Genomic DNA, 48,864 nt, shown 5'->3' with positions numbered 1-48,864 from the left:
CCGCACCCAACCCTCCAACACCGATCGCTCAGCATCGGTCAGATCCAGCGGCGCAAGCTTCGGTCCCGGGCGCGTCACGACCCAACTATATGGAAATTTAAGACTCAGGACACTAGATGTTCTGGCGGCCGTAGCGCGCCCTGTACCACGCCACCTGCTCGGCACTCATCGATGAAGAGACGGCATTCACGTCACCGATACGTTCGCCGCCGCGCCGATGCTTCCCCCTCTCATGAGCCCCGCACGCCAGGACGGACACCTGAGAGACAGGTTGCCAGTGCAGGGTGTAGGCAGGAGCGTTGGAATCCGGGACGTCCTCCATGCGCACGCCGCGCTTGGCCAGCAGCCGCTCCAGTTTGTCGAAGCGGAGATGGCGGTCGAAGCGGCCGTACCGCTCGCGAATCACCCTGTTGACAATACTGCCGCCCAAGGATGAAAGCCGATGCACCTGCAGGGTGAAGTGATGTCCCACCCACGGATGGTCGCGCGATTTCCGTCCCCAGAAGAACTCGGCCATTCCGTAGTCACGCCACATGCTCTGGTCGTCAAAGGAGTTCTCGGCGAAGTCGGAACCCAGGATCGCGGTGACCTGGTCGGGGCTGTCCGTCGGCTTGGCGCCGAGCACCGTTCCGGACCTGATCACATCCATGTAGAACGCAAGGGAATGCGGGGTCAACTGACCTTTCCTTGAGGGGGTGAGGTGGTCGACAGTGACCGTCTCAGCATAGGTGACCGGTATGCCATGAAGATCCGCCGGACAGCCTCTCGGCGCGATGAGCAGCCGCGCGGGAGATCAGGAGCATCGATCTGCGGTGGGACCACGTTCGGTTCGGGATTACGACGCACGACGCCGGGTTCAAGCTGACCGACGCCGATTTCGATCTTGCCGCACGCATCGATCAAAATTGCTGCTGCGCACGGCGCTGAGCCATTGGACGGCTGACCCCGTATGCCACGAAACCGCCCCCGGCCGGCCCGCAGGGTGGTTTCCAGTAGTCGGTGCAACACGCTGGCAGTGGTGTGTGCCGCTGGCGCTCCCGATCCCTCAGCCCGAGCCGCCGACCAGTGCCTCGCCGAGCGGGGTGCGTCGGTAGAGCACCGACCGTCCGGACCGGGCGCGGACGAGCAGCCCCGCGCCTCGCAGGATGGCGAGGTGGTCTCCTACCGCGCCGGGTGTCATGGCGAGGCTTCGGGCGAGGTGGCTGGTGCTGGCCGGGGCGTCCAGCGCCACCAGCAGCCGGGCTCGGGCCCGGCCGACCAGAGCGGTCAGTGCGTCCGGTTGGAGGACGGTCTCCTGTTCGCCCCACAGGGCGGCGGTGCCGCGGGCAGGGTAGACCAAGGTCCTGGGCCAGGGGTCTTCCAGGTGGGCGGCGACAGAGGGACCGACGAAGACTGAAGGGATCAGCAGTAGCCCGTCCCCGGCGAGGCGGACTGTTCCGCCGCGGGGGAAGAAGCCGAGTTCGATACCGCCGGCGCGCCAGGCGATGCCTGGGTGCAGGCTCTCGATGGTCGTGGCCCAGCCGTGCTCGCCGATCACACCCACCCGGTGCACGACATCGCGCTCACAGATCGCGCGCAGTTGCGGCCAGTCCGCGGCGAGCAGCTCGTGCCAGGCCTGGTCCATCGCCTCGGCGATCCTGGGGACGGCGTCCGTCGAGTCCAGCACTGCGCGTACGAGGGGATCACGGGCGGACGGGCCGGTCGCGGTGGTGGCGAATCCGTGGCGGGCCGTCTCCAGCGGTGTGGCCCGGATCAGGGCCAGGTCGTCTGCCCAGGTCTGGTTGAGGCCGCGCGGGGGCGGGGCGATGAAGTCCGCGCCGGATCGCGGGGTGTGCAGGGCGAGGACGGCGTTCAGTTCGGTCTCGCAGCGAAGCCGTTCAAAGACCGGCAGGAGTCGGGTGGCCCAGGTTCGCGGCAGTGGCCGGTCCTGGCCGGCGAGCGAACGCAGCAGTGCGCAGAGCTCCATCGCGGGCGACAGTGCGAAGCGGCTGCGTAGCAGGTCCTCGACTGAGACTTCGAAGCGGAGCACCTTGTCATGCTACTGCGGAACACCTGTTCCGATTCGTCCAGTGACGAATCATTGGTGGGTGGCATGTGCGCACCGTGAGGCTGGGCGTCATGACCACAACCGCCGAACCCGAGCAGGGCAACCATCGAGCCACCTACCGGGAGGTGCTGGCCGAGCCGCGATTCCGGTTGCTCTTCTCGACCCGCACCGTCGCGGTCACCGCCGACTCGCTGCGGATCACCACGTTCTCGGTGCTGGTCTTCGCAGCCACCGGCTCCGCGCTGTTCAGTGCACTGGCCTTCGGTATCGGCTTTCTCCCGCAGCTGTTCGGCTCACTGTTGCTGGGCTCGCTGGCCGACCGACTGCCGCCCCGCGCGCTCATCGCCGGCGGCTACGCCCTGGAGTGCGCCGCCGCACTGCTGCTCGCCCTGGTGCGGATGCCGATCGCGGTCAGCCTCGGTGTCGTGGCGCTGGTCGCCCTCGCCACACCGGTGTTCAGCGGCGCGTCGAGTCGGCTGGTCGCGCAGTGGCTGGAGGGCGACGCCTATGTACTGGGCCGTTCACTGAACAACATCGCCTCCTCCGGCGCGCAATTGCTCGGTCTGGCGCTGGGAGGTGTGGCCGTCGCGGTACTCGGCCCACGCCGGGCACTCGCGGTGAGCGCCGTCCTCTACCTCGGCTGCGCGCTCGCCGTCCGCCTCCGGCTTCCCCGGCTGCAGCCGGGAGCGTTCGGCAGCGATCGGGGCGATGGCGGGGCCGTCCGGGCAAGCCTGCGCGGTGCCGGCCTGCTGCTGCGCGGACGCACGGTGCGACGACTGATGCTGGCCCAGTGGCTACCGTCCGCGTTCGTAGCGGGCGCGGAAGGCCTGATCGTCGCCTACGCGGGAGGACGCCACTTCGCGCCCGGCTGGTACGCGGTGCTGATGTCTTGTCTGCCGGTCGGCATGCTTGTCGGCGACCTGCTGGTGGGCCGACTGCTACGGCCACTCACCCGGGAACGACTGGTGGTCCCGCTGATTGCGCTGATGGGACTGCCGCTGGTCGGTTTCGCAGCCGAGCCCGGAGTGGGCGTCTCGTCCTGTCTGCTGCTGCTCTGCGGCTTCGGATTCGCCTACGGTCTCGGCCTGCAACGGCCGTTCCTGGACGCCCTCCCGCAGGATGGCCAGGGCCAGGCCTTCGGCCTGCTCGGCTCCGGCAACATGACGCTGCAGGGTGTCGGACCGGCCTGCTTCGGCTCGGTGGCCACAGGCATCGGCACAGGCGGCGCAATCGCCCTGGCAGGCGGCGCGGCGGTGCTGACCGCCGGCTGGATTCTCAGCTGGCACTCGCACACTTCCCCGGTTCCCGGCCCGAACTGCTCAACGGGATCGGAGAACGGCACCGAACAGCATGCGTGTAGTCCACCTGCGCAGTAACCGTCGCAGGTCGGGTCGGCCGCGAGCCGCTACGTACCCCACCTCCACGTTTCTCTGACAGACAGCCGTCCCCGACAGCTCATTGTTCAGGGCTCGCACGGCGTCCCAGCGGACTCCGGAGTGGCCGCCTTCGGTGTGAGGCCCGGTCTACGGTGTGGCACATGACAGTTCTGATCGTCGGCGGCAGCGGCTTTCTGGGGGCCGAGCTGGTCCGGCAGGCGAGAACCGCGGGACACAGGACGGTCGCGACGTACGCGAACAGGCCGGGCGACGCCTCACCGGCCGCGTGGTATCCACTCGATCTGCGGGACACGGGAAGCCTCGGAGCAGTCATGGCCGAGGTGAGCCCGCATCTCGTCCTCAATGTATCGAGCGGGGCAGCCGACTGGGCGGTCACGGCAGAAGGACCCATCCAGCTCGCGATGGTTGCGGCGAGGTACGGAACCCGCATGGTCCACGTGTCCAGTGACGCGGTGTTCTCCGGTGCCCGGGTCCACTACGACGAGTCGTGTCTCCCTGACCCCGTCACCCCGTACGGCGCAGCCAAGGCCGCGGCAGAGACCGGGGTACTCGCCGTGCATCCGACGGCCGTTGTCGCTCGTACGTCGCTGATCATCGGCCACGGGCGTTCCACGCACGAGCGCATCGTGCACCGACTCGCTTCCGGCGGCGACGGCGCCCTGTTCACCGACGACATCCGCTGCCCGGTGCACGTCGCCGACCTGGCCGCCGCCCTCCTCGAACTGGCGTGGATGGACGTGGCGGGCATCCACCATCTCGCGGGGGCCGACGCGCTGAGCCGTCACGAGCTCGGCATCCTCATCGCCAGGCGTGACGGTCTCGATGCCTCCCGTCTGCCCACGGGACTACGGGCCGAAAGCGCCCTCCCCGGAGCCCTCGACGTACGCCTCGACAGCCGGGCGGCCCGGAGGATCCTGCGGACCACACTGCGCGGTGCCCGGCAGTTCTGCACCGAACCCGAGTGACCACCACGCTCACCGGCACATGAGTGATCCGTCCGCGCACCACATGACGGTGGGCCCGGTGCACGATGCACCGGGCCCACAGAAACGGCGCTGTCTCAGCGCAGGCTCTCCGGGACCTCCGCGACGTGCCGGAGGGGTGTTCCTCCAGGGTGTGGGCGACCGCTCGGCGGCCCTGGCCACGGCCGACCACCTGCGCCTGGCCGCGCCCCGGGTGCTTTTGATCGCTCGGCGCCGGGAGGAGCCGGCCGCCCTCGTCGTCCGAGGCCCCGACGGACCGGCGCCGCCTCCGCGCCGCCTCTACCGCGCGGCGGCCGAGGCGGTGTGCGCGCCCTTCTTGCGTGCGCGGTAGGCGGCTGCCTTGATCTTGTTGCCACAGGACTCCATGCCGCACCACTGCCGCCGCATGCCCCGGGAGCGGTCGATGTAGATACGGGTGCACTCGGGATTGCCGCACTCCTTGAGCAGCGGTACGTCCGGCCCGCTCAGGAGCTCGACCGCATGGCGCGCCACGGTGGACAGGGCTTCGTCCGGCGTTGCTTCCGTCCAGCGGCCCGAGGCGGTGAGCTGCGGTGCGGCGGGCGGCCTGCGCGCCGCACCGTTCAGTACGTCCAGTGCCTCGTCGGCGTACTCCTCACCGAGCCGACGGGCCGTGACCAGTTGGTAGACGGCCTCCCGTACGGTCTTCGCGCGATCGACGTCGGCCTGGTCGCCCGGGAAGACCGCGTCGACGATGCCGGATTCCAGATACCACGCCCGCAGCCGCTCCGGCGTCACGAACATCTCGAACCGCACCGAGCGCCGTGCCCGGAGTGTCGCGGCGAAGTCGAGCGCCGGATTTCCGCATACGAAGACGTGATCCAGATTCACATCACCATTCTGGCAGGTGACTATCGCGTCAGCAAGGCTCGTCACCTGCTGGACCGGTGGCCGTCCGAGTGCTTCCGTCCCGGTGCGCCCGGTCGGAGCGCAGCCGGATCTCGCGGCCCTGCCAGCGCCCGCGCAGCCAGCGGTCGTGGCTGGTCAGGACGATCGCACCGGGCCCCGTGCCCAGGGCCGCCTCCAGCTCGTCGCACAGCCTCGGGGACAAGTGGTTCGTGGGCTCGTCGAGCAGCAGCAGCTCCGGTGGACGCGCCACCAGGAGCGCCAGCGCGAGTCGGCGGCGCTGACCGACCGACAGCCGGCCGACCGGCTTGTCCAGATCCGCCTTGTGCAGCAGACCCAGCGAGCCGAGCGGGACGGCTTCTGCCCGCTCGGCGCCGAGCAGGCGCTCGTAGGTCTCACGCCCGGTCCGGTCGGGCCGGCCGAACACCGTGTCCTGGGCCAGCAGACCCACCGTCAGCCCCTGCCGCCGCCGCACCTCGCCCTCGGCCGCGAGCCGCCCGGCGAGCACGGACAGCAGTGTCGACTTGCCCGCTCCGTTGCCTCCCGTGACGAGGAGGCGCTCGGTCGCCGGTACGTCCAGGCGCTCGACGGCCAGCCGGCCCGGCACCCGCACATCGCGGAGGGAGACCAGCGCATCGTCCACCAACCCCTCGACGGGCGAAACGGCGACGGCGAGCGCGGCCCCGTGGAACCGCAGCGGCTGCGGCGGCTCACCGACCTGCCTGCGCTCCAGCCCGTCCAGCCGACGGGTGGCGTTGCGCACCCGCCGGGAGATCTGGCTCTGCACCCGGCCGCCCCGGTGGCCGTACCCCATCTTCTCGTTGTCGCGCCGCTCCCGGTCGGGCGCCAGGCGGTGCGCGGTCACACCGGCCGAGTGGCGCAGCGCCGCGAGCTCCTCCTGCTCCTCGGCGTACCGCCGCTCCCAGCGTTCCCGCTCGGCACGCTTCTCGGCCAGGTAGGCGCTGTAGTTGCCGCCGTAGCGGACCGGGCCGTCCACGGACGGGTCGAGGTCGATCAGATCCGTGCAGACGGTGTCGAGGAAGGCCCGGTCGTGGCTGGCCACCACGACGACCCCGGGCAGGCCGCGCACCTGCTCCTCCAGGAAGGCGGCGGCGCCGTCGTCGAGATGGTTGGTCGGCTCGTCCAGCAGCAGTGCCGAGGGGCGTCGGACCAGCAGAGCGGCCAGCGCCAGACGGCCGCGCTGCCCGCCGGAGAGGGAGCCGAGCGCCCGGTCGTGCCTGAACGTGCCGAGGCCGAGCCCGTCGAGCACGATCGCGGCACGCCGGTCCGCGTCCCAGACCTCCCGCTCCTGGGCCTGTTCGAGCCGTCGGCCGTACGTGTCGAGCAGCTCGGTGTACCCGGGGGAGTCCTGCGGGGCATGGGCGAGCCGCTCGGTGAGACGTTCGAGCTCGGCCAGGTCGTCGCGGGCCTCGCGCAGGGCTTCGTCCAGCACGTCGGCGATCGTCGACGCGTCGTCGAACGGCATCTCCTGGTGCAGGAAGCCCAGGTCGGCCGGGCGCGTGACGGTCCCGGCATCGGGTTCGTCCACTCCGGCGAGCAGACGCAGCAGCGTCGACTTGCCGACGCCGTTCTCCCCGATCAGCCCGATGCGGTGGCCGGGGGAGGCGGTGAGGGAGACGCCGTCGAGGACCCGCTTGGTCCCCAGGGTGCGGACGACGTCGTGGGCGAGCAGGGCCGGTCGAGACATGGTTGGTCCACCTGACGTGATCGGTGTTCGGCCCGCCGGGTGGTGACCCACCTCGGGCGCGGGCCCGGTCGGCACGTCAGCGGCTCATGCCTCGGGCGCTCCCGTCTCCGTCAGCTCACCGCCGGCCAGCCGCAGCCACCGGCTCACGCCGATCCGGGCCAGAAACGGCTCGTCGTGGCTGACCACCACGAACGCTCCCCGGTACGAGCCCAGCGCGCTCTCCAACTGGCCCGCGCTCACCAGGTCGAGGTTGTTCGTCGGCTCGTCCAGGAGCAGCAGCTGCGGAGCCGGTTCGGCGCACAGGACGCAGGCCAGGGTGGCGCGCAGCCGCTCGCCGCCGGACAGCACCCGGACGGGCAGATGGGCCCGGGGGCCCCGGAAGAGGAAGCGGGCGAGCAGGTTCATCCGCTCCGCCTCCGGCCGGTGCGGCGCGAAAGCGGTGAAGTTCTCGGCGACGGTACGGTCCGGGTCCAGCAGGTCCAGCCGCTGCGAGAGATAGGCGATCCGGCCGTCGGCCCGCTTGATCTGCCCGCCGTCCAGGTCGAGTTCGCCGTTGAGCAGACGCAGCAGCGTGGTCTTGCCGGAGCCGTTGGGACCGGTCAGTGCGATGCGTTCGGGGCCACGGACGGTCAGGTCGATACCGGGTCCGGCGAACACGGTCCGTCCGCCGTGGCTGACCTGCATGTGTTCACCGAGAACGAGGGTGCGCCCGGCGGGTACATCGGTGTCCGGCAGATCCAGCGTGATGCGCTGCTCGTCGCGCAGGGCGCGCCCCGCCTCGTCCAGCCGGGCCCTGGCCTCGCTGACCCGGGAGGCGTGCAGCTGCCCCGACCGGCCCGCGGACTCCTGGGCGCCCCGCTTCATGTTCCCGGCGAAGATACGGGGCAGGCCCGCGTTCTTGAGGTTGCGGGCGGCGTTGCTCGCGCGGCGCTCGGCGCGTTCGCGGGCCTGCTGCATCTCCCGCTTCTCCCGCTTCAGCTCCTGTTCGGCGTTGCGGATGTTCTTCTCGGCGACCTCCTGCTCGGCCCGTACGGCCTCCTCGTACTCGGTGAAGTTGCCGCCGTAGAAGCGCAGTTCACCGCGTTCGAGTTCGGCGATGCGTTCCATGCGGTCGAGCAGCGCCCGGTCGTGGCTGACCAGCAGGAGGCAGCCGCCGAAGTCCTCCAGTACGTCGTAGAGCTTGTGCCGGGCGTCGAGGTCGAGGTTGTTGGTCGGCTCGTCGAGCAGCAGTACGTCGGGCCGCTTCAGCAGCTGGGCCGCCAGGCCGAGCGAGACGACCTGGCCGCCGCTGAGTGTGTTCAGGCTCCGGTCGAGGGTGAGATCGGCGAGGCCGAGCCGGTCCAGCTGGGCGCGGGTGCGTTCCTCGATGTCCCAGTCGTCGCCGATGGTTGTGAAGTGTTCCTCGCTCACGTCCCCGGACTCCACGGCGTCCAGGGCCCGGATCACCGGGGCGATGCCCAGGACCTCGGCGACCGTGAGGTCGCGGGTCAGGGGGAGGTTCTGCGGGAGATAGCCGAGCGTGCCGCCCACGGAGACGGACCCGGTGCCGGGGTGCAGCTCACCGGCGATGAGCTTGAGCAGGGTGCTCTTGCCGGAGCCGTTGGGTGCGACCAGGCCCGTCCGGCCGCTGCCCAGGGTGAAGGACAGGTCCTCGAAGACCGGGGTGTCGTCGGGCCAGGCGAAGGACAGGTTGGAGCAGACGACGAAGGCGTCGGACATGAAGAGACCTCGAATGAGATACGGGCAGGCAGAGACTGGTGCCCGGGACATGGAAGAAGGGGACGACTGAGCGGCCACGACGGCGATGCTCCTGGGCATCGGCCGGCGGCCTGACAGGTCGGGGTATCACCCCGAGATGTCGTCGTCACCCACCATGTCTGGTCTCCTCGATATGTGATCAGAGCTTCAATCCATGATCAAAGCTCCTCCGAGCCTAGCAGGTCCTACAGTCCGAGGTCTGCGGCCAGGCAGGAGAAGGACGTCCAGGAGCCCTCCGGGTCGTATGCATCCCTCGCGGGCTCCCTCGGCGAGGCGGGCTTCACCTCGACCATGTCCTGGTAGGGAATGCGCTCGGGCAGCTTCCCGAACCGCTCGTGCCGGGTCACTGCGGCATTGTCCGCCGCGTTCTCGGTGATCACGATGTGCCTGGTGTTCATGGTCGACCTCCGCTCGATCGGTTGTCGGTCGCGGATCACGCCAGGGGGCGCTGGGCTGATACGAGCGTCCCATCGATTGCGTCACCTGTCAAACAGGTGACGATGATGGTTCGTGTGTAATCGTGCTCGGCTCGTGTCCTCGATGAATTCGACCAACTCGATGGAGGAGAACCGGAGATGGCAGCCCCGTATCCGTTGATCGATCCCTACGACCACGGCACGCTCGATACCGGCGACGGAAACCTCGTCTACTGGGAGACCTGCGGAAATCCCGACGGGAAGCCCGCCCTCGTCGTCCACGGCGGCCCCGGTTCGGGCTGCTCGACGGGTCCGCGCAGGTCCTTCGACCCGGAGCGCTACCGGATCATTCTCTTCGACCAGCGCGGATGCGGCCGGAGCACACCCCATGCCGCCGACCCCACCACCGACATGAAGCTCAACACCACCGAGCATCTGATCGCCGACATGGAGCGACTGCGCGAACACCTCGGTGTCGACCGGTGGTTGCTGTTCGGCAGCTCCTGGGGCTCCACGCTCAGCCTCGCGTACGCCGAGCGTTACCCGGAGCGGGTGTCCGAGATCGTCCTCGCCGCGGTCACCAGTACCCGCCGCCGCGAGATCGACTGGCTCTACCGGGGCTCGGGGCGGTTCTTCCCGGAGGCGTGGGAGCGATTCCGCAACGGTGTTCCCGAGGCCGACCGGAACGGCGACCTCGTCGGGGCGTACGCGCGCCTCATGGAGAACCCCGATCCGGACGTACGGGCCGAGGCCGCAACCGCCTGGTGCGCCTGGGAGGACGCGGTCCTCTCCGGGGAGCCGAACGGCTCCCCCAACCCGTACAGCAGCAGGCCGCCCCGGGCCATGCTGGGGCTCGTACGAATCTGCTCGCACTACTTCGCCCACGGGGCCTGGCTGGAGGAGGGCCGGCTGATCCGCGACGCGGGACGTCTGGCGGGCATCCCCGGCGTCCTGATCCACGGCCGCCTCGACATCAGCGCGCCGCTCGACACGGCCTGGGAACTCGCCCATGCCTGGCCCGGTGCGGAACTCGTGGTCATCGAGGACTCGGGCCACAAGGGAAGTGCCGCCATGAGCGCAGCCCTGTACGGGGCGTTCGAGCGCTTCGCGCAGCAGTAGCACCGGCCGGCGCGGGCTTTCACTCCAGGAACGCCGCAACGGTTGCCGTGAACCGGTCCGCGTCGTCGACCCAGGGGCAGTGACCTGCCCCCGGCTGCACGGCGAGTACCGCATCGGGGAACAGTGCGGCCGCCTCGGCCACCGACCGGGGAGGACTGTTCACATCGAGCTCCCCGGCCAGCAGCAGGACGGGGGACCGGAGGCCGGCGAGTGCCGCGCGGGTGGCATCCGGAGTGAAGGCGCCTTCGGCCGCGAAGAGGGCGACGGCCTCCTCGTTGTCCGGCCGGCTCGCCGCCCGGTGCTGCTGCGCCGCGGCGTCCCACCGGCCGCAGAAGAAGGGGCTGATGGCCTCCAGGTCGCTGTCGGTTCCGGTGCCCTCGGTGATTGCCTCCAGGGCGGCGAACGCCGCCGGGAACCACGGCTCGTCGCGGCGAAGCCGCGCGAGCTCACGGCGCATCTCCCCGGTGATCGTGATGCCGAGGGCCCGGGTGCCCGGGGCGATCAGGGCGAGCCTGCCGACGTTCTTCGGGTGCCGCGCGGCGTACTGCGTCGCGACGTTCGCTCCGGCGGAGTGGCCGAGCAGATCGACCCGGGTGGGGCCGAGGTGGCTGCGCAGGGCCTCGATGTCCGCGACGAGGCGGTCGCAGCGGTAGGAGGAGGGGTCCTCGGGGATCGCGGACCGTCCGGTGCCGCGAAGGTCCGGGACGATCAGCCGGCGGTGCGCCGACAGGCCGCCGAGGTCGCCGAGGTAGCGGGAGTCCGCAGGTCCGCCGGGGATGCAGACGACCGGGTCGCCGTGGCCGTCGCCGTGCACGCGGTAGGCGAGCCGGGTTCCGTCAGGTGCGAAGAAGGTGGGCATGGGCATGGACCCTGCCATTGATAACCAGGTTTTACAACCCGGTTATAACGATGTGGGGCCCGGGGGGATCGGGGTATATAACCGAGCCATGGCAGGCGAAGAGAGTGCGCACCGGATTCCCGAGGCGCTGACCGAGGAACAGGCCGGGCGGATGCTCGCCGAAATGAACGAAGTCATCCGGGCGGGCGAGGAGATGCGGAAGCTGCGCGCCGAAATGATCAAGCTGTTCGCCGGCCTCGGCTGGACGCAGGACAGGATCGCCCGGCTCGCGGCCATGAGCCAGCCCGCCGTGTCCAAGCACATGGCGAAGTACCGGACGGAAGAACCGCCGCCTCCGCTTGAACTCTCCCTCGACCAGCACGACACCCCATGGCTCGAAGGACGCCTGTGGGCCCTCGCCGAGGAGATCTCGGAGACCCTCTGCGACAACGCCCGCTGCACCCGCTACGTCGAGGCCATCGCCCGTGGGAAGAAGCGCTTCACGCCCGAGAACGTCGACGAGCTGCGACGCCTCGTCGAAGAGGACCTCGGACTGCACCGGGCGACGATGCCCACCGGCTACCGGGACGCGTACGACAGCATCAGCCGCGGCCTCGACGTCCCCCCGAAGACGACCGCCGCCACCACCGCATCGGCCTCCGTGCGCCGCGCCCTCGCGCACCGGATCCAGCGCGACCGGCTCAGGGGCGATGCCTGACTGCCGACACCTGACTCTGGACGCACGCGTATGGAGTTGAGCGCTGTGGCTATGGTTCGTCTCGTGGGGGCGGCGTTGACTGATCCGCATGACGAACGAACAGAACATTCAGCAGAACATTCAGCGGGCCGACTCGAAGACGATTCTGGTGATCGGCGGCACCGGAAAGACCGGGAGCCGTGTGGCGGAGCGGCTCACCGCGCAGGGGCTGCCGGTGCGCGTGGGATCCCGCAACGCCGAACCGCCCTTCGTGTGGGAGGACCCCAACACCTGGGAGGCAGCGCTCGACGGCGTCGGAGCCGTCTACGTCACCTACTACCCGGATCTCGGATTCCCCGGAGCCGCGGAAGCCGTCGGCGCCTTCTCCGAGCTCGCCGTGAAGAAGGGCGCACGCCGACTGGTACTTCTCTCCGGACGCGGTGAAGAGGGCGCGGTCAACAGCGAGAACAAGCTCAAGGAGTCGGGCGCCGACTGGACCGTCGTACGGGCCAGCTGGTTCAACCAGAACTTCAGCGAGAGCTTCTTCCTGGAGCCCGTCCTCGCCGGTGAGCTCGCGCTGCCGACCGCCGACGCGGTGGAGCCGTTCGTGGACATCGAAGACATCGCCGACGTCGTCACCGCCGCCCTCACCGACGACAAGCACATCGGCAGGACGTACGAGCTGTCCGGGCCCCGGTCGCTGAGCTTCGGCGATGTGGCCGCCGAACTGTCGCAGGTCACCGGCCGGGAGATCACGTACACCCCGGTCACCCTCGACGACTTCCGGGCGGGCCTGCGGGAGAACGGGCTGCCCGTCGAGTTCGCCGACCTGTTCGCCCTGATCCTCGACGGGCGCAACGCCGACGTCGTCAACGGTGTGGAAGAGGTACTCGGCCGCAAGCCGCGCGACTTCTCGGCCTTCGCGAAGGATGCCGCAGCCACCGGCATCTGGAACATCTGACAACGCCCGGCCGCACCCGGCAACATCTGAGAGTGCCCGGTACGGATTCGGCCCGGCGCCACGCCCTCAAGCCGAATGGGGATCACCACATGGACGTGCTCACCGGACTCCTGGACGGGCCGAAGGCGCGCGGCGCCTTCCTGCTCAAGTCCGTCTTCGACCCGCCCTGGTCGCTCCGCGTCGAGGACCGCGCTCCGATCTCCCTGGCCACCATGGTCCAAGGCAGCGCCTGGGTGATGCCCGACGGCGGTGTACCGGCCCTCATCAATCCCGGCGACATCGCCGTGCTGCGCGGCCCCGACCCGTACACGGTCGCCGACGCGCAGGACACCCCCGTCCAGATCACCGTCGGCCCCGATCAGCGCTGCAGTACCACCGTCGGCGAGGACGTCACCGACACCATGGCCCTGGGGGTGCGGACCTGGGGGGCTCCGCTCGAGCAGGGCTCGTCCGTCATGCTCAGTGGTACGTATCAGGCGCCCGGCGAGATCGGCCGTCGGCTGCTGGGGGCCCTGCCCACCCTCCTGGTGCGGCCCGCCGCCCTCGACGACTCCCCGCTCGTGCCCCTGCTCGCCGAGGAGATCGGCCGCGACGAGCCGGGGCAGGAGCTGGTCCTGGACCGCCTTCTCGATCTGCTCTTCGTCAGTGTGCTGCGCGCCTGGCTCGCCGAGCCGGACGCCGGTGCGCCGGCCTGGTACCACGCCCGGTCCGACCCCAGGGTGGGGCCCGCACTGCGCCTTCTGCACGAACAGCCGGCCCACGCGTGGACGGTGGAGTCGCTGGCCCGCAAGGTCGGCGTCTCCCGGGCGGGCCTCGCCCGCCGCTTCGCCGAGGTCGTCGGGGAACCGCCGATGACCTACCTGGCCAACTGGCGTCTGGCTCTGGCCGCCGACCTGCTGCGTGAACCGGACGTCACGGTGGCCGCGGTGGCGCACGAGGTCGGCTACAGCAGTGCGTTCGCGCTCAGTTCGGCCTTCAAGAGGGTGCGGGGGGTCAGCCCGCAGGAGTACCGGAAGGGCGGCGCCTCGCCGATCGTCCTGCCGCGGGCGACACCGTCCCGGACGGTGGTGCTGGGCGGCTGACGGTCCGGCCCGCTCGTGTCACGCCCGGCCGGACGGCCCCCTACCCGGGGATTTCCGTCCGCTCCCACCATTCGTAGACGGGCAACTGCCCCTCGGCTGTCTCCTGGTGGCGTGCCGTGGCCCTGAAGTGTTCGTACCCGCCACGGAACGGGATCTTGATGTCGGTCCCGGGGGCGGTGAGGGGGACGATCCGGTCGGGGAGGTCGTCGGGGCCGCCTTCGAGGACTGCTTTCGGTGCGTCGGTCATGGCGAGAGTTTCGCCGGGTGCTGGTCCGGCTCCTTCATGACGCGCCGAAAGGCCCGTCGCTGCCCGCCGTGCCCCACTCCGACGGCGTGCATGGTAACTTCTTAACAAGTTGAACAGTATGCCCCCGGGAGGTGGACGGGTGCTGCAGATCCAGATCGGCCCCGAGCGCGCGGCGGACCCGGGCGACCGCCTGATGCGGACCACCCTCGGCTGGCGCCGGGGCATGAGCGAGGACGAGGCGTGGGAAGCCGGCCGGGGCATCTGGAAGTTCAACGCCGACCGGGCCCTGTCGCAGGACGAGGTGCAGATCATCAACACCGAGGGCACGGTCCTCGCGGTCGCCAGGATCATCGGCATCTCCAAACACGGTGACCGTTACGCTCTCGAAGGCGAGCTCCTCCGTGACGACCCCCGCGTCGGCCGCCCGACCAGCAGCCCGCATCTGTCCCGTAACCCCGTCACCTACATCTGACGGCCCCATGACACTTCAGCCGCCGCGAAGGGAGCGCTCCGGTGAGTGACTTCGATGCCATCGACGCGCTGCTCGCGGCCGTCGGTCCGCAGGCCGAGCTCCCGCTGCCGGAGGTCCGCCGGGAGCTGCGGGAGCAGGCCAGGCTCTCCAAGGCCCAGGTGGCCCGCACGCTCGGCGTGAGTCCCAGCACGGTCGGCGCGTGGGAGAGCGGCCGCGACCCGGCGGACGAGATCCGCGCCAAATACGCGTATCTGCTGGACGGACTGGCCGCCAAGTTCACCACCGGGACGTCGCAGGAAGCCGCGCCCGCGGAAGACGAGGAGGAGGCCGGGGACGAGGCCGACGACGAGGTGGAGTCCCTCGCTGCCGCCGAACCGTGTGTGCTGTGCGGATCACCTGCCGGACACCGGGTGGCGGGCTTCGCCCAGCACCTGGACCCGGCCGACTGCCGACCCGCTACGCCGGCCACCGCCGCGCCGCCTGACGTCGCGGCGCGCACTGCCGTGCCGCCGACCGCTGCACCGCCCACCGCCGCGCCGGCTGTGACCCGGCCCGCCCGGGGCCCGGCCAAGCGCGCGTTCCAGGAGCTGTCCGGGCCCGGGGAGCTGATCGGCCGGACGGTCCGGGCGGCGCTCGCCGAGCACCGGGGCGACGTCGACGCGGCCCTCGCGGCGCTGCTGAAGCGGGCGATTCCGGACGCGATGCGGCTGCTGGACGAGACCCGCAAGGGAGCGCGGTACGACATCGTCGCGCACCCGTGGATCCCGGACATCCTCCGCAAGCAGACCTCCAGGGGCGCGGACCAGATCTGGGAGGCGCGCCCGAAGTGGACCCGCCGCGAACTGCCGCCCGGCCGCCACGAGGTGACCGCACTCGACATCAACGGCGCCTACCTCTCCGCGCTGAAGACACACCTCCCGCTCGGCCAGCTGGAACACACCACCGGCTTCGCCCACGACCGCCGCCGCGCCGGTGTCCACCTGATCACCCCGCCCGCGTGGGAACACGGCGCGGTGCTGCCCAACCCCATCGGCAACCGGGACGAGCCCGGCCCGCTGTGGGTCACCGAGCCGACCCTGCGCCTCCTGCTGCGCCTCTCCGGCCCCAAGCACGCCCTGTGTGCGCCCCCGGAGATCCATGAGTCCTACACGTCCGGTGCCACGGAGAACCTGCTGGAGAAGTTCCGCGTCGCCCTCAAGGACGCCCGGGACACGGCGATCGCCGAGGACGACGAGGTGACGCTGGAGTACGTGAAGGCCATGTACTCGAAGTTCGTCTCCACGATGGGGGAGTCGAACTACAACCGCGAGCTCTACCGCCCGGACTGGATGCACATCATCCGCAGCCAGGCGTTCGCCAACCTCTGGATGAAAGCCCTCAAGGCCCACGACGAGGGCCTCACCGTCGTACGCGCGATGGGCACCGACGAACTCCACGTCATCGGCGACTGGCACCGGGTCTTCACCGAGGGTCGCGGCGTGACCGAGGTCAAGACGAAGGACACCTACACCGCGGGCACCGACGACACCGAGGACATGCCGGGGGAGGAGGCGTAGATGCCCGAGAGGACCATCGACTTCGGGAAGTTCGGCGCCCGGGGCATCAAGGGCAGCGACGCCGTCGCACGCAAACTCGACGAGCTGGCGGACGGCATCGTCACCCCGGTGACCGTGAGGCGTGGTCTGATGGCCCGCCTGCACTACCTGACCCGGACCGAGCACAGTCGCCGGGCGGCCAGGGAAGCCGGACTGACGGTGACCGACCGCACACTCAAGGCGTGGCTGGAAGAGAAACGCCGGCCGTCGAACGCCAACCTGGAACGCATCGACGCCGCCTACCGCCAGGTGCGCCGCCAGAACGTCGCCCCGTACCTGCTCCGACGCCTGAACGCCAACGGCGGGACCCGGGTGGAGATCCACCCTCTGAATCAGTCGCAGGTGCCACGGCAGCTCCAACGCCTGGTGGAGTACCGCACGATGAACGTCCGCCGCTGGGACCGCATCGTCGAGGCGTGGGCATCCGGCGACCAGCAGGGCCTGGACGACGCCTGGGAGGACGTCATCGTCGACCTGGGGTCGCAGTGGGGGCAGTACGAGTACGTCACCAACATCGGCTTCGCCGCGTAACGGCTCGCTCCTCCGCCGTACGCCGAGTACTACGACGCGCTCGCGCCGGGCCTGACCGTCTGGCTGCGCGAGGTGATCGCCGCGAACGCCGGGGCACGGGGCGTCGACCCGGACTCCGCGAGGTGGGAGTGATCGCGTTCCGGCCCGGGTTCGGCAGGCCGGTGCCGGTCAGTCCACCGGGACCAGCGTGAGGTAGGCCATCCCGAGCACTCCCCGGTAGCCCCTCAGCCAACTCGCCCGGTGTTGGTCGATGCGCTCGCGCGTCTCCTGTGCCAGCGGGTGGTCCGGGTGAGCGGCCAGCCACTCCTCCACGTCCGACTGATAACCGGACTCGAAGTCCTCCCACTCGTCGTCGCCCGCCGTCTCGATCCAGACGGGCCGGAAACCGGCGGACACGGCGAGGTCGACGAGTCCGGCCAGATCATGGAACTCGTCGGCACGGGCGTCCGGCCACATCGCGGCCAGTTCGGCGGTGGTGGGGGAGCGCTGCCAGAAGCCCTCGGCGAGCAGGACCCGCCCGCCGGGCGCCACGATCCGGCGCAGCGCACGCAGTGCGCCCACACTGTGCTCGGGCGGTTCCGCGTCGCTGAGGGCATGACTGGCCCCGAGACACAGGACGAGGTCGGCGGATCCGGGCAACGCCTCCCCGGCGGACCCCTCGACGAACTCCACGCGTCCGGTCAGCGCACGGACCTCGGCGTTCGCACGTCCCCGGGCGATGTCCTCGCCGTTGAGATCGATGCCGAGCCCGGTCGCCCCCGGCACCGCGTCGAGGACCCGGAGCATCAACTCCCCCCAGCCGCAACCGATGTCCAGCACACGTGCGGGGGCGGCCCGGCCGAGCCGGTCGACGATCCGCGCGGCCCGCGCCTCGGAAAGGGGGCCGTGGAAAGTGAGCCGGGTCAGGCGCGGCGGAAGATCGGTTCCAGTCATGCGGCGCACGTTAACGCCGATGCGCCTGCCACGGACACCGGGTTTTTGCTCCCGCCGCGCCTGAGCGCGCCCGACCGCATCAGAACGTTCCGCTCATTTCACTTATTTCATTCCTTTCGCGAGGTCGCCGCGCACGAGCCGGTGCAGGACCTGTCGAGCCGGGCCTTCCGGGTCTCCGGGGCGAGTGCCTGCAACAACAGTGGCAGGACCAGCGTTGCCTGACGCCGCCCACGACGTCGCAGCGCCCCGGAACGGGGGAGTCGGTCCAACGATCAGACGTCGCCCCGCCGGTCCGGTGTCCGGCGCCGATCCAGCTGATGCCAAGGCACCTTCACAGAGCCTCAGGACTTCGGTGCCGGGGGCAGTTCGGCGTGCTCGACCGTGTAGCCGCCCTTGGTCACCGGGGCGTACGGCGCGGGTGCCATGCAGGTGCCGACCGGGGCTTCCCCGGGAGCGGCGTCGTCGACCGGCATCAGGTTCACACCGTTCCAGGAGAAGCCCACGTGGTCGTCGGAGTGGCCCTTGTCCTTGCCGCCGTCGTAGACGCTGAATCCGAGCCGCCGCCCGACGTCGGGCGGTCCGCCGGGCCCCACCTCGGTGATGACCGCCGTCAGTGTCGCAGTGTGGGGGCCCGTGACCAGGCACCTCAACCCTGAGGCCTACGGATGTCAGCCTCCGGTCGCACCGCCACGGCCCCGGTCGTCATCGCCGAACTGCCGTCCACTGCCTCCTCGAACGACGACCGGAACGGCTCACCGCACGCGAACACTCCGTGCTCGCCCAGTGACCGGACCCACCGGGCCGACTCCGCCAAGTGGCCAGAAATTCGCATCCGCACACATTTTGAGATGCATCCTCCTCGGGTGGGAGGTCGCGACGGCTTCCCTGTGACGGGATCTTCACGGCCATGTCCCGACTGTGTGCCAGACGGAGGTAGGTCGAAAATCGGTGGCTAGCCTGATGGCGCTCAAGGTGTCCCTGGGGGACGTCGCAACAGCCGGACGGAAGTGGGAACAGAGATGGGTAGTCGCGCCGGGCGCATGATGTCGCGTAGGCAAATGCTCAGGCTGACCGGAACAGGGCTCGGGCTGGCTGTGTTCGGGGCCGGGGTCGTGGGGTGCGGCCCCGAGGAGGAAACGGATGTACCGGGCGGCAGTGCGACGCCGGGCGGTGACGAGAGCGGTGACAAGAGCGGTGACACTTTCACCACCCCGCCGCCGGGCACCGCGCCCGAGCCGCTGTGGAAGGCGAATGCCGCCAACACCGGTCTGGCCGGCAACGACGCGCTCGCGGCGGTCGGGGACGTGGTCCTGGTCTCGGGCGATCCGCTGGTGGGACGGGACATCGTCAGCGGCAAGGAGAAGTGGTCGCGCAAGGGCGTCACCACACCCGGCGCCGCACTCGTCGTCGGCGGCGGCACGCTCTACCTCGCCAGCGCCGAGTACGACGGTGACGTGGTGGGCCTGGATCCGGCCACGGGCAAGGAGACCTGGCGCAGCCGCCTGGGCAAGAAGTACGAGCAGCCGCGCCCGATCGCGGCCGACGACCGCCATGTGTACGTCCTTGCCGGCATCCTGGAGAAGGACTTCACGACGCCGAACAACGTCATCGCCGCGATCGACACCGCGTCCGGCAAGATCGCCTGGCGCGAGCAGCGCGACGCGGGGACCGAGGAGTTCGGCATCACCGCCGCGGCCGTCGGCGGGCGCCTGGTCTACACGGACTACCGCGAGAACGTGACCGTCCGTGACACGGCGACCGGCCGGCAGCTGTGGACGAGGAAGATCAGCCGGTCCAACAACCGACGCTTCGCGGTGCACGAGGGCCTGGTGATCGTGGCGGACGGCCGACGGCTGCGAGCGTTCGCCCTGGCCGACGGCAAGGAGCGCTGGTCGCTCCGGACGGAGGAGTTCAGCTCCTTCAACGACCCGCACGTTCTGGACGGGGTGCTGTACGCGGCCGACAGCGCGCGCGGCATGTGGGCGGTGGACCCCGGTACGGGCAAGCAGATCTGGCACAACGAGGACCTGCGGGAGTCGGCCACGCAGGCGTGGCAGTTCGCCAAGGTGGAAGGAACGCTGTACGGGGCGACCGAGTTCGACGAGGACGGCGGCGTGCATGCCTTCGACGCGTCGACCGGGAAGCTGCGCTGGACCTACAACGACCACACCGGTGACATCCAGCAGTGGTACGTCGTGGCGGCGGGCGACCGGTTGGCCGCGATGCACGGGAAGCGGCTCTACGCACTGCCCGCGGTGTGATCCGGCGGTGCGATCCGGACGCCCCGGTCGCACCACCTACACGTCGTCCCAGGCCATCGAACTCATCCTCCAGCCGACCGGCGTCCGGACGAACTGGATGGTCTTGCGACCCTCGCCCTCGAAGGGCTCGCCGTCGAGGATCCCGGACTTCCGGTACTCGCTGAACCGGTGTGCGACGGACCCGAAGATCTCGGTCCGCTCGGCGACCTCCCATTCCGAGAACTCCGTCATCGTCCCGTCGGTGAGCAGCTTCTCCCGGGGCTCGATGAATGAGTCGACGTCGTAGACCACGGGCTCGTCCCCGACGTTCGAGATGATCACCCCCTGCGGGATGAACACCTCGCGGACGACGTCGAGGTTCGGCCGGCTGCCGCCGGTGTTGGCGAACGCGCCGAGGAAGGCGCGCATCAGCCGGTCGAGCTCGGCTTTGACGTCGGGAACGGGCACGTCTCCCGCGGTCGCGTCTCCGGCACTCACTGCTCCCGCCGCCGCTTCTCCCGCAGCCACCTCTCGTACGGGTACTTCTCCCGTAGCTGTCGTCCGGTCCGCGGGCGGCCACTCCCCGGAGAGCACCGACCAGACCTCGATGTCGCGCCGCACACCCCGGTACAGGGTGTGCTGCCGCAGCACACCGTCACGGGTCATCCCGAGTCGGCGCGCGACCTCGATGCTGCGGGTGTTGCCCGCCGCGGCCCACCACTCGACCCGGGTCATCCCGCGCTCCGTGAAGGCCCAGTCGATCAACACCCGGCACGCCCGCGTCACCAGCCCCCGGCCTTCCCCGGCGGCCTCCAGCCAGCACCCGATCTCACACACTCCGGAGACGCTGTCGAAGCGCGTGAACATGACGCCGCCGACCAGTGTGCCGTCCAGCCAGATCCCGTAGATCCGGGCGGTGTCCTCGGCCTGTCTGTCGGCGTAACGCCGGAGAACGGCCGTGGCGGAGGCGAGGTCGGTGCTGAGGGTCGCCCAGGGTATCCAGGGGTCCACATACGGCCGTGCGCGGTCGATATGGGCGAGGAACTCCTGTGCGTGCCGGGGTTCCAGGGGGCGGAGCTGAGCTGTGTCGCCGAGCGGCAGTGTGAACATGGAAACCTCGTCCCTGGGTACGTAACAAGCGTTCGGTACGTAAGGTAGCAGCATGCCGCCCGCACCTGGAGACCGAGAAGCCCGCCGCGAGGACGTGTCCGAGGCGGTGTGGAACGTACTGGCCGACAAGGGATTCGGAGGGCTGACCCTGCGCGCCGTCGCTGCCGAGATGGGTGTCTCGACCGGGATGCTCATGCACTACTTCCCGGCCAAGCGCGCCCTGATCGCCCATGCGCTGGACCTGCTGGAGAAGCGCACCGCCGAACGCCCCCGCCGCGAACGTCCCGCCGAGGGACTGGCCACCGTACGGGCCATGCTGCTGGACATCCTGCCGCTGACCGCCGACGACACCGCCCGCAACCGCATCTGGGTCAGCTCGTGGGACCTGGCCCTCGCCGACGACGGGCTGGCCACGGACCAGGCCGACCGCTACACCCGGATGCGCTCGGCGCTCCGCCCGCATCTCGAAGCCGCACGCGGCTTGGGTGAGCTCCCTGCGGCCGCCGACCCGGAGCAACTCGCCGCCACCGCCGTCGCGTTCACCCACGGACTCGTCGTCCAGGCCCTCTTCGACCCCGGCCGGTTCCCCGGGGACCTGCAGATCGCCATGCTCGACGGCTTCCTTGCTTCGCTCGCGCGGCCGCAGCGGTCGGGGGCGCCGCGTTGAGTTCCGGGGCCGGCGTACCCGTCGCGGTGCATCCGCGCCCTCACCCTCACCCGCGCTGTGCGAACGGCCCTTCGAGGGCGGCCCATTGGAGCAGCATGATGGTCTTGGCATCGGCGATCACGCCGTTGCGGATCCGGTCGAGAGCCTCGGTGAAGGGCAGTTCGACGATGGTGATGTCTTCGCCCTCGGCGGCGATTCCGCCGGTACCGGCAGGGGTGTCGGCCGCGTCGTAGGGGGCGGCGAAGAAGTGCAGGCGCTCGGTGACCGATCCGGGACTCATGTAGACGTCGAAGACGTGCTCGACGGTGCCGACGGTGTGCCCGGTCTCTTCGGCGGCCTCGCGGCGGATCGCCTCCTCCGGACTGTCGCCGTCCAGGAGACCGGCAGCGGTTTCGAGCAGCATCCCGTCGGGATGTCCGTTGACGTAGGCGGGGAGGCGGAACTGACGGGTCAGCAGTACGGTGCGCCGGTCGGTGTTGTGGAGCAGGATGGTCGCCCCGTCACCACGGTCGTAGGTCTCGCGCTGCTCGCGGCTCCAGTGCCCGTCACTGTGCTGGTAGTCGAAGGTGGTCTTCCGCAGTACGTACCAGTCGCTGGAGAGCAACTCCACCTCGCGGATCCTCACACGCGGGTTGCCGGTGAGGCCGCGGCCGTGCTGGTCCAGGCCGGTGCGGCCGCGCCGGTCGGGGGTGTCGATGCCGGCGGTCACCGGACGGCCGGAACAGCGGCGAGACCGTTGTAGACGTCCTTGCCCTGCGCCAGGGCCAGGTCGACCATCCGGTCAGCCCCCTCGGAGGGGCCACCGATCCGCAGAACCGCGTCGCAGCGGGAGAGCAGCCGCTCGGCGACGGGATGGAAGATCTCCTGGAAGAGCGTGTCGCCGGGGCCGGTGCTGCCCGCCGTCTCCAGGAGAGGCAGGGCGAGGGCTTCGCCGGTGACGGGCAGGTGCCCGGCGCGGAACAGGACGAGGGCGGCTTCGTTCATCGCCCGTACGTTGGCTTCGAGTGCGAGGGGGGCGTCGCCGGTGCCCGACCGGTAAGGGCCCGCGACGAGAATCATCTGCGCGCGTGGAACGCTGGTCATGACCGTTTCACTCCTGGGGCATGGTGGGGCACGGTGGGGCATGGACTTGGATTCGGGCGGAATCAGACGAGAAGGCTGTCGACGCCCGCGTCCCGCAGGGCGTCCAGGGTCTCCGGGCCGCTGGGGTGCGTGGTGGCGTCCTCGGCCGCCTTGTCGGTGACGAAGCGGTGCACCGCACCGAGCGGGGCGACCCGGCTGAACGCGCGCACACCCAGCTTGGTCGCGTCCGCCACCGCGATCGTGCGGGTGGCCCGGGTGAGCCCGACCTGCTTGACGGCCGCGTCGTCCAGCGAGAACTCCGACCAGCCGTGCTCGGCGTGCACACCGCCGATGGACATCACGAAGCAGTCGAAGGCCAGGGACTCCAGGGTGCGCAGTGCCAGCGGGCCGACGAGGGAGTGTTCGGCGGGGCGGGAGCGGCCGCCCACGACCAGCAGCTCGATCCCGGGGCTGTCGGCCAGGCTCATTGCCGCCTGCAGACTGAGCACGGCGACCGTCAGCGGGGCGCGGGCGGCCAGGTGCTCGGCGACGTGCACGGTCGTGGTCCCCGCGTCGAGCAGCACACGCGATCCCGGCTCCACCAGCGTGGCCACGGCCGCGCCCAGACGGTCCTTGGTGGCCGCCTGCCACGGCTGCCGCGCGGAGAATCCTGCGTCCTCGTCACGTGGACGGGCGGCGACGGCGCCGCCGTGCACCCTGCGCACCAGGCCCTGCTGCTCCAGCGCGTCGAGGTCCCTGCGCACGGTCATCTCGGAGACACCCAGACGATGGGAGAGCTCCGACACGGAGACCCGGTCGGAGCCCTGCACCAATCGCAGGGTCAGGTCCAAACGATTGGCGACACCCATACCCCAATTTCTACCACGCGTGAGTTCGAATGAACATAGGCATGTGCGAATGCTGCTCGCGGAAGACCGACCGATTGCGCCCGCCGTTGTCGCTGTCGCTGTCGAGGTCAGCTCATCTGCCGACGGACCCGTTTCACCTCGCGGTCGACGGCCCAGGCATCGGCGACCGGCCCGAGGTGGCCGAGCTTGTCGGGATTGATCACCCCGCGGACGGTCTGGACCCTTCCGTCGAGCACCTCAAGGACCATGGTGTGCAGGATCTTGCCGTCCCGGTCGCGGAAGACCGCGCCGGGCTGGCCGTTGACCTCGTGCGGCTCGCACGTCGCATCGATCCGGAACAGCCAGGGGAAGGCCGTGCCCAGCACCCGGGCCACGTTCTCCGCGCCCACGACGGCCTTGGCCAGCTGAGGGGCCTTGCCGCCGCCGTCCCCGACGAGTTGCACGTCGGCGGCCAGCAGATTCCGCAACCCGCCCACATCGCCGCTTTTGAGCGCGTCGAAGAACCGCGTCGCCAACTCCCGCCGCTCCTGGGAGTCCGCCGCGAACCGCGGCCGCCCGGCCTCCATGTGCTGCCGCGCCCGTACCAGCAACTGCCGGCACGCCGCCTCGGAACGCCCCACCGCCGAGGCGACCTCGTCGAACCCGAACGCGAACACCTCCCGCAGCAGGAAGACCGCACGCTCCAGCGGGCTGAGCCGCTCCAGCAGCAACAGCGCCGCCATCGACACCGAGTCGGCCAGTTCCACCGACCGCGCCGGATCCTGGTACGGATCGCTCAGCAGCGGCTCGGGAAACCACGGCCCGACGTACTCCTCCCGCCGGACCCGCGCGGAGCGCAGCACATCGATCGAGATCCGTGTCACCGCGGTCGACAGAAAGGCCTTGGTCGACGTGGGACGGGTCGTCGAACCGTCGAAGCGCAGCCATGTCTCCTGCACCGCGTCCTCGGCCTCGCTCACACTGCCCAGAATCCGGTAGGCGATCGAGAACAGCAGCGGCCGCAGCTCCTCGAATTCCTCGACCTTGCTCACACCGACTCAACTCCCTTTACACACCGAGGCAGGCTGCTTCCTGCGACCGGCCGGGTTTGGCGGGCCGAGCAGTGCCCCGAGCCCGGCCCAGTGACGGATGCCGCTCAGTGGAACTGACCGGGCTCGTAGGTACCGGCCGGCTGCTGGGCAATGACGTTCAGCCGGTTCGCCGTGTTCATGAAGGAGACCAGCACCACCAGGGCGGTGAGCTGCTCCTCGTCGTAGTGCTTGGCGGCAGCGGCCCACACCTCTTCGGTGATCCCGCCGGCCCCGTCCGCGATCCGGGTCCCCTGCTCCGCCAGCTCCAGCGCGGCCCGCTCGGCCTCGGTGAACACGGTGGCCTCCCGCCACGCCGCCACCAGATGCAGCCGCACCGAGGTCTCGCCGGCGGCGGTGGCGTCCTTGGTGTGCATGTCGATGCAGACCGCACAGCCGTTGATCTGGCTCACCCGCAACGCCACCAGCTCCTGCGTCGCGGCCGGCAGCGGCGAATCCTTGATCGCCTTCCCCGCCGACATGAGGTGCTTGAGGGCCTTGCCGGCGGTCGGGCTGGCGAAGTAGTTCAGTCGCGCGTCCATGGTGTGCTCCTCCGTCGTTGTCAGTGACTACACCCCTGGGACGAGACAGCCCGGCCTCCTGTGACACGGAGGGCTGTGTGACCTGGATCATGCCAAGCACGCCGTGCTCGACAACTGGTGGCACCACAGCACCGCTCCACAGCGCCCATCGGCGTACGGCGCCCGGCCCCTCAACCTCAGCCTCGACTTCTACTGGACGTCGAGACTGTCGTCGTCGCGCAGTTTCCGCCAGAGGCGGGTGCGGTGCAGTGCGTAGAGGGCGATGAGCAGGCCCTGCGATGCACCGCATCCGACGCCGCACGCTGATCCACCAGGGATTGCGGGGCAGCCCTTAGCCTGATCGTTATGGACATCACCATTCACACGAGCTTTCTCCCGCACGTCGACCCGGAAGAGTCCCTGGTCTTCTACCGCGACGTCCTCGGCTTCGAGGTCCGCAGTGATGTCGGGCAGGGCAGGATGCGCTGGATCACGGTCGGCCCCGTCGGCCAGCCCAGCACGTCCATCCTCCTGGCACCGCCGGCAGCCGACCCCGGGGTCACCGAGGACGAGCGTCGGACCATCGCCGAGATGATGGCCAAGGGCACCTACGGCTGGATCCTGCTGGCCACCCGGGACCTCGACGGCACCTTCGACCAGCTGCGGGCCGGCGGCGCCGAGGTCGTCCAGGAACCGACCGAGCAGCCGTACGGCATCCGCGACTGCGCCTTCCGCGACCCCGCGGGCAACCTGGTCCGCCTCCAGGAACTGCGCTGAGCGTTCGAATCGGGCGACCGGGGCGGGGCAAGACCGATCAGGAATCAAGAAGCACCGGTCGTCGAGCCGCAACTAGCGTGACGGACATGGCATCCATCGAAACCGTCACCCTGGAAGTGGCCGACCCCACGGCCGCCCGCCGCTTCTACACCACCGCCTTCGGCCTGGACACCCAGGTGCGCCTGCGGGCCTCGGAGGCACCCACAACCGGCTTCCGCGGGTTCACGCTCGCGCTCACGGTGTCCCAGCCGGCCACCGTCAACGGCCTCGTCGACGCGGCGCTCGACGCGGGCGCCACCTCGCTGAAGCCCGCCGCGAAGTCCCTCTGGGGCTACGGCGGCGTCGTACAGGCCCCGGACGGGGCGATCTGGAAGATCGCGACCTCGGCGAAGAAGGACACCGGCCCCGCCACCCGGGAGATCGACGAGATCGTGCTCCTGCTGGGAGTCGCGGACGTGGCCGCGAGCAAGCGGTTCTACGTCGCTCAGGGCCTGGCCGTGGGGAAGAGCTTCGGCAGCAAGTATGTCGAATTCGCTGCCGGGACGAGCCCCGTCAAGCTGGCGCTGTACAAGCGCCGCGCCCTGGCCAAGGACGTCGGCGTCTCTCCCGATGGCACCGGCTCGCACAGGCTCGTGATCGGCGGCACCGCCGAGCCCTTCACCGACCCGGACGGATTCGCATGGGAGGCTGCTGCGCCGGCCCCCACGCCCTGACGTGCCACTGCTGACCGCCGCCGTCGAGCCGCGGAAGGATCCCGCACGAAATGACGGAAGGAACACTCCGCAGCATTTTCGCGTCGCGGACCCGTTCCCGGGCCGGAGGCGGCCACGGACCCCGGGCCCGCACGCCCTGACGGGCACGCGCCTGGTGACGGCGCCAGGTCCGCTCGGGCACGCCGATCAGCCGGCAGAACCTCGCGGTCGGCATGCCCGCGTCGACGCGGATCACCTCGAGGTCCTCGAAGGGCCCAGCCGGCCCTCCGCGGACTTCTTCCACACCCGCAGCTCGACCGCGGCCTCACCCAGCGCCTGCGTCAGATCGGCCACCTGCGCTTCGAGCTGCTGTTCCCGGCTGCTCGGGCCGGACTTCCCCGCCGCCAGACCGGCCCGGCCGGACTCCAGGAACTGGCGCTTCCAGTTCCCGACCGACTGCTCGGACACCTTCGCCCGCCGCGCAGCCTCCGCGACGGTCATCTCACCGGCCAGGATCGACAGCACGATCCGGACCTTCTCCTCCGGCGGCAACACCGGTGGCCTCACCATGAACGATCAGACTCCTTCGAGATCAGCAGGACCCGCAAGAAACGAGCCCTGCCACAAAGTCTGACGCGCGACACAGCAGAAGGAACGGCACATGTTCACCGCTTACGCAATCATCACCGGCATCACGATCCTGGCCAACGCCGGGATCGCCGCAGCGGACTTCTCACGGGCCGGGTTCGTCGTCGCCAACTCGACCGAGGTGGGCCTCCCGCGGACCTGGCTCCCGTGGCTCGCCGCGCTAAAGGCTGCTGGAGCGGCCGGCCTCCTGCTCGGGCTCATGGGTTTCACGGTCATCGGCGTGGCTGCCGCGACGGGACTCGTCCTGTTCTTCATCGGTGCGATCGCCGCACACATCCGTGCCCGTGTCCACCACAACATCGTATTTCCCGGCGCCTATCTGGGCCTGGCCGTCGCATCTCTCGTTCTCGCCATCACCGTTGCCTGACACACGTAACGCGTATCCGGGCCGAGCCTCCCTCGCGCACCTGTCTGATCAAGACAACTTGCCTATCGATCAGGCAACATGGGCGTCCGGGGTGCTCGCCGGAACCCGTACCTGACGGTCTATCGTGAGCGGTATGTCCGCCCCTGAGCTGATCCGCATCGTCTCCCGCGACTCGCCCATGGCCCTCGCCCAGGTGGAGCGCGTCCGTGCCGAGCTGGCCGCACTCCACCCCACCACCGCCACCGAAGTCGTCCCGGTCAGAACGACAGGTGACAAATGGATGGGCGACCTCGCCCAGGTCGAGGGAAAGGGCGCGTTCACCAAGGAGGTCGACCAGGCACTGCTCGCCGGGGAAGCCGACCTCGCGGTGCACTGCGTCAAGGACATCCCCGCCGACCGACCCCTGCCCGCCGGGACCACCTTCGCCGCCTTCCTCGAACGCGACGACATCCGCGACGCCCTCATCCACCCGGACGGCCTGCGGCTCGCCCAGCTCCCGGCCGGCACCCGAATCGGCACCTCTTCCGTACGGCGCATTGCCCAACTGGCCGCGATTCACCCGCACCTGGAGTGCGTACCGATGCGGGGCAACGCCAACCGCCGCCTGGAGAAGCTCGCCGCAGGCGAGGCCGACGCCCTGCTCCTGGCCGTCTCCGGGCTCGAACGCATCGGCCGCACCGACGTGATCACCGAGGTCCTGCCGATCGAGGTGATGTGCCCGCCGATCGGAGCCGGGGTCCTCGCCCTGCAGTGCCGCGAAGGCGACACCGCCCTGATCGACGCCGTCAGCCCACTCGGCCACCCCGCCACGTACCGCGAGACCACCGCCGAGCGGATGTTCCTCCACGTCCTCCAAGGCCACTGCAACAGCCCCATCGCCGGATATGCCCGGGTCGAGGGCAACGGCGAACTGTCGCTACGGGCCAAGGTCTTCACCCCCGACGGCAAGACCGTCCTCAACGCCCACGAATGGGCCGGTCCCCTCGACCCCGCCACCCTCGGCACCTCCGTCGCCGTCAGCCTGCTGCGCCAAGGAGCGCGCGAGCTGATCGACGGCATCGCGCACTGACCGCGACTCCCGCCCGAGGCCCCTGGTGCCTCACCCAGCCGGACGTCTGCCGCCGACGGCCTCGGGCGGGCGTCAGTACCGCTGCTTGCGCGGATACGGCGTCGGCTGCGTCGGACCGGGCAGCGGGCAGTCACCGCCGATCAGACGGCAGGCATGCCCGAGGTTCTGGCCTCGGCGGTCCGTGACCTGGTCGCGGAGTACGAGGCCAAGGAGTCGCAGGAAGCGATCTGCGCCCGTGCCGCGGACAAGCTGGAGTGCCTGCTCCAGGGCATCGAGTACAAGGCGCAGGGTTACGAAAATGCTCAGCGGTGGATCGACAACAGCCGCGGGCGACTCGTCACCGAAACCGCGGGAACGGCTGGCCGATGAACTGCTGTCGCAGGGGAGCACCGACTGGCTTCGCACCGCCCTGGGCGAGGGCGGGAAGTAATCCTGACGCACCAACCGCCCCTGGCCGGCCGGAGCCGGTGCCGGGTGGTGGGCGAGGAACCGCTCCACGAATCAGCGGCGCTTCCCATTCATGGTACGGGCCTCAGCTGTTGGACAGGGCGCGGTCCAGGAGGGGGAGCAGGCGGTCCCAGTGGCGCTGCATCCCGGCGGGGTTGAAGGCGTCGGTGTCGGACATGGTGAAGCCGTGGACGGTGCCGGGATAGATCTCGGAGGTGTAGTCGAGACCTGCGGCGTCCAGGGCCTGGTTGAGCTCACCGAGGGCCTCGGGCGTGAGGTCGTTCTCGGCGTGGCCGAAGTGGACCTGGGCGGTGATCTTGGAAAAGAGGTCGGGGCCGTCGGCGCCCACGGGGCCGTGGAATCCGGCGACGGCGGCCACCTGGCCGGGGTGGGCCGCGGCGGTACGTACCGCCAGGAGGCCGCCGATGCAGTAGCCGGTCACCGCGACCGGTCCGGCACTGACCTCGGGCTGGGAGGCGAGGAAACCGAGGTAGGCGTCGGCGTCGCTCCGGACGCGTTCGGCGGTGTGCGCCTGGATCAAGGGCATCAGCTGGGCGATGATCGCGGGCCGGACCTCTTCCCCGATGTGTTCGGGAAGTTCGATCACCGGTGTCGGACCGTTCCGGTAGAAGAAGTTGGGAACGAGTACGTAGTAGCCGTGCCCGGCCAGTTCGCGGGCCATCTCCCGCAGCACGGGCCGGATGCCGAAGGCGTCCGCGTACATCAGCACCCCCGGGTGCTGCCCGCCACCGTCGGGGAAGGCGGCGAAGGCGTCGGCCCGGCCGTCCGCCGTGGGAATCTGCACTGTCTTGGTGGGCAAGATCTTCCGTCCTTGGAGTTCACTCAGTCAACGTTAGCTTCGCTAACTTTTTCGGCGTGAGGGAACGTACATCGTTGGTGGCACTAACGCAATCGGTAGGATGGGTGCCGTGATCAGGGCCGAAGCCGCGGACATACCCGACGACAGCGCGCTCAGGACGCCCGACAGACTGCGTCGGCGGGCGAGCCGGCTGCTGTCGCAGCTGACCATGCGGTCGGACCGGCTGATCACCGAGGGGCTGGCCCGGACCGGCGCCCGCAAGTGGCACTACGCCGTGCTCGCCTCGCTGCAGGAGTACGGGCCGGGCAGCCAGGCGGAGTTGAGCAGGCGCTCCGGCATCCACCGCAGCGACATCGTCGGCGTGCTCAACGAACTGGCCGAGCGCCATCTCGTCGAGCGGGCGCCGGATCCCGCCGACCGGCGCCGCAACATCATCACGATCTCCCCCCGGGGCCGCCGCCACCTACGCCTCCTCGACAAGATCCTGGACGGCCTCGACGACGAAGTGCTCGCGCCGCTGAGTCAGGCCGAGCGCGACCAGTTCGTGCGGTTGCTCGGCCGCTTGCTGGACCATCACACCGGGACCTCCTGACACTTGACCGGCGCCGCGTGTCATACCCAGGTCTGACAACGAAAGCCGGGCCCCGGTCCGATGCCCGGACCGAGCGGCCAGGACAGGGTCAGGGGTACGACCCTCCAGCCGCGGACCACCGCTCCCGAACCCTCGCCCGCAGCAGCCGCGTCCGATGCCGCGTCCGCCCCGCTCACCGCCCCGCCCCCTGCCTTCGGGCGAACCTCGGCCGCATCCTGCCGGTGGAGCGCATGGAGGCGTTCCCCGGCCGCTGGGTGGGCGGCGTCGCCATGGTCCTGGGCCCGCTGCTGATGCTGGCCGGGGCCCTGCTGCGGGTCCGCTCCGGACTTCTTCTTTCCCGCCCAACTCACCGCGTACGAGAGGCATCCGGGGCTGATGGCCACCTCGTACGCCCTCTTCGACGCGGGCAATCTGCTGCCGCTCTACTGCAGGTTGTTGGTGCCCATGGGGGGGTTGCCCGCGGCGGGAAGCGGTTGGTGCCCTTCGTCCCAGTGGTTGGACCATCCGCAGAGGCCGCATGCGTACCTGCCGTTGAGGCCGTGGATCTCGGCGTCGCAGCCGCGGCATCTGGTGGTGGTGATCTCAGGGGTCATGGCGGGGCCGGGTGCGGTGGAAGACCAGCCGCACTGGTTGCTGCAGGTCCAGGACCCGTCGGGGCCCTGGGTGGCCGCTGCGCCACAGTTTCCGCACGTCATCGGAGACCTCCCCGGGTGGCCCCGCCGACGGGGTGCGGTGAGGCCGGGGCCAGTCTGGCAGGGGTTGCGGGCCCTGGGGAGGGGTTCGGGGTGCGAGTGCCCTGTTGCGGGGTGCTTGCGCGTGGTCGGACCCCGGATTTCGAACAGGCGCGGCATCGATACGTGTCCACGTACGACTACTGCGAGTGCCGGGGCTCGGGCCGCCGCGACGCCCACCGGGGGTGCGAGGGGCTCACCTCCTCCCACGCTGCGGCCGGGTGCCTCCCCGGCCGCGGGCGAGCTCGCGTGCCTCAGCCCGCGGGGGAGTCGCTGACCTTGCCGAGCGGGCTGATCCGGCAGGGCTTCGAGCGGGGCCTGGCCACTCTGGCGGCCACCTTCGAGCGCCTAACCGAGGACGGACCGCTCCGGATCGACGAACCGCTGCCAGCCGCCGACCGCTTCTCCGGTCTGCTGATGTGGATCCCGGTGAGCAAGGCGATGTTCCACGGCGGCCCCCGGCACACCCAGGCCGATCTGAACGGGTGGGCTCAGCTTCTTCTCAGCCGGTGTCGCCCAGTCTTGAGGTGACCGAGCACCTTTCGAACCGGATGAGGGGGAGCTCATGGTCTCCCATACCGTCGCGCTGCCCGGCACAGCGATCGGTGACCGCACCGAACCTTGGAGAACGGGCAGCGCGGACAGGCTGAACGACTTCTTCGAGGCCGCCTGCGACCGCACACCGTCGGCCACCGCCCTCGAATGCGGCGTACACCGGCTGACCTACGCCGAACTCGACACCCGGGCCGATCGAGTCGCCCGCCACCTGCGCCGGATCGGCATCGGACCGGGCAGGCCGGTGGCCCTGCTGGTGCCGCGGTCCGTGGAGATGTACGTGTGCCTGCTGGGCGTCTGCAAGGCGGAGGCGGCCTTCGTGCCGATCGACCCCGCAGCGCCGCCCGAACGGGTCGATTTCATCCTGCGCGACGTGGGCGCCGCCGTGATGCTGACCACGTCCGCGCTCGCCTCAGGCGCCGTCCGGGCCGGGCCGCGCAAGGCGTGCCCGGTGGTCGAGGTCGACGCGTGCGCCGGGGAGTTCGCCCTGCTGCCGTCCTCGCGCCCGCCCACGGAGGACCGGGGCACGGACGACCGGGACGGGGACGACCCCTTGGCGTACGTCATGTATACGTCCGGGTCCAGCGGCAGGCCCAAGGGCGTGGAGATCGCCCGGTCGAGCATCTGCAACTTCCTGCGCGTCGTCTCCCCGGTCGGTACCCGCTGTGGGGAGGAACCTATTTGCGGCTGTGGGCCCTTGACATGCTCGTGCTCCCCCTCAGTCCCCTGCGGGTGCTCAGCGGATCCCCTCTGATGGGGCCCTACCTGCGGCTGCTCGGCGCCCGCGTCGGACCCGACGTCACGATCGCCACCAGCCTGATCGGTCTGCCCGCGCTGCTGCGCATCGACCGCGACGCCGCGATCGGGTACGGCGCCGTACTGAGGTCCTGGCAGGTCGCCGACGGCTGGGTCACGGTCGCTCCGATCACCATCGGCGAGCGTGCCTTCGTGGGCGCGGGCGCGGTCTGTGAACCCGGCGCGCGCCTGGGACCCGGCTCCGCGCTCGGCGAGCAGTCCGTGGCGGGCCCGGACGAGGCGGTACCCGCCGGCGCGCGCCGTGCCGGATCGCCCGCACGTCCTGTCACCTCCCTGTCACCATCCGTCGAGGCGATGCTGCGGACCCGGGGGCGACGGACCACTGGCGGCCGCGGCAGCTGGTCGCCGCCCGGCTCGCACTGGTGCTGCTGGAGACCGCCGCACTCGTCATGACCCTGCCGAGCATCGCCCTGCTCTGGTGGGCCTGGCTGAGCGGTGGAACGGTCGCCGGACTGGTCGCCGCCGCACTGTCCGGCGCGGTCTTCGTGACCACGGTGTGCCTGATCGTCGCCGCGGGCAAGCGGGCGGTCCTGCCGAGGACACCTCCGGGAACCCACCCGGCGCGCTCGGCGCTCGGCGTACGCAAGTGGATCGCGGACAAACTGCTGGAACACAGCCTGTTGTTCACCAACTCCCTCTACGCCACCCTCTACACGGTCCCGTGGCTGAGGCTGCTCGGCGCCCGCATCGGCCGCAACGCCGAGGTGTCGACCGTGTCGCACATGGACCCGACCTGCTCACCCTCGGCGACGGCAGCTTCGTCGCCGACATGGCGGGCATCGGCGTCGCCACCTTCGCGGCCGACCGGATGACCTTCGAGCCGACCGCGGTCGGTGACCGTTCCTTCGTCGGCAACGCGGCGCTCGTTCCCGCCGGAACACGGCTCGGTCCGGGCTGTCTGATCGGGGTGGGCACGGTCCCGCCCACGGACCGTGTGCCGGCCGGCAGCACCTGGCTGGGCTCGCCCGCACTGCGGCTCCCCGTACGCCAGGACAGCGGGACGTACCCCGAGAAGCTGACGTTCTGCCCTTCCCGCAAGGCGGTGCTCGGCCGCCTGGCCATCGAGTTCCTGCGGACCACCATGCCCGCCTCGGTACTGGCCGTCAGCGGCTGCCTGTACCTGCTGGCCCTGGCCGGCATCGCCCGCCGGACCGGACCGCTCGTGCCACTGCTGGTGTCCCCGCTGCTCACCATGGGCGCCACGCTGGCCGTCGCCGACATCGCGCATGACGGAGCGGACGGACTGTGGCGGGCCCTGCACGAGCCCTACGACGTGATCGTACTGGACATCATGCTGCCCGAACTGTCCGGGTACGAAGTCCTGAAACGGCTGAGGGCGGCCAGGATCTGGACGCCGGTGCTGATGCTCACGGCGAAGGACGGCGAATACGACGAGGCGGACGCCCTCGACCTCGGCGCCGACGACTACCTGAGCAAACCGTTCTCCTACGTGGTGCTCGTCGCCCACCTGAGAGCCCTGCTGCGCCGGGGCGCACCCGCCCGGCCCGCCCTCCTCACCGCCGACGACCTCACCGTGGACCCCGCTGCCCACCGCTGCCGCCGCGGGGAAATCGAAATCAGCCTGACAGCAAGGGAGTTCGCCCTCCTGGAGTACCTGCTCAGGCACGCCGGCGAGGTGATGAGCAAGACGGACATCCTCACCCACGTCCGGGACGAACACTTCGACGGCGACACCAACATCGTCGAGGTGTACGTCGGCTACCTCAGGCGCAAGATCGACACCCCGTTCGGCCGCCGGACCATCGAAACCGTCCGCGGTGCCGGCTACCGGCTCCACAGCACTGCGAGATGACCCATGGCCGCCGCCGTCCGCACCTGGTGGGCCCGCCGGTCGCTGCGGCTGAAACTGACCGCCGCCGCAGCCCTGGTCATGGCGGCCGGACTGGCCGGAGCCGCCGTGCTGCTCGTCGTCTGGCTGCACACCAGCCTGATCCATGACCTCGACCAGACCGCACTGCAACGCGCCCAAGTCGTGGCCGCGGACGAGGACAACAACCGGATCAGCGTGGAAGTACCGGCCACCTCCCACGCGGACGCCGCCGTGCAGGTCGTCGACCGCAAGGGGCACGTACTCGCCGGCTCGGCCAACCTGCTTGGCCTGCCACGGGTGTTCACCTTCCCGGCCGACCGGTCCGGGATCCCGCGCGCCCACACCGTCCAGGGCAGTCCCGAGCACGAAGACGCAACCTGGCGCGCCGTCGGGGTACCCGCGGGCACGGCCGACAACCCCGTGACGGTGTACGTCGCCCTGCCCACCGAGAGCATCGATCACGGCTTGTCAGAACTCACCGCGGGCCTGGCCACCGGCGTACCCGCAGTCGTCGCCCTGCTCACCGGAATCGTGTGGCTGCTCACCGGACGCGCGCTGCGGCCCGTGGACGCCATGCGCGCCCAGACGGCCGAGATCACCGGGACCGACCTGAGCCGCCGGCTCGACGTACCACCCGCCAACGACGCGCTCGGCCGGCTGGCCACGACCTTCAACGACCTGCTCGGCCGCCTGGACGCCGCGGCCCGGCGGCAGCGCAGATTCGTCGCGGACGCCGCCCACGAACTGCGCAGCCCTCTCAGCACCCTGCACACCCGCCTCGAAGTCGCCCACCACCACCCGGAATCCACCCGCTGGAAGACACTCGTCCCCGACCTCCTCCGGGAGACCGAACGGCTCAACCACCTCGTCGACGACCTCGTTCAACTCGCCCGGCTCGACGCCCGGCCCCGACTGCGGACCCGGCCCGTGGACCTGGACGAGATCGTCTTCGCCGAGGTACGCGAGGCCCGCAGCCGCACCCGACTCGTCATCGATCAGCACGCCGTCGGCGCGGCACGGCTGACCGGCGACGAGGACGCCCTCGCCCGCGTCGTACGCAACCTCCTCGACAACGCGCTGCGCCATGCCGCGACCCGCATCGACATCAGCCTCCGTGCGCTGCACGACACCGCCTGCCTGGTCGTCGCCGACGACGGCCCCGGCATCCCCGAGGCGGACCGCGAGCGCGTCTTCGGCCGGTTCACCCGCCTGGACGACGCCCGCACCCGGGACACCGGCGGCAGCGGACTCGGCCTCGCCATCGTCCGCGACATCGTGACGGCCCACCACGTCAGTACGCACATCGAGGACAGTCGTCCCGGCACCCGGATGGTTGTCCTGCTGCCGACCGGAGAGCCGTAGCCGCAGTTGCCGTCGATGCCGACGGCGGGCGGGCGGGGCCCTCGCCGTGGTCCAGTGGGTCAGTCGGGCATGGGCTCGGCGTAGTGTCGGAACCCGGTCCGCCCGGTGTCGAGGGCGTACAGACGCTCGGCGAGGATCTCGGGGCTGCTGTGCTCGGCGTCGGGGCTGATCGCCCCGGGGACGATCAACTGCGTGACGTGGATGTTCTCCGGGGCGAGCGCATCGTGGAGCATGCGTGCGTAGGCGCTCTCGGCGGCGAACGCGATCGAGGTGCCGGCCCGCTCGGGGTGCGGGCGTACGGCGCTGCGCCGTTGACGAAGAGCAGGGTGCCTCGTCCGAGCGCCCGCATGTCGGGCAGGACGGCGTTCACGCAGGTGACCGGCCCCTTGACGGAGAAGGCCAGCGGGTCGTCGAGGTCGCTGGCCCAGGTGTCGAGGACCGGCTTCATGAAGTCGGCGCGGGGCACGGGACTGAACTGGAGGATCTCGATCGGCCCGAGGGCCGCCGCGGCCTCGCCGAGGGCCGAGGCGAGCGAGCCGGGGTCGAGGACATCGGCGGTGAAGCCGTGGGCCCGGATACTCTCACGGCCCAGCTCGGCCGTCAGGGCGTCCAAGTGGTCGGCGCTGCGGGAGAGCAGGGCGACGCTGTGGCCGGCGGTTCCGAAGCGGCGGGCGGTCGCCAGCCCCAGGCCGGGGCCGGCGCCGACGAGAACGAACGTGGTCACAGTGAGTCCTTCGGTGGGTCCGGGAATGCCTCGCCATCCAGGGAACCCACTTTTCGCGTGGGCAGCGAGTCATGAGCAGGGCGAGTCACGGGCAAGGGGCGTACCAGCAGCGACACTTTCTGCTGCATGGTCGATGCTCAACTGAGAGGCCACCCGGACAGGCACGGGGACCGGTGTCGGTCGTGCACGACAACGGCACAGCATCGGTACGGTCCGCCGCACGGCAGCCGGTGAGGCAGCGCACAAGGGTGCGAGCTCTGAGTTCCTGAGTGGCTGGGCCGCGCCATCACGCACCATCACGTGGCACCACGTGGCACCTCGTGGTGCCATGTGGCGCCATTCAGTGCCACGGGAGGTACGCGAAAGCGTGTGGTGCCACAGTGGCTCAAATCGCCTCGGTTAGTATTTTCGCAGGTCAAGGCAGCTTTGCGGGTGTTCGCTTCGCAGGGGGTGTCGTTCAGGCTTGCGGATGGCGCCATATTGGTGCCATGATGACGCCATGGACCTCACCCCGTATGTCGACACCCTCCGCCGCGAACTCGCGGTGGCCGCCGAAGCCGGCGGGGAAAATGCTCGCGAGCTGGCCGAGCGACTCACCGCTCCGCTGGAGTCGGCGACCCGCCTGACGATGCTCAATGTGCTCTCCGCCGCGATGGACGAGATCACACGCGAACTCGCTCCTGGTTCCGTCGACGTACGGCTGCGCGGGCTCGACCCCGACTTCGTGGTGACGCTGCCGCCCGCCGGTGACGGCCCCGCGGAGCCGGCCGCACCCGTCGAACCGCTCAAGGCGCAGGCCCCCGCCGAGGGGGACGAGGGTGGCACCGCCCGCGTCAATCTGCGTCTGCCGGCCCACCTCAAGACGCGCGCCGAGGAGGCCGCGAGCCGTGAGGGTCTGTCGGTCAACGCCTGGCTGGTCCGGGCCGTGTCGGCCGCGGTCGACGGCGGGCCCGCTCCGCGTACGACCGAGCGGACCCGCACCATCGGACAAGGATTCACGGGCTGGGTGCGCTAGCCGCGCCCGCGCCCGCCGCACTTCACCCACACCACGTCCCACCAGCGGGGACGCCTCAAGGACTCATGAGGACGGTACAGCCATGCCTTCTTTCGACACCCCTGAGCCGATTTCGGCCACCGCTCACGTGGACGCCGGATCCATCCAGTTCAGCGCGGGCGACCGCCACGACACGCTCGTCGAGGTGCGGCCCCGCGACCCGAAGCGGGACCAGGACGTGCGGTCGGCCGACCAGACCGAGGTCACGTACGCGAACGGCGTCCTGACCGTCAGGACACCCAAGCAGCGCAATCTCTTCGGGCGCACCGGTACCGTCGACGTGACGGTCGAACTGCCCGCAGGTTCGCGCATCGACGTGAGCGGTGCCTGGGCCCAGGTGCTCGGCGAGGGCCGGCTCGGCGAGGTCCGTGTGAAGACCTCGTCCGGTGACGTCCGCCTCGACACGACCGGGCCGCTCCAGCTGACCGCCTCCCACGGCTCGATCACCGTCGACCGGGTCGAGGGCACGGCCGAGATCACCACCAGCTCCGGCAGTCTGCGCGTCGGCACGGTCGACGGCCCCGCCGTACTGAAGAACTCGCACGGCACCACGACCGTCGGCACCGTGACCGGCGACCTTCGGGTGAGCGGTGCCAACGGCGACATCGACATCACGCGCGCCGGAGGCTCGGTGGTCGCCACCACCGCCCACGGCACCCTGCGAGTCGCCGAAGTCGCCCGTGGCAGCGTCCAGTTGGAGACCTCCTACGGTGCCATCGAGGTGGGTATCCGCGAGGGCACCGCCGCCTGGCTCGATGTCAACTCCGGCCACGGGCAGGTACGCAACACACTCGCCTCCTCCGAGGCCCCGGAGAAGACGGAGGAGACCGTCGAGGTCCGTGCACGGACCCGCCACGGCAACATCGACGTACGCCGCGCCCGTCCCTGAACACCGGCCCGCCCGGCTCTGCGCACCAGTTCGTTCTCGCTCTCCAGCCCAGTGACTTCAGCCTTCGAAAGGGAGGCCCTCATGCCTTCATCTGTCATGCCCACGCCCAGGAAGGATGTCGGTCAGCAGCCGCCGGCCGCCGTCTCCGTTGTCGGTCTGCGCAAGTCGTACGGCGACAAGACCGTGCTCGACGGCATCGATCTGCACATCCCGGCCGGGTCCGTGTTCGCGCTGCTCGGGCCGAACGGCGCCGGCAAGACCACCGCCGTGAAGATCCTCTCCACCCTGATCACCGCCGACGCCGGCGATCTGCACGTCGGCGGCCACGACCTGGCCACCGACCCGCAGGCGGTACGGGCCGCGATCGGTGTCACCGGTCAGTTCTCCGCCGTCGACGGCCTGATCACCGGCGAGGAGAACATGCTCCTCATGGCGGACCTGCAGCACCTCTCCAAGCACGAGGGACGGCAGGTCACCGCCGAGCTGCTGGAACGCTTCGACCTCACCGAAGCCGCGAAGAAGCCCGCCTCCACCTACTCCGGCGGCATGAAACGCCGCCTCGACATCGCCATGACCCTGGTCGGCAACCCGCGCATCATCTTCCTCGACGAGCCCACCACCGGCCTCGACCCGCGCAGCCGCCACAACATGTGGGGCATCATCCGCGAGCTCGTCACCAGCGGCGTCACCGTCTTCCTCACCACCCAGTACCTGGAGGAAGCCGACGAACTCGCCGACCGCATCGCCGTTCTCAACAACGGCAGGATCGCAGCCGAGGGCACCGCCGAAGAGCTGAAACGACTCATCCCCGGCGGCCACGTCCGGCTCCGCTTCTCCGACCCGACCGCGTACCGGTCCGCCGCCCTCGCACTGCGCGAGGCCACCCGGGACGACGAGGCCCTCTCACTCCAGATCCCCAGCGACGGCAGCCAGCGCGAACTGCGCTCCGTCCTCGACTGGCTGGACTCGGCCGGCATCGAGGCGGACGAACTGACCGTGCACACCCCCGACCTCGACGACGTGTTCTTCGCCCTGACCGGCTCCGGCATGCCGAGCCAGACCAAGGAGGATGTCCGATGAGTTCCCTCTCCCTCGCCGTACGCGACTCGTCGACGATGCTGCGCCGCAACCTTCTGCACGCGCGGCGCTATCCGTCCCTCACCCTGAACCTGCTGCTCACGCCGATCATGCTGCTGCTGCTCTTCGTCTACATCTTCGGCGACGTGATGAGCGCGGGCATCGGCGGCGGTGGCGCGGACCGCTCCGAATACATCGCCTACATCGTCCCGGGCCTCCTGCTGATGACCATCGGCAGCACCACGATCGGCACCGCGGTGTCCGTCTCCAACGACATGTCCGAGGGCATCATCGCGCGATTCCGGACAATGGCGATCCACCGCAGCTCCGTGATCACCGGGCGCGTCGTCGGCAGTGTGCTGCAGTCGATCGCCAGCGTGGTCCTCGTGGGCGCGGTCGGCGTGGCCATCGGCTTCCGCTCCACGGACGCCACCGCCCTGGAATGGCTGGCGGCGTTCGGGCTGCTCACGTTGTTCGCCCTGGCCCTCACCTGGATCGCCGTCGGGATGGGCATGGTCAGCCCGAACGCCGAGGCGGCCAGCAACAACGCGATGCCGCTGATCTTCCTCCCGCTCATCTCCAGCACCTTCGTCCCGGTCGACGCGATGCCGGGCTGGTTCCAGCCGATCGCCGAGTACCAGCCGTTCACGCCCGCCATCGAAACCCTCCGCGGCCTGCTGCTCGGCACCGAGATCGGCAACAACGGATGGATCGCGCTCGCCTGGTGCGTGGCTCTCTCCGCGCTCGGCTACTACTGGTCGAAGGCGGTCTACAACCGCGACCCGAAGTAACCGAGACGCACGAGGGCGGCGTACTCCGACATCAGGTCGGGGTACGCCGCCCCGTCCGCGTTTCCGCCCCTCTCCGTTCAGAGCGCGTCGAAAGCCGTCTCGAACGCGTCCCCCGTGGGAACCATGACCAACGAGGGCTCTCCTGCGGGCCCCGACCAGCCGGGGATCAACGGCGGCCGATCTCCGTGGTGTTCGGTGACCGTTGACGGACCTCGGTGTTCTGTTTCGTCGAGGCCGATTGTCAGTGCCGGATGCCAGACTGCCCGGCATGATCGAACCGAATCCGAAAGCGGACCTTCTCCGATACCTGCAGGACGGGCGTGACGCCCTGGTATGGAAGCTCGACGGGCTCTCCGAATACGACATCCGTCGCCCGCTGACCCCCACGGGCACCAACCTGCTGGGACTGCTCAAGCACGTCGCAGGCGTGGAATTGGGGTACTTCGGCGACACGTTCGGGCGACCGTTCTTCGACGCGGAGCCACCGTCCTGGTGGTACACGCAGGACGCAGAACCCAACGCGGACATGTGGGCCACTGCTGACGAGTCGCGCGAAGACATCGTCGGTCTGTACCACCAGGCATGGGAGCACTCCAACAGCACGATCGCGAAGCTGGAGCTCGACGCGATCGGCCACGTCCCGTGGTGGCCGGAGGAACGGCGAGAGGTGACACTGCACCACATCCTGGTGCGCGTGATCTCCGATACCCAGCGGCACGCCGGTCACGCGGACATCGTGCGCGAGCTCATCGACGGATCCGTGGGACACCAGGAGGGCAACGACAGCATGCCACCAGCGGATCGGGCAGCGTGGGAGGAGCACCGACGCCGACTGGAACACGCAGCACGAGAAGCCGACAACGGCTGATCCCGGCTGTTCCTTTCCTGCTGCCGTCGGCGTCGGCGGCGGAGCCGGTTCGGAGACCGTGACCATGCCGCCGTTCCCGTACACAACGACCGATGCCCGCTTCTTCGGCATGGTGCTTCCCGCCCGCTCGAAACCGTGGCGGCCGGCGGCTCTACTCGAAGTCGCAGCCCGGATTGGGGGCGTCCTGGGAGAAGGGGGCACCGTGCGGCAGAACGTAGAGGACCTCCAGAACGATGTCGGTGCTGCCGCGGTTCTGACCGATGTGTACGTGGTCGGCGCCCGACGGTTCCCGGAGCGAGCTTCCTGCGGGGTACACACCGTCCGAGGCACAAGTGGCATCGAAATGGCTGAGGGTTCCCTGCCTGACATGGCCGTACAGCGTGCCATCGTGGTAGTGCCACCCCGTTCCCTGGCCGGGCGGAACGGTGATCTCGCGCAGGATGTAGTCCCGGTCGCCGACGGTGGTCCGGGCGATGGTCTTGGCGGTGACGCCGGGACCGCCCGGGGTCGCTCGGGCAGCGCCGGCAGGGAAGGAGAGGGCGAGGAGCACGGCACCGATCGCTCCCAGCCGTGACAGGTTGCGCATGACGGTCCTTTCGGGAGAAACGGTACGTGGGCCGCCGCCGAGCGCGGTCTCGTACCGGGTACGTGAGTTGAGGAACGCGGCGATCTTGTCCGGGTTGAATACCCACATGACCCGATGAATACCTTCGCTCGATGCCGCAATCGTCATGAAGGTCGAGGGGTGGCCGTCCCGGTGGACATCACGCCGCCGCGTCCGTCGGCCTCCACGGGTGTCGGCCGCTCCAGAAGGGTTCTCCCGCGACCCCTGACAGCCGGACAGCCAGGCGCCCGCGGCTCCTCGGTCGTCGCCCGTTCCGGCTCCGGCGCCGGGCAATCCGTACCACTGCCGATACGTCTCGTCGACGACTCTCCCGGCCTCACCGCCGCTGCCCGGCATCCAGAACGCGGCATCCGACAAATCCCGCCGCTCACCGAGCAGTTCTTCCGTGTGGCGCAGGCTCAAGCGGTGCGGCACAGGGCGTTGTCGATGAGATCGCGCAGTGCGTCTTCCATGGTGCGCATCTGCGCCGTGCACAGACGTCAAGTCCGCGGGAGGGCAGGCGGTGTCGCACGACGCCGCGCCGCACCGGCCCGGAATGGCATGGCCCGAACACACTGTGTCCGAGTGTTACCCCGGACGGTATGGTCGAGGCCGATGCCACCGGCTCCGTGGAAATCGTTCGCCACCCCGGGGTCCACGAGCCGAGACTGGTGGGCCGACCACACCGGACAGAAAGCGCGGGCCGGCACTGACGTACAACCGAGACACCCTGCCCTTCCCCGAAAACCTCGTGCCGCCCTCCACAGGCCTGCAGAACTGGGAGGATCTCGATCCGGCCCGCCACCCGTTCAGCTGGGACGAGGACGAGGAAGCCCGTCTTCGCGCGCTGGTCCGTGAATGGGTGCCACCCGTGCTTTCCGGCATGGCGGGCCGGTGGGAGTGCGAGTACTGGTGCGAACACCAGATAGACGCGATCATCCGGGGGCGCTACGGGAACTGGGCTCAGGGATGGAACTGGTGCTACCGCTACGGCGGGCCCGTCGGCAGCTGGGTCACCGCGACAAGCTCGGTGACAACCCCTGACGAGACCGCGGCCCGCGTCGTGGCCGCGTTGTTGGAGTGGCGCGAGTGGTTGGAGCGGACGGCTCAGCGGTTCGCGGAGCTGGCGCCGCCACCGGAAGCCTCTCCCAAGGATCGCAGCTGGCATCTGGAGCGGGCCTGCGTCCGGCTCGTGACCCACTCGCTGGACTCGGGCGCGGAGGGCGGCTGGCACAGGCAGGCCGCGCGGGTCCTGCACTGGTTCCTCACTACCACCGGCATGGGCCGGGCCGAGGCGGAGCAGGCGGTGGAAAGCGCGATCGGCGGCCGGTTCAAGAGCTGGGTCACCCCTGGACGGTCGCTGATCGAATCCATCGGTGAGGACCTCGCCGTCGGCCTCACCGGCCATGCCCCCTACCAGGATCACAGCGAGCGGGCGGCCCTGGAGGATCTCCATGACCGCTACTGACAGCCTTTCGATCTGGCTGTGCGTCCGCCGTGACATCGACTGGCACCAAGCACCCGTCCTGCGCCGGGTTCCGCCTACGAGCGACGGGTTCCGGGCCTGGTGCGACGGGCCGGTCCGCCGACGAGACCCCGTCCGGGCGAAGCGTCTGCTCGCCGCCCACACCCTGGCCCGCGCCGATGCCGTACGCCGCGCCCCGCTGGACTTCGCCCTGCTGGCCACATGGCAGCGCGAGGTCCTCGGCCGAACGGAGGTGCCGTTCCGCGCGAACGACGCCTACGCCAAGGCCGGCCGTGAGCGCTACGGCCTGACCCCGCACACCCAGGCCGACTTCGCCGCCTGCCTGCGCGAGGCGACCGACCCGGAGGTCCCGCCGGCGGCCCGTGCGGCCCGCGTGTACCTCGACGTGGCGTTCTTCCACCCCTTCACCGATGGCAATGCCCGCGCGGCCCTGCTGACCTTGGTCCACGTCCTGGCCCGCGAGGACATCGTCCTTCCGGAGGTCGGCCCTCTCCAGACCATCCGCTATGCGGACGACCCGGCGGGCGCGGCCGACCTGGCCACTCTCATCGGCGTACTCAACCGCCGCCGATACGGTCGACCTGAGGCTGGAGGCCGGCGCCCGGTGGCGGCGGACCGCGGGCCCGTGCGGCCGTCCTCCGTCGTCGAACAGATCCGTGACGGTGACCGGTGAACGCATGCCGGAGGCCCTGCTCGGCTCGCAGCTCGCCGCACTCGAACCGCTCGAACCGGACGAGCGGGGAGCCGCACCGGACGCGAGGCCGCCCCCGGAGCTGACGGCCGAGTCGGCCATGGAGCCGCTGCCACGCCTGGAGAAGCCATGACCATTCCCGTAGCGGACTTCAGCGCCGGGACAGCGCCAGCACGCTCAGACCGAACATCAGGACGCCCAGGGGGAGATGGACCGACGGTACGTGCGCGATGCCGAGCACGACCTGGACCGAGGCGAGTACGAGGAATCCCGACGCGTACCGGACCGGCCGGGGCGAGCCGCCGCCCGGCTTCCACGCCAGCACCGCCGCGAGCACGTACAGCATCGACGCCGCGTACATCACCCGGGCTCCGACACTGTGCAGTGTCTCTCCGTAGGACGCGGTCAGCAGCAGTCCGGCGGAGACCGCCTGAAGGAAGATGGTCAGGGTCTGCAGGGCGATCGCGATCCGGAGGAACGAGGAGCCGCGCCGTGCACGCGCCGTCGCCGTCACCTGAGTGGCCATGTCACAGTCCCCTTTTCCGCCCGCGGGCAGTGGATCGATAAGGTCTCACCGGTCCGACGAAACGGGCCTGCGAAAGGTAAGGCGAGGGGGTGGCCGGAAGCGTGGGGGATGTCGGGACCAGCACGAACGGGATAGCCGGCGAGCGACGCCAACTGATCAATGTTGCCTACCGGTTGCTCGGATCGGTGGCCGAGGCCGAGGACGCCGTACAGGATGCCTACGCACGCTGGTACGGGCTGCCACGCAGCCGGCAGGAGGAGATCCTGTCGCCAGGGGCCTGGCTGACGACGGTGACCGGCCGCATCTGCCTGGACCTGCTCGGCTCGGCGCGGGCCCGCCGTGAGCGCTATGTCGGCGCGTGGCTGCCCGAGCCGCTGCCCGACCGCGGCGAGTGGGACCGCGCGGGCGGCGCCGACCCCACCGGCCCCGCGGACCCCGCCGACCAGATCGTGCTGGACGAGTCGGTGGCCATGGCCTTCCTCGTCGTCCTGGAGTCGATGACGCCCGCGGAGCGGGTGGCGTTCGTCCTGCACGACGTGTTCCGGTACCCGTTCGCCGAAATCGCCGGGGTGCTCGGCCGGACCCCCACGGCCTGCAAGCAGTTGGCGGCCTCCGCCCGGCGGCGGGTGGGCGTCGCGCGTGCTCCGATGACGGCGACCGGCCGGACCGATGTGGTGCGGCGCGTCAAGGCGGCGTGGGAGCGCAAGGACATCGAGGCCCTCGTCGGTCTGCTCGACCCGGCCGCCGTGATGACCGCCGACGGCGGAGGCATGGCCGGTGCCGCCCTGCGCCCGGTCGAGGGCGGCGTGCGCATCGCCCAGTACATGGTCGCCATCGCCGACAAGGCTCCGGGGCTCGAACTCCTGGAGCGGTCGGTCAACGGTGTGCCTGGCCTGGTGGCCCGGCGCGGCGGCGTGGTCATGACCGTGGCCTCCTTCGACGTCTCCGACGGGTGCGTCACCCGGATCTGGGCGGTCCGCAACCCGGAGAAGCTGCGGTCGTGGGCGTCTGCCGGACGATGACCGGCCGCGCCGCCTGCTCGCGAAGGGCCTGGACGAGTGTCGTGGCGTGGGGCCGGTTCTTCCGGCTGATCGCGGCGACACCGATGTGCCGGATCGGCCCCGGTGGCCTGATCGGGACGGTGCGCAGGCCAGGGATCTCCGGATCGAGGGCGATGGAAGGGATCAGGGAGATTCCCATGCCGGCTACGACGAGGGAGCGGGCGAAGAAGTAGTCGGTGGTGGTGCCGCGCACTTCCGGGTCGAAGCCGGCGCGCTCGGCGTAGCGCCGCAGGTATGCCTCGGTCTTCAGACAGCCGAGTACCCAGGGCTCTGTTGCCAGTTCGGCGAGGTCGAGCGCGTCGCGGTCGGCGAGCCGATGCTCTTGCGGCAGGACGACGTGCAGGGGGTCCTCCAGGAGCGGGATCCAGTCCAGGCCGGAGCCGGGGCCTGGACCGCCACTGCCCGCAGGACGCGGAGCCGCTGCACATCGATCAACAGTTTTCCTCAACACTCTTTCAGCAAGTCGGCACTTCTGCTGATGACGGGAGGCGTCCAGGATCAGGGCATGCAAAGGAGCTGGGTTTCTCCTTCTCCCGTACCACCGACCGGTTGCCCGGCGCCGTCGCCGAAGCCCTCACCACCGCGCCGTCACCTGTTGCCTGAGTGTCGTCCCTCTACTGCCTGAGCTCCGACACCCCCGAAGACTGTCATCACACGCAGCTCCCTCGACGGCCCCTCCGGTCCGGCTTCCGCCGGCACTGCCTTCCACCGTGTCGCGGCCGACCGCGGCGTCAGCCCGCAACAGATCGCCCTGGCCCGGTTGTTGGCCCGCTCCCCGGCAGTGATCCCGGTACCGGGAGCCAGCCGCCCGGCCTCCATCGCCGACTCGGCCCAGGCCGCGGAACTCAGGCTGAGCACGGTGGAGCTGACACGGCTTGAGGACGCCCTGCCGTGCTGAAGGAAGGACGCCCTGCCGTGCTGAGGCGGATCACGGGCTGCCGCACGCCTCGGTCATCATGACCGCGGCCTCGACCGATCTGCGGCCGGCCGGTGGGATTCGCCCCGTGGGATCCGCCTACGACCGTCGATCGACAGCGGTGCACTGCGATGTCCCACCGTCCGGCGCCTCAGATGCCGCGCTTCATGGCGCGGGTGGACAGGACCAGCCCGGTGGCGGCGAGCGCCACGGCGGCGGTGAGGCCGTGGAGCACGGAGGAGTTGAGGAAGTCTCCGGCGAACAGGGCGCGGGCGGCGTCGACGACGTACGTGACGGGGTTGATCGCGGCAACGGTGCTCAGCCAGCCCGGTCCGGCGTCGACGGGGAGGAGGATGCCCGACAGCAGCATGAGGGGGAAGACCAGCGCCTGGGTGACGATCCAGAACAGATTGCCGCCCGGGCGCGAGGCGATGGCCAGGACGCAGGACAGGGCGCTGAGCCCGACCGCCAGGACGACCAGCAGCATCATCGTGGCGAGAGCGCCGGGCAGGTGGAGGTCCATGCCCAGCGGGATGGCGATGACGGTGATGAGGGTCGCCTGGGCGAACAAGGTGACGGCGTCCTTGGCAGCGCGTCCGAGCACGAGCGCGGTGCGGCTGATGGGGGTGACGAGGAAGCGTTCCATCTGTCCACCGTTGAGCTCGCCGAGCATGCTGTGGCCGGCGGAGAGCGGCCCCATGAGGCACATCATCACGAGGATGCCGGGGACGAACCATTGCCAGACGTCCTCGGTGCCGGCACCCGGGTTCGCCCCGGTACCGGCGAGCATCGAACCGAACAGGACGAGGAACAGCAAGGGTTGTCCCATCGCGAGGACGACGCCGACCGGGGAGCGGAGCTCCGGTGCGATCTCGCGGGAGAAGACCGTTGCGGTGCTGCGGACGAGGCTAGGCATGGGTGTCCCCGATCGGCTCGTCGGTGGGCACGGTCGCGTAGGCGTCGCCCGATTCCCCGAGGCGGTGCCCGGTGAGGTTGATGAAGACGTCGTCGAGAGACGGACGCCGGACGTCGGCGCGGGTGACCGTGAGTGCGGCGCGGTCGAGCAACCGCAGGCAGGCCGGCAGCGCGGTGTCGGCGTCGGCGATCCGTACGTTCACCGTCCGCCCTTCGGCCGTGACCCGGGAGACCCCCGGCATCCCACCGGCGAGATCGGCAGCGGCACGGGCGGCGTCGGTGTCCGAGGTCGTGATGTGCATCAGGTCGCCGGCCAGGTCGGCCTTGAGCGCCCCCGCGGTGCCGTCGGCGATGACCCGGCCCCGGTCCACGATGACGATCCGATCGGCCATCCGGTCGGCCTCGTCGAGGTAGTGGGTGGTCAGCAGGATCGTGATGCCGTGTTCGCGTCGCAGGAGCTGGATCCGATCCCACAGTGCGGCTCGGCTGTGGGGATCGAGGCCCGTGGTGGGCTCATCGAGAAACAGCACCCTCGGGTGGTGGATGAGGCCGAGAGCGATGTCCACGCGGCGCCGTTGCCCGCCCGAGAGCGTGCCCGGGACGCGGGTGGCGAGGTCACCGATGCCCAGGATGTCCAGCACCTCGTCCGCCCGGTGCCGCGCCTTCTGGGCGCTGAGGCCGAAACAGCGGCCCTGGGTGACGAGTTCGTCGCGGATGCGGTGGTTCTCTCCGGAGGCGCTCTTCTGGCCCACGTAGCCGATCACCTCACGCACCCTGCCCGGTTCGCGTGCCGCGTCGAAGCCTGCGATGTGCACGCTGCCCGCTGTGGGCGGCAGCAGCGTGGTCAGCATGCGTAATGTCGTGGACTTGCCTGCGCCGTTCGGCCCCAGCAGTGCCAGGAGTTCACCGGCCGCGACATCGAAGCCGACATCGCGGACCGCCTCGACCGTTTCCTTGCCCACCTTGAAGGTCCGTCTCAGGCCTACGGCCCGGATCATCTGCTCTCCATCCATGTCCTGGACACTAGGACACCCAGAGTGGAACTGCAAACATCCATTAAGGATCTGGAAGCATTCCTCATGGGTGTTGCTGATACCGTCAGGGTATGAGTGTGAAGCGGGCATCCAGTGCCAGGGGCCGGACCGAACGGGCCATCGTGACCGCCGCGGTGGGTGTCTGGGCGCGCGACCGGGCGGCGACGCTGCCGCAGATCGCGGAGGCCGCGGAGGTCGGCCGTACGACATTGCACCGCTACTTCCCCGAACGCGAGGGTCTGGTACGGGCCGCTGTCGAGCACGGCCTGGAAGCGATCGGGGGCGCGATCGCCGAAGCCGAACCCGACCACGGGCACCCGCTCGCCGCGATGCGCCG

General features: G+C 70.1%; 57 protein-coding genes and 3 pseudogenes (1 of these 60 running past the window's edge). 35 read left to right on the top strand and 25 right to left on the bottom strand.

Annotation, left to right across the window (positions count from 1 at the left end):
- Positions 1-112: 112 nt before the first annotated feature.
- Positions 113-676, bottom strand: coding sequence for a hypothetical protein (locus IE107_RS19395; protein WP_189545066.1), 564 nt, complete (start codon positions 674-676; stop codon positions 113-115).
- Between the two features lie 125 nt (positions 677-801).
- Here IE107_RS19395 and IE107_RS19390 point away from each other — a divergent pair.
- A pseudogene (locus tag IE107_RS19390) lies at positions 802-943 on the top strand (4a-hydroxytetrahydrobiopterin dehydratase); the annotation flags it as partial.
- 102 nt (positions 944-1,045) lie between these two features.
- Here IE107_RS19390 and IE107_RS19385 read toward each other — a convergent pair.
- Positions 1,046-2,029 (bottom strand): ArsR/SmtB family transcription factor, encoded by a 984-nt coding sequence (locus IE107_RS19385; protein WP_189545065.1) that lies wholly within the window; start codon positions 2,027-2,029, stop codon positions 1,046-1,048.
- A gap of 89 nt (positions 2,030-2,118) precedes the next feature.
- Between IE107_RS19385 and IE107_RS19380 the strand changes: the two genes are divergently transcribed.
- Both IE107_RS19380 and IE107_RS19375 read left to right on the top strand, forming a co-directional pair.
- Positions 2,119-3,423, top strand: a complete 1,305-nt coding sequence (locus IE107_RS19380) for an MFS transporter (protein WP_189545064.1) — start codon at positions 2,119-2,121, stop codon at positions 3,421-3,423.
- A 161-nt stretch (positions 3,424-3,584) separates the two neighbouring features.
- A complete protein-coding gene (locus tag IE107_RS19375; RefSeq protein WP_189545063.1) occupies positions 3,585-4,409 on the top strand; it encodes an SDR family oxidoreductase in 825 nt (274 codons plus the stop codon).
- Between the two features lie 297 nt (positions 4,410-4,706).
- On the opposite strand, the gene IE107_RS19370 is transcribed toward IE107_RS19375, so the two are convergent.
- The 4 genes from IE107_RS19370 to IE107_RS19355 form a co-directional block, all read right to left on the bottom strand.
- Entirely contained in the window at positions 4,707-5,276 is a 570-nt protein-coding gene (locus IE107_RS19370) for a CGNR zinc finger domain-containing protein (RefSeq protein WP_189545062.1), read from the bottom strand.
- Between the two features lie 28 nt (positions 5,277-5,304).
- Positions 5,305-6,999, bottom strand: a complete 1,695-nt coding sequence (locus IE107_RS19365; protein WP_189545061.1) for an ABC-F family ATP-binding cassette domain-containing protein — start codon at positions 6,997-6,999, stop codon at positions 5,305-5,307.
- A gap of 84 nt (positions 7,000-7,083) precedes the next feature.
- A complete protein-coding gene (abc-f, locus tag IE107_RS19360) occupies positions 7,084-8,718 on the bottom strand; it encodes a ribosomal protection-like ABC-F family protein (protein ID WP_189545060.1) in 1,635 nt (544 codons plus the stop codon).
- A 224-nt stretch (positions 8,719-8,942) separates the two neighbouring features.
- Positions 8,943-9,155, bottom strand: coding sequence for a hypothetical protein (locus IE107_RS19355; RefSeq protein ID WP_189545059.1), 213 nt, complete (start codon positions 9,153-9,155; stop codon positions 8,943-8,945).
- A gap of 177 nt (positions 9,156-9,332) precedes the next feature.
- On the opposite strand from IE107_RS19355, the gene pip reads away from it, so the two are divergent.
- Complete coding sequence (pip, locus tag IE107_RS19350) at positions 9,333-10,292, top strand: prolyl aminopeptidase (protein WP_189545058.1); 960 nt, start codon at positions 9,333-9,335, stop codon at positions 10,290-10,292.
- A gap of 19 nt (positions 10,293-10,311) precedes the next feature.
- Here pip and IE107_RS19345 read toward each other — a convergent pair whose 3' ends face one another.
- Positions 10,312-11,151, bottom strand: coding sequence for an alpha/beta fold hydrolase (locus IE107_RS19345; RefSeq protein WP_189545057.1), 840 nt, complete (start codon positions 11,149-11,151; stop codon positions 10,312-10,314).
- Between the two features lie 88 nt (positions 11,152-11,239).
- Here IE107_RS19345 and IE107_RS19340 point away from each other — a divergent pair, with 88 nt between their 5' ends.
- From IE107_RS19340 to IE107_RS19330, 3 genes are all read left to right on the top strand, one after another.
- Complete coding sequence (locus IE107_RS19340; RefSeq protein WP_189545056.1) at positions 11,240-11,848, top strand: sigma-70 family RNA polymerase sigma factor; 609 nt, start codon at positions 11,240-11,242, stop codon at positions 11,846-11,848.
- A gap of 88 nt (positions 11,849-11,936) precedes the next feature.
- Entirely contained in the window at positions 11,937-12,788 is an 852-nt protein-coding gene (locus tag IE107_RS19335) for an NmrA family NAD(P)-binding protein (protein ID WP_189545055.1), read from the top strand.
- A gap of 89 nt (positions 12,789-12,877) precedes the next feature.
- The gene (locus IE107_RS19330; protein ID WP_189545054.1) at positions 12,878-13,870 is read left to right on the top strand and encodes an AraC family transcriptional regulator; all 993 of its coding nucleotides are present in this window, start codon (positions 12,878-12,880) and stop codon (positions 13,868-13,870) included.
- A gap of 40 nt (positions 13,871-13,910) precedes the next feature.
- Here IE107_RS19330 and IE107_RS19325 read toward each other — a convergent pair whose 3' ends face one another.
- Positions 13,911-14,117, bottom strand: a complete 207-nt coding sequence (locus tag IE107_RS19325) for a DUF5988 family protein (RefSeq protein ID WP_189545053.1) — start codon at positions 14,115-14,117, stop codon at positions 13,911-13,913.
- 139 nt (positions 14,118-14,256) lie between these two features.
- On the opposite strand from IE107_RS19325, the gene IE107_RS19320 reads away from it, so the two are divergent.
- The 3 genes from IE107_RS19320 to IE107_RS19310 are packed head-to-tail and all read left to right on the top strand — an operon-like array spanning position 14,257 to position 16,715.
- Complete coding sequence (locus IE107_RS19320; protein ID WP_189545052.1) at positions 14,257-14,589, top strand: hypothetical protein; 333 nt, start codon at positions 14,257-14,259, stop codon at positions 14,587-14,589.
- A gap of 41 nt (positions 14,590-14,630) precedes the next feature.
- Positions 14,631-16,145, top strand: coding sequence for a helix-turn-helix transcriptional regulator (locus tag IE107_RS19315; RefSeq protein ID WP_189545051.1), 1,515 nt, complete (start codon positions 14,631-14,633; stop codon positions 16,143-16,145).
- Complete coding sequence (locus tag IE107_RS19310; protein ID WP_189545050.1) at positions 16,146-16,715, top strand: transcriptional regulator; 570 nt, start codon at positions 16,146-16,148, stop codon at positions 16,713-16,715. It begins immediately after the preceding gene.
- Positions 16,716-16,883: 168 nt separating this feature from the next.
- On the opposite strand, the gene IE107_RS19305 is transcribed toward IE107_RS19310, so the two are convergent.
- Complete coding sequence (locus tag IE107_RS19305) at positions 16,884-17,648, bottom strand: SAM-dependent methyltransferase (protein ID WP_189545049.1); 765 nt, start codon at positions 17,646-17,648, stop codon at positions 16,884-16,886.
- 341 nt (positions 17,649-17,989) lie between these two features.
- The gene (locus IE107_RS19300; protein ID WP_229867086.1) at positions 17,990-18,298 is read right to left on the bottom strand and encodes a hypothetical protein; all 309 of its coding nucleotides are present in this window, start codon (positions 18,296-18,298) and stop codon (positions 17,990-17,992) included.
- Between the two features lie 408 nt (positions 18,299-18,706).
- On the opposite strand from IE107_RS19300, the gene IE107_RS19295 reads away from it, so the two are divergent.
- A complete protein-coding gene (locus tag IE107_RS19295) occupies positions 18,707-19,909 on the top strand; it encodes an outer membrane protein assembly factor BamB family protein (RefSeq protein ID WP_229867085.1) in 1,203 nt (400 codons plus the stop codon).
- A 36-nt stretch (positions 19,910-19,945) separates the two neighbouring features.
- Here the strand turns inward: IE107_RS19295 and IE107_RS19290 are convergent, their stop codons facing one another.
- Positions 19,946-20,998: a GNAT family N-acetyltransferase gene (locus IE107_RS19290; RefSeq protein ID WP_189545047.1), complete on the bottom strand. Its 1,053-nt coding sequence runs from the start codon at positions 20,996-20,998 to the stop codon at positions 19,946-19,948.
- 52 nt (positions 20,999-21,050) lie between these two features.
- Here IE107_RS19290 and IE107_RS19285 point away from each other — a divergent pair, with 52 nt between their 5' ends.
- The gene (locus IE107_RS19285) at positions 21,051-21,665 is read left to right on the top strand and encodes a TetR/AcrR family transcriptional regulator (RefSeq protein WP_189545046.1); all 615 of its coding nucleotides are present in this window, start codon (positions 21,051-21,053) and stop codon (positions 21,663-21,665) included.
- Positions 21,666-21,711: 46 nt separating this feature from the next.
- Here IE107_RS19285 and IE107_RS19280 read toward each other — a convergent pair whose 3' ends face one another.
- The 5 genes from IE107_RS19280 to IE107_RS19260 all read right to left on the bottom strand — a co-directional run bounded on the left by IE107_RS19280 (position 21,712) and on the right by IE107_RS19260 (position 25,205).
- The gene (locus tag IE107_RS19280) at positions 21,712-22,374 is read right to left on the bottom strand and encodes an NUDIX domain-containing protein (protein WP_189545045.1); all 663 of its coding nucleotides are present in this window, start codon (positions 22,372-22,374) and stop codon (positions 21,712-21,714) included.
- Positions 22,371-22,748, bottom strand: coding sequence for a DUF4406 domain-containing protein (locus IE107_RS19275; protein WP_229867084.1), 378 nt, complete (start codon positions 22,746-22,748; stop codon positions 22,371-22,373). The genes IE107_RS19280 and IE107_RS19275 overlap by 4 nt, the downstream gene beginning before the upstream one ends.
- A gap of 62 nt (positions 22,749-22,810) precedes the next feature.
- Positions 22,811-23,596 (bottom strand): DeoR/GlpR family DNA-binding transcription regulator, encoded by a 786-nt coding sequence (locus IE107_RS19270; RefSeq protein WP_189545044.1) that lies wholly within the window; start codon positions 23,594-23,596, stop codon positions 22,811-22,813.
- Positions 23,597-23,703: 107 nt separating this feature from the next.
- Positions 23,704-24,627 (bottom strand): RNA polymerase sigma-70 factor, encoded by a 924-nt coding sequence (locus tag IE107_RS19265; protein ID WP_189545043.1) that lies wholly within the window; start codon positions 24,625-24,627, stop codon positions 23,704-23,706.
- 104 nt (positions 24,628-24,731) lie between these two features.
- Positions 24,732-25,205, bottom strand: coding sequence for a carboxymuconolactone decarboxylase family protein (locus IE107_RS19260; RefSeq protein WP_189545042.1), 474 nt, complete (start codon positions 25,203-25,205; stop codon positions 24,732-24,734).
- Between the two features lie 345 nt (positions 25,206-25,550).
- Between IE107_RS19260 and IE107_RS19255 the strand changes: the two genes are divergently transcribed.
- Together IE107_RS19255 and IE107_RS19250 are read left to right on the top strand one after the other, a co-directional pair.
- Positions 25,551-25,961 carry a VOC family protein gene (locus IE107_RS19255; RefSeq protein WP_189545041.1) on the top strand — a complete coding sequence of 137 codons (411 nt, stop codon included), beginning with the start codon at positions 25,551-25,553 and terminating at the stop codon, positions 25,959-25,961.
- Positions 25,962-26,047: 86 nt separating this feature from the next.
- A complete protein-coding gene (locus IE107_RS19250) occupies positions 26,048-26,674 on the top strand; it encodes a VOC family protein (protein ID WP_189545040.1) in 627 nt (208 codons plus the stop codon).
- A gap of 231 nt (positions 26,675-26,905) precedes the next feature.
- Here the strand turns inward: IE107_RS19250 and IE107_RS19245 are convergent, their stop codons facing one another.
- Positions 26,906-27,223, bottom strand: coding sequence for a helix-turn-helix domain-containing protein (locus IE107_RS19245; RefSeq protein WP_189545039.1), 318 nt, complete (start codon positions 27,221-27,223; stop codon positions 26,906-26,908).
- Between the two features lie 91 nt (positions 27,224-27,314).
- Between IE107_RS19245 and IE107_RS19240 the strand changes: the two genes are divergently transcribed.
- From IE107_RS19240 to IE107_RS19230, 3 genes and pseudogenes are all read left to right on the top strand, one after another.
- Complete coding sequence (locus IE107_RS19240; protein WP_189545038.1) at positions 27,315-27,668, top strand: DoxX family protein; 354 nt, start codon at positions 27,315-27,317, stop codon at positions 27,666-27,668.
- 133 nt (positions 27,669-27,801) lie between these two features.
- Entirely contained in the window at positions 27,802-28,737 is a 936-nt protein-coding gene (hemC, locus tag IE107_RS19235; protein ID WP_189545037.1) for a hydroxymethylbilane synthase, read from the top strand.
- 129 nt (positions 28,738-28,866) lie between these two features.
- Positions 28,867-29,167, top strand: a pseudogene (locus IE107_RS19230) (HD domain-containing protein); the annotation flags it as partial.
- 102 nt (positions 29,168-29,269) lie between these two features.
- Here IE107_RS19230 and IE107_RS19225 read toward each other — a convergent pair.
- Positions 29,270-30,004 (bottom strand): dienelactone hydrolase family protein, encoded by a 735-nt coding sequence (locus IE107_RS19225; protein WP_189545036.1) that lies wholly within the window; start codon positions 30,002-30,004, stop codon positions 29,270-29,272.
- A 100-nt stretch (positions 30,005-30,104) separates the two neighbouring features.
- Here IE107_RS19225 and IE107_RS19220 point away from each other — a divergent pair, with 100 nt between their 5' ends.
- Positions 30,105-30,596, top strand: coding sequence for a MarR family winged helix-turn-helix transcriptional regulator (locus tag IE107_RS19220; RefSeq protein WP_189545035.1), 492 nt, complete (start codon positions 30,105-30,107; stop codon positions 30,594-30,596).
- Between the two features lie 20 nt (positions 30,597-30,616).
- Here the strand turns inward: IE107_RS19220 and IE107_RS19215 are convergent, their stop codons facing one another.
- Complete coding sequence (locus IE107_RS19215; protein WP_189545034.1) at positions 30,617-30,979, bottom strand: hypothetical protein; 363 nt, start codon at positions 30,977-30,979, stop codon at positions 30,617-30,619.
- A 597-nt stretch (positions 30,980-31,576) separates the two neighbouring features.
- Here IE107_RS19215 and IE107_RS35055 point away from each other — a divergent pair.
- From IE107_RS35055 to IE107_RS19185, 6 genes are all read left to right on the top strand, one after another.
- On the top strand, positions 31,577-31,858 hold the full coding sequence (locus IE107_RS35055) for a TetR/AcrR family transcriptional regulator C-terminal domain-containing protein (RefSeq protein WP_229867083.1): 282 nt from the start codon (positions 31,577-31,579) through the stop codon (positions 31,856-31,858).
- Positions 31,859-31,892: 34 nt separating this feature from the next.
- Positions 31,893-32,636, top strand: coding sequence for an AMP-binding protein (locus tag IE107_RS19205; RefSeq protein WP_189545033.1), 744 nt, complete (start codon positions 31,893-31,895; stop codon positions 32,634-32,636).
- Entirely contained in the window at positions 32,636-33,091 is a 456-nt protein-coding gene (locus tag IE107_RS19200; protein WP_189545032.1) for a hypothetical protein, read from the top strand. The genes IE107_RS19205 and IE107_RS19200 overlap by 1 nt, the downstream gene beginning before the upstream one ends.
- Positions 33,061-33,510 (top strand): hypothetical protein, encoded by a 450-nt coding sequence (locus IE107_RS19195; RefSeq protein ID WP_189545031.1) that lies wholly within the window; start codon positions 33,061-33,063, stop codon positions 33,508-33,510. Before IE107_RS19200 ends, IE107_RS19195 begins: the two co-directional genes overlap by 31 nt.
- Before the next feature lie 380 nt (positions 33,511-33,890).
- Complete coding sequence (locus IE107_RS19190) at positions 33,891-34,511, top strand: winged helix-turn-helix domain-containing protein (protein ID WP_189545081.1); 621 nt, start codon at positions 33,891-33,893, stop codon at positions 34,509-34,511.
- A 3-nt stretch (positions 34,512-34,514) separates the two neighbouring features.
- Positions 34,515-35,891, top strand: a complete 1,377-nt coding sequence (locus IE107_RS19185; RefSeq protein ID WP_189545030.1) for a HAMP domain-containing sensor histidine kinase — start codon at positions 34,515-34,517, stop codon at positions 35,889-35,891.
- A 59-nt stretch (positions 35,892-35,950) separates the two neighbouring features.
- On the opposite strand, the pseudogene IE107_RS19180 reads toward IE107_RS19185, so the two are convergent.
- Positions 35,951-36,615: pseudogene (locus tag IE107_RS19180) on the bottom strand (SDR family NAD(P)-dependent oxidoreductase).
- Between the two features lie 499 nt (positions 36,616-37,114).
- Here IE107_RS19180 and IE107_RS19175 point away from each other — a divergent pair.
- The 5 genes from IE107_RS19175 to IE107_RS19155 all read left to right on the top strand — a co-directional run bounded on the left by IE107_RS19175 (position 37,115) and on the right by IE107_RS19155 (position 41,294).
- Positions 37,115-37,630, top strand: a complete 516-nt coding sequence (locus IE107_RS19175) for a hypothetical protein (RefSeq protein WP_189545029.1) — start codon at positions 37,115-37,117, stop codon at positions 37,628-37,630.
- Between the two features lie 82 nt (positions 37,631-37,712).
- Entirely contained in the window at positions 37,713-38,558 is an 846-nt protein-coding gene (locus IE107_RS19170) for a DUF4097 family beta strand repeat-containing protein (RefSeq protein WP_189545028.1), read from the top strand.
- 81 nt (positions 38,559-38,639) lie between these two features.
- Positions 38,640-39,638, top strand: coding sequence for an ATP-binding cassette domain-containing protein (locus tag IE107_RS19165; RefSeq protein ID WP_189545027.1), 999 nt, complete (start codon positions 38,640-38,642; stop codon positions 39,636-39,638).
- Positions 39,635-40,426, top strand: a complete 792-nt coding sequence (locus tag IE107_RS19160) for an ABC transporter permease (protein WP_189545026.1) — start codon at positions 39,635-39,637, stop codon at positions 40,424-40,426. The genes IE107_RS19165 and IE107_RS19160 overlap by 4 nt, the downstream gene beginning before the upstream one ends.
- A gap of 268 nt (positions 40,427-40,694) precedes the next feature.
- Complete coding sequence (locus tag IE107_RS19155) at positions 40,695-41,294, top strand: DinB family protein (protein ID WP_189545025.1); 600 nt, start codon at positions 40,695-40,697, stop codon at positions 41,292-41,294.
- Positions 41,295-41,445: 151 nt separating this feature from the next.
- Here the strand turns inward: IE107_RS19155 and IE107_RS19150 are convergent, their stop codons facing one another.
- Entirely contained in the window at positions 41,446-41,880 is a 435-nt protein-coding gene (locus IE107_RS19150; RefSeq protein WP_189545080.1) for a cupin domain-containing protein, read from the bottom strand.
- 769 nt (positions 41,881-42,649) lie between these two features.
- Here IE107_RS19150 and IE107_RS19145 point away from each other — a divergent pair.
- The 3 genes from IE107_RS19145 to IE107_RS19135 are packed head-to-tail and all read left to right on the top strand — an operon-like array spanning position 42,650 to position 44,208.
- Entirely contained in the window at positions 42,650-43,366 is a 717-nt protein-coding gene (locus IE107_RS19145; protein WP_189545024.1) for a hypothetical protein, read from the top strand.
- On the top strand, positions 43,353-44,057 hold the full coding sequence (locus tag IE107_RS19140) for a Fic family protein (RefSeq protein WP_189545023.1): 705 nt from the start codon (positions 43,353-43,355) through the stop codon (positions 44,055-44,057). The genes IE107_RS19145 and IE107_RS19140 overlap by 14 nt, the downstream gene beginning before the upstream one ends.
- 4 nt (positions 44,058-44,061) lie before the next feature.
- The gene (locus IE107_RS19135; RefSeq protein WP_189545022.1) at positions 44,062-44,208 is read left to right on the top strand and encodes a hypothetical protein; all 147 of its coding nucleotides are present in this window, start codon (positions 44,062-44,064) and stop codon (positions 44,206-44,208) included.
- Between the two features lie 18 nt (positions 44,209-44,226).
- Here the strand turns inward: IE107_RS19135 and IE107_RS19130 are convergent, their stop codons facing one another.
- A complete protein-coding gene (locus tag IE107_RS19130; protein ID WP_189545021.1) occupies positions 44,227-44,601 on the bottom strand; it encodes a hypothetical protein in 375 nt (124 codons plus the stop codon).
- 101 nt (positions 44,602-44,702) lie between these two features.
- On the opposite strand from IE107_RS19130, the gene sigJ reads away from it, so the two are divergent.
- Positions 44,703-45,623 (top strand): RNA polymerase sigma factor SigJ, encoded by a 921-nt coding sequence (gene sigJ, locus IE107_RS19125; RefSeq protein ID WP_189545020.1) that lies wholly within the window; start codon positions 44,703-44,705, stop codon positions 45,621-45,623.
- Here sigJ and IE107_RS19120 read toward each other — a convergent pair.
- On the bottom strand, positions 45,559-46,110 hold the full coding sequence (locus IE107_RS19120) for a LysR substrate-binding domain-containing protein (protein WP_373302463.1): 552 nt from the start codon (positions 46,108-46,110) through the stop codon (positions 45,559-45,561). The two genes, sigJ and IE107_RS19120, sit on opposite strands and share 65 nt — an antisense overlap.
- Positions 46,111-46,311: 201 nt before the next feature.
- On the opposite strand from IE107_RS19120, the gene IE107_RS19115 reads away from it, so the two are divergent.
- Positions 46,312-46,560, top strand: coding sequence for an aldo/keto reductase (locus tag IE107_RS19115; RefSeq protein WP_308434244.1), 249 nt, complete (start codon positions 46,312-46,314; stop codon positions 46,558-46,560).
- Between the two features lie 169 nt (positions 46,561-46,729).
- Here the strand turns inward: IE107_RS19115 and IE107_RS19110 are convergent, their stop codons facing one another.
- Both IE107_RS19110 and IE107_RS19105 read right to left on the bottom strand, forming a co-directional pair.
- Positions 46,730-47,494 carry an ABC transporter permease gene (locus tag IE107_RS19110; protein ID WP_189545018.1) on the bottom strand — a complete coding sequence of 255 codons (765 nt, stop codon included), beginning with the start codon at positions 47,492-47,494 and terminating at the stop codon, positions 46,730-46,732.
- Positions 47,487-48,506: an ATP-binding cassette domain-containing protein gene (locus IE107_RS19105; protein ID WP_229867082.1), complete on the bottom strand. Its 1,020-nt coding sequence runs from the start codon at positions 48,504-48,506 to the stop codon at positions 47,487-47,489. Before IE107_RS19105 ends, IE107_RS19110 begins: the two co-directional genes overlap by 8 nt.
- A 92-nt stretch (positions 48,507-48,598) precedes the next feature.
- Between IE107_RS19105 and IE107_RS19100 the strand changes: the two genes are divergently transcribed.
- On the top strand, positions 48,599-48,864 hold the 5' end (the start) of the coding sequence (locus IE107_RS19100; RefSeq protein ID WP_189545017.1) for a TetR/AcrR family transcriptional regulator. The gene runs 343 nt beyond the window's last position; only the first 266 of its 609 coding nucleotides appear in the window; the start codon lies at positions 48,599-48,601; the stop codon falls past the right edge of the window.

It is taken from the genome of Streptomyces gelaticus (assembly GCF_014649535.1).
GTDB lineage: Bacteria > Actinomycetota > Actinomycetes > Streptomycetales > Streptomycetaceae > Streptomyces > Streptomyces gelaticus.
Note: the sequence above shows the minus strand (reverse complement) of the source record. Positions and strands in the feature narration are given on the sequence as shown.

Excerpts from the sequence above, each read along its gene's own strand:
- IE107_RS19250 (WP_189545040.1), top strand. The coding sequence starts at position 26,048 with ATGGCATCCATCGAAACCGTCACCCTGGAAGTGGCCGACCCCACGGCC.
- abc-f (WP_189545060.1), bottom strand. The coding sequence starts at position 8,718 with ATGTCCGACGCCTTCGTCGTCTGCTCCAACCTGTCCTTCGCCTGGCCC.
- IE107_RS19365 (WP_189545061.1), bottom strand. The coding sequence starts at position 6,999 with ATGTCTCGACCGGCCCTGCTCGCCCACGACGTCGTCCGCACCCTGGGG.
- IE107_RS19355 (WP_189545059.1), bottom strand. The coding sequence starts at position 9,155 with ATGAACACCAGGCACATCGTGATCACCGAGAACGCGGCGGACAATGCC.
- IE107_RS19150 (WP_189545080.1), bottom strand. The coding sequence starts at position 41,880 with ATGCGCAACCTGTCACGGCTGGGAGCGATCGGTGCCGTGCTCCTCGCC.
- IE107_RS19105 (WP_229867082.1), bottom strand. The coding sequence starts at position 48,506 with ATGGATGGAGAGCAGATGATCCGGGCCGTAGGCCTGAGACGGACCTTC.
- IE107_RS19310 (WP_189545050.1), top strand. The coding sequence starts at position 16,146 with ATGCCCGAGAGGACCATCGACTTCGGGAAGTTCGGCGCCCGGGGCATC.
- IE107_RS19190 (WP_189545081.1), top strand. The coding sequence starts at position 33,891 with ATGGGCGCCACGCTGGCCGTCGCCGACATCGCGCATGACGGAGCGGAC.
- IE107_RS19285 (WP_189545046.1), top strand. The coding sequence starts at position 21,051 with ATGCCGCCCGCACCTGGAGACCGAGAAGCCCGCCGCGAGGACGTGTCC.
- IE107_RS19260 (WP_189545042.1), bottom strand. The coding sequence starts at position 25,205 with ATGGACGCGCGACTGAACTACTTCGCCAGCCCGACCGCCGGCAAGGCC.
- IE107_RS19110 (WP_189545018.1), bottom strand. The coding sequence starts at position 47,494 with ATGCCTAGCCTCGTCCGCAGCACCGCAACGGTCTTCTCCCGCGAGATC.
- IE107_RS19340 (WP_189545056.1), top strand. The coding sequence starts at position 11,240 with ATGGCAGGCGAAGAGAGTGCGCACCGGATTCCCGAGGCGCTGACCGAG.
- IE107_RS19245 (WP_189545039.1), bottom strand. The coding sequence starts at position 27,223 with ATGGTGAGGCCACCGGTGTTGCCGCCGGAGGAGAAGGTCCGGATCGTG.
- IE107_RS19305 (WP_189545049.1), bottom strand. The coding sequence starts at position 17,648 with ATGACTGGAACCGATCTTCCGCCGCGCCTGACCCGGCTCACTTTCCAC.
- IE107_RS19345 (WP_189545057.1), bottom strand. The coding sequence starts at position 11,151 with ATGCCCACCTTCTTCGCACCTGACGGAACCCGGCTCGCCTACCGCGTG.
- IE107_RS19380 (WP_189545064.1), top strand. The coding sequence starts at position 2,119 with ATGACCACAACCGCCGAACCCGAGCAGGGCAACCATCGAGCCACCTAC.
- IE107_RS19155 (WP_189545025.1), top strand. The coding sequence starts at position 40,695 with ATGATCGAACCGAATCCGAAAGCGGACCTTCTCCGATACCTGCAGGAC.
- IE107_RS19325 (WP_189545053.1), bottom strand. The coding sequence starts at position 14,117 with ATGACCGACGCACCGAAAGCAGTCCTCGAAGGCGGCCCCGACGACCTC.
- IE107_RS19140 (WP_189545023.1), top strand. The coding sequence starts at position 43,353 with ATGACCGCTACTGACAGCCTTTCGATCTGGCTGTGCGTCCGCCGTGAC.
- IE107_RS19130 (WP_189545021.1), bottom strand. The coding sequence starts at position 44,601 with ATGGCCACTCAGGTGACGGCGACGGCGCGTGCACGGCGCGGCTCCTCG.
- IE107_RS19375 (WP_189545063.1), top strand. The coding sequence starts at position 3,585 with ATGACAGTTCTGATCGTCGGCGGCAGCGGCTTTCTGGGGGCCGAGCTG.
- IE107_RS19255 (WP_189545041.1), top strand. The coding sequence starts at position 25,551 with ATGGACATCACCATTCACACGAGCTTTCTCCCGCACGTCGACCCGGAA.
- IE107_RS19335 (WP_189545055.1), top strand. The coding sequence starts at position 11,937 with ATGACGAACGAACAGAACATTCAGCAGAACATTCAGCGGGCCGACTCG.
- IE107_RS19270 (WP_189545044.1), bottom strand. The coding sequence starts at position 23,596 with ATGGGTGTCGCCAATCGTTTGGACCTGACCCTGCGATTGGTGCAGGGC.
- IE107_RS19200 (WP_189545032.1), top strand. The coding sequence starts at position 32,636 with ATGGGGCCCTACCTGCGGCTGCTCGGCGCCCGCGTCGGACCCGACGTC.
- IE107_RS19240 (WP_189545038.1), top strand. The coding sequence starts at position 27,315 with ATGTTCACCGCTTACGCAATCATCACCGGCATCACGATCCTGGCCAAC.
- IE107_RS19175 (WP_189545029.1), top strand. The coding sequence starts at position 37,115 with ATGGACCTCACCCCGTATGTCGACACCCTCCGCCGCGAACTCGCGGTG.
- IE107_RS19290 (WP_189545047.1), bottom strand. The coding sequence starts at position 20,998 with ATGTTCACACTGCCGCTCGGCGACACAGCTCAGCTCCGCCCCCTGGAA.
- IE107_RS19295 (WP_229867085.1), top strand. The coding sequence starts at position 18,707 with ATGCTCAGGCTGACCGGAACAGGGCTCGGGCTGGCTGTGTTCGGGGCC.
- IE107_RS19160 (WP_189545026.1), top strand. The coding sequence starts at position 39,635 with ATGAGTTCCCTCTCCCTCGCCGTACGCGACTCGTCGACGATGCTGCGC.
- hemC (WP_189545037.1), top strand. The coding sequence starts at position 27,802 with ATGTCCGCCCCTGAGCTGATCCGCATCGTCTCCCGCGACTCGCCCATG.
- IE107_RS19205 (WP_189545033.1), top strand. The coding sequence starts at position 31,893 with ATGGTCTCCCATACCGTCGCGCTGCCCGGCACAGCGATCGGTGACCGC.
- IE107_RS19220 (WP_189545035.1), top strand. The coding sequence starts at position 30,105 with ATGGGTGCCGTGATCAGGGCCGAAGCCGCGGACATACCCGACGACAGC.
- pip (WP_189545058.1), top strand. The coding sequence starts at position 9,333 with ATGGCAGCCCCGTATCCGTTGATCGATCCCTACGACCACGGCACGCTC.
- IE107_RS19275 (WP_229867084.1), bottom strand. The coding sequence starts at position 22,748 with ATGACCAGCGTTCCACGCGCGCAGATGATTCTCGTCGCGGGCCCTTAC.
- IE107_RS19185 (WP_189545030.1), top strand. The coding sequence starts at position 34,515 with ATGGCCGCCGCCGTCCGCACCTGGTGGGCCCGCCGGTCGCTGCGGCTG.
- IE107_RS19330 (WP_189545054.1), top strand. The coding sequence starts at position 12,878 with ATGGACGTGCTCACCGGACTCCTGGACGGGCCGAAGGCGCGCGGCGCC.
- IE107_RS19135 (WP_189545022.1), top strand. The coding sequence starts at position 44,062 with ATGCCGGAGGCCCTGCTCGGCTCGCAGCTCGCCGCACTCGAACCGCTC.
- IE107_RS19165 (WP_189545027.1), top strand. The coding sequence starts at position 38,640 with ATGCCTTCATCTGTCATGCCCACGCCCAGGAAGGATGTCGGTCAGCAG.
- IE107_RS19170 (WP_189545028.1), top strand. The coding sequence starts at position 37,713 with ATGCCTTCTTTCGACACCCCTGAGCCGATTTCGGCCACCGCTCACGTG.